This is a genomic window from Pseudomonas sp. FSL R10-0056 (genome assembly GCF_009600105.1).
Lineage (GTDB): Bacteria > Pseudomonadota > Gammaproteobacteria > Pseudomonadales > Pseudomonadaceae > Aquipseudomonas > Aquipseudomonas bubulae.
Genome location: NZ_WIWL01000100.1, coordinates 1 through 57671 on the forward strand (window position 1 = coordinate 1; position 57671 = coordinate 57671).

Below are 57671 nucleotides of genomic sequence, written 5' to 3' on the forward strand. Positions count from 1 at the left end.
CGGCATAGGCGAGGCCGGCGAAAAACAGCGTGCCACCGAGGCGGTCGCTGCGCTCGAGCAGGGTCACGCGATGGCCGCGTAACGCGGCGATGCGTGCGGCTTCCATCCCGGCAGGCCCGGCTCCCACCACCACCAGATGCTTGGGTGTGGCAGTGGGGCCGATGACGTATTCGAACTCATGGCCGGTCATGGGGTTGACCGCGCATTTGACCCGCTCGTTGATAAAAATCTGGCTCACGCACACGTAGCAGTAAATGCACGGGCGGATGCTCGCTTCCTGATCATTGAGCAATTTGTTGGGCAGGTCCGGGTCGGCGAGGAACTTGCGGGCCATGGCAATGAAGTCGCAGTCGCCGCGCTTGAGGGCGGCTTCACCGACCTCCGGCTCGATCCGCCCCACGGCAATCACCGGGACTTGCACGCTACGTTTGAGCGCAGCGGTCCATTCCAGATACCCCCCGGGCTTGTGCACCAGTGGTGCCTCGGTAAACACCACGCCGCTGGTGATGCGCGCAGTGGCCGATACGCTGACCGCATCTACACCTGCCGCCTCGGCCATGCGTGCCACGGCGATGGCATCCTCAAGATTGATGCCGCCGGGGGTGTGCAGTTCTTCGGCATCCAGGCGCAGCCATACGGCAAATTCATGGCCGACTTTGGCCCGTATTGCAGCGATGATTTGCAGCAGCAGCCGGGCACGGTTCTCCAGCGAACCGCCGTACTCGTCTTCACGCTGGTTGTAATAGCCGGAGAGGAAACCGGCGATGATGTAGCCGTGGGCCGCATGGATTTCCACACCGTCGAAACCCGCTCGCCTGGCGCGGTCGGCGGCACTGGCAAACCACTCGATCATCTGCGCGATATCGGCGCTGTCCATTACACGGATCGGTGAGCCTTCGGCGCGACGCTTCATGGAGCTGACAAAGTTGGCCAGTTCTTCGGGCGTCAGCGCGGCCATCATGTCGCTTTGCAGCACTGGCGGCACCGAGGGCACCCATAGTTGCCGGCCTTCGGCCATGTCGCGCACTGCCGTCTTGCCGGCGTGCTGCAACTGCATGGCAATTTTTGCGCCGTGCTGGTGGACGCGCTCGGCGAGTCGGCTCAAACCGGGGATAAAGTCATCGCTGGAAACGCCGACCTGGAATGGCTCGGCGGTCCCGGCCGGAAACGCCACCGAGCACACCCCCATGATCAATAGCCCGGCGCCGCCACGGGCGCGGGCTTCGTAATAGGCCTGAATGCGCTCGCCACACTGGCCATTGGCCTCGGCGAAGTTGGAGCCCATGGGCGCCATGATGATGCGGTTGCGCAGTTCAAGAGAACCTATGCGACCGGGTGCCAGTAACTGAGGGTATTTTGTCATTGTTATTTCAGCCCGAGCGGGTGTCTGGAAGGGCTACGGCCGCCCGCAGGCAGCCGCAGGTCATGCAGGTATACGGTTAGCCGCGCAGGAACTCCAGGCACGCCTTGTTGAACATGTCGCGGTGTTCGACCTGTACCCAGTGGCCGCACTGATTGAGCATGATAAAACGCGCATTGGGAGCGTGGGTCAGCACTTTAAGCGCGCCGGATGCGGGGTTGAAATTGTCGTCGGTGCCCCAGAACCCGAGGATCGGTGCCTGCAGCTCTTCAAGGCGCTCGGTCATGTTGGGCACCATCATGGTGCTGAACAGATTGCGCGGCTGATGCACGGCCACGGCCACGCGCTCGGCCAGCAGGTTGTCGTCCAGTAGCGCGGTGTCGAACAGTTGCAGGCTCATGATCCGGCGCATTTGCTCGATGCCCAGCGGGCCTGCGTTATACAGCTCGACCATGCGCTGGATGCCGATCATCTTGAAGTAGGTTTCGCGCTCTTCAACACCGCCTGGCGCCATGAGAATCAGTTTTTCGACGCGCTCCGGCTCAGCCAGCGCCAGGCCCAGGGCAATCGCACCGCCCAGGGAATTGCCGAGCAAGGTGGCGCGCTTGACCCCCACTGCCTTGAGAAAGCCCGACATGGCGTTGACGAAGAACGCCAGGTCGTAGTTCACATCTTCCGGCTTGTCGGAGCGGCCGAAGCCCGGCAAATCCACCACCAGATTGCGAAAGCCGTTAGCCACAAACTGCGGATAGTTGCCCTTGAAGTTGCTGTAGCCACTGGCGCCCGGGCCACTGCCGTGCAACCACAATACGACCGGGCCGCTGCCCTCGTCGAGAAAGTGCAGGCGCAGGCCGCTGTCCAGTGTCACAAAGTGGCCGATGGGCAGGGGAAGGTCTTGTTCGGTCATCACTCAATCTCCAGTTGTCAGGCAGTGGCCGCGTCAGCCAGCGGTGCTGGGGTCGGGGTCTTGTTCATCAGGTGGTTGCGGTAGCGCGGCAAGGCCATGGCCAGAAACACCGAGGCCAGAACCAGCAGCGAGATACAGGAAGCCAGGGCATAGCGCAGGCCTTCGTTGCCCAGGGTATGGGCAAAGCCGTCACTGAGCATGCCGATCAGCAGCGGCCCGACACCGACCCCGAGCAGGGTCATGGCCATTACAAAAATTGCAGTGGCCTGGGCCAGGCGGGTGGCTGGAAACAGATGGGAGATGGCGCCCAGGCAGGGCGTTGCCCACCAGGTGCCAAAAAAGCTGAATACGCAATAAAACAGAAACGCGGTCGGCATTGGTGTGCTGCCCATATAAAATGCAGTGCCCACTGGCCAGAGGAAATACGCCAGACCGAACGGGATGCTGATCAGCGTGCCCAGCAGCGGCACCCCGATTTGCCAGCCCTTGTCGCGACGCACCAGGCGATCACACAAAATACCGCAGGTCAGGGTGCCGATGGTTGCCCCGGCACCGCCTGCGACCCCGGCCAGCAGGCCCGCGTCCTGCAGGCTCAGGCCGTGGGAGCGGATCAGGAAGCTCGGGCTCCAGGTGCCGATGGCATAACCGGCAATGGCCGCCGAGCCGCCGGTGCACACCAGCCAGAGAAAGGACGGTGTCTGGAACAATTCGCGAACCGTGACCAGCCAGTGGTCTTGCGCGACCAGATTGGGGCTGACCAGCATCGCCGGCTTGGGTGCCCGCACGGTAAACAGCAGGATCAACCCGAGCAAAATCCCCGGTGCGCCGATCACCACAAAAGCGAAACGCCAGCCGTAATGCTGGGCAATCCAGCCGCCCAGACCGAGGCCGAAAATCGCCCCCAGGCTTGAGCCCAGCATCAATACCGACAGGGCGGTCGAGCGGCGGTCGGGCGGGTAGAGGTCCGAGACCATGGCCATTGACGGCGCGGTGCCCCCGGCTTCGCCGATAGCGACCCCGATCCGGGCGATCACCAGCATGGTAAAGCTGGCGGCAAAGCCGCAGAAAATGGTCATGACGCTCCAGGCAATACAGCTGAAGGCGATGACTTTTTTGCGCCCGATCCGATCGGACAGGCGCCCCAGCGGAAAGCCGAAAAGGGTGTAGAACACGGCAAAGGTCACACCTGAAAGCAGACCTATACCGGTATCGGAAATGCCGAACTCGGCCTTCACCGGTTCGATCAAAATGGCCATCAGCAGCCGGTCTATGTAGTTGAAGATATAGATGGCTGCCAAAACGCCCAGTGCGTAATGGGTTCGCCAGGTGGGGCGCAAGGGTATGGACACGACGGGTCTCCCGGTTTTTGTTCTAGTGAGTGAGTTATTCCACGAACCGGCTGGAGGAACATCGTCCATTTAGACCAGCCGGTCATGCACAGAATCTCTCTGGGGATGAAAGCTGTAGATACTCTGTTGCAGGTCAAGCCCTATTGTGGGAGCGAGCCTGCTCGCGAACGACCTTCGCGAGCAGGCTCGCTCCCACAGTTGCAGTGTTTCTGCAGCTGCCGTAGGAACTAGGCTGCTCGTCAGCTGCTACGGTCGTCATCCGCTCTTGAGCTGCTTAGTCCCATCGGACGATGTTCAGCTTTTAGCCGCAGTCAATGATTGCTCCCATACACCGTCCGGGCTTACCGGCGGGCCGACTTCGGGCAGGTGGGAGAACAGGATGAAATTGCTTAACAAAGTGGCGTTTGTAACCGGTGCAGGCCAGGGCATGGGACGAGCGATTGTTCGTCACTTTGCCGAGCAGGGGGCCAAGGTGGTCGCCGCCGACATCAACCTCGATGCCGCGCGTCAAAGCATTGAAGGGCTGGGCGAAAAGGCCCTGGCAGTGTCCTGCAACGTCGCTGACAGCGACTCGGTCGCCACCGCGATGGCTGCCGTGCATGCACATTTCGGCAGCCTCGATGTGCTGGTCAATAATGCCGGTATCGGCTCCATCGATGCCTTCGCACAAACCCCGGACGAACACTGGCAACGAGTGATCGGGGTCAACCTGACAGGGCCGTTTTTCTGCAGTCGTGAAGCGGTGAAACTGATGCTCGCCGCTGCCACGCCCGGCGTGATTATCAATATCTCCAGCACCGCCGCCCTGACCGGCGAAGGACCGAGCCATTACTGCGCAGCCAAGGCCGGGGTAATGGGCCTGACCCGCAGCATGGCGCGCGAACTGGCCGGCAATGGCATTCGCGTCAACACCATCGTTCCCGGCCCGACCAACACGCCGATGATGGCTGACATTCCGGACGACTGGATGCAAAGCATGCTCAAGGCCATCCCCCTGGGCCGCATGGGTGAAACCGATGAAATCGCTCGCGTCGCGGCCTTTCTGGCCAGCGATGACGCAGCGTTCATCACCGGCCAGAACCTCGCGGTCAACGGCGGCATGGCGTTTATCTGAGACCGCGTATAGCAATGGGAGAGCAGATCATGGGTACTCGTTTACAAGACAAAATTGCCATTATCAGCGGCGCCGGTTCAGGCATTGGCGCGGCCACGGCGTTGCGCTTTGCCGAAGAAGGCGCGTTGGTGGTGTTGTGCGGGCGACGCATCGAGCCGCTGCAAGCCGTCGCGGCACAGATCCGTGACAGCGGCGGCCGCGCCGAATGCGCGGTGGCCGATGTCAGCAATGAAGCCGCTTATGTCGGCGCCATCAGCGAAACGGCACAGCGCCACGGCCGTCTGGATATTCTGGTCAACAACGCCATGGCCTACAGCTGGGGCGCGATTGACAGCACCTCGACCGCTGACTGGCATTCGAACTTCGCCACCACGGTGGACGGCACCTTTTGGGGCACACGCACGGCCATGGGCCTGATGCGCGCCCAGGGCAGCGGTTCGATCATCAACCTGGCCTCGATCTGCGGGCAGTTCGGTACGCCGTGGATGGCCGGTTACTCGGCGGCCAAGGCCGCGGTGATCAACTTCAGCCGCGCTGCGGCCAGTGAAGGTGCCAGCCACAACATCCGTTGCAATGTGGTCAGCCCGGGTGTGGTCGAGACACCGGCCACGGCAGGCATGCTCACCGATGACAAGACGCGCACCAATACCGAAAAACTGATCCCGCTCAAGCGCGTCGGCCAGCCGGTGGAAGTGGCCAACGCCATTCTGTTCCTGGCCAGCGACGAAGCTTCATACATCACCGGTGCTTGCCTGCCGGTGGATGGCGGGCGCAGCAGCGAGCTGTACACGGTACTGGAATAAGGACCCTTTTATGGAACAGAGCGCTTTGTTAGCCCGTCTCGATCGGCTGGAATCGATTGATGAGATCCGCCAGCTGGCTGGTAAATATTCGTTGTCGCTGGACATGCGAGACCTCGATGCCCACGTCAATCTGTTTGCCGAAGACATTCGCGTAGGCCGCGAAAAAACCGGGCGTGCGCACCTCAAGGCCTGGGTCGACGACACGTTACGCGACCAGTTTCACGGCACTTCCCATCACCTGGGCCAGCACCTGATCGAGTTCACCGACCCGGACCATGCCGTGGGCGTGGTGTATTCCAAGAACGAGCACGAGACCGGCCCCGAGTGGGTGACCATGCAAATGCTCTATTGGGATGACTATGAGCGCATGCAGGGGCGCTGGTATTTCCGCCGTCGCCTGCCGTGCTACTGGTACGCCAGTGACCTCAACAAACCGCCGATCGGCACGCAAAAAATGCGCTGGCCGGGGCGCGAACCCTACGCCGGTACGTTCCACGATCTGTTCCCGTCGTGGACCGAGTTCTGGGCCAGCCGCCCGGACAAGGAGCAACTGCCGCAAGTGGCGACAGCGGCTCCGCTCGAGCACTTTCTTGCCACCCTGCGCCGTGGGGCCGGCGCACCGAAAATCCGCGTGCGCTGAGGAAATACCATGAGCATTCTGTTTGAACCCGTGCGCCTGGGTGAGCTTGAACTGGCCAACCGTATCGTCATGGCGCCCATGACCCGCAGCCGCGCCGATCAACACGGGGTGCCGACGGCCGAGATGGTCGAGTATTACCGTCAGCGCGCTTCTGCCGGATTGATTGTCGCCGAAGGCACGGCGCCCTCGGCCAGTGGCCTGGGCTACTGTCGCACCCCGGCGATTTACTCCCCGGCACAAATTGCCGCCTGGAAAGCCGTGACCGATGCAGTGCATGCCGAAGGTGGCCTGATTGTGCTACAACTGATGCATGTGGGCCGTGCAGCCAGCGCCCACAACAAGCCGGCAGGCGCCGCCACGGTAGCGCCGTCGGCCTTGCGCGCCCGCACCCAGCTGTTTACCGACACTGCCGGCATGGTCGATACCGACGAGCCGCAGGCCTTGTCACAGCACGACATCGAACAGGTCATCGAAGATTACCGTCAGGCCGCACTCAATGCACGCCAGGCCGGTTTTGATGGCGTCGAGCTGCACTGCACCAGCGGTTATCTGCCGATGCAATTCATGGCCTCGGGCAGCAACAGGCGTGAAGACCAGTACGGTGGCAGTGTCGAAAATCGCGTGCGTTTCCCGCAGCAGGTGCTGGCAGCGATGGCTTCGGCTATTGGCCCCGGGCGTGTCGCCTTGCGCCTGTGCCCGGGCAATCCGTTCAACGATATCGATGACGAAAACCCGCTGGCCACCGCAGTTGCCCTGTGCAAGGCCGCCGAGCCGATGGGCCTGGCTTATGTGCATATCATGCGCTCACCGCTGGCGGAACTGGATGCCTTTGCCCTGGCCCAGCGTCATTGCAGCAGCGGCCTGATCCTCAATGACGGTTTTGACGGCGAGTCGGCGCAAGTCGCGCTGCAGGCCGGGCAGGGCGATGCGGTGTCGTTTGCCCGGCACTTTATTGCCAACCCGGACCTGGTCGAGCGCTTGCGCAAGGGCTTGCCCCTTGCCCGCTTCGACCGCAAGACCCTGTACTCACCAGGCCCGGAAGGCTACAGCGATTACCCGCTGGCCGAGGCAGTGGCGCCATGAACGACATGTCCCGCATCAGCACCCTGACGACAGTCAGACAACAGCCCGTGCCCCGTGATCAGACCCAGGCACTGCTGGATTTGCGTTCTGCGGCCAGCGGCCAGATCAAACCGGCGGACCTGTATACCCTGGCCGACCGTCTTGAAGGGCAGGCCCGGGCATTCCCCGATCGGACTTTTTTGATCGACGGCGAGCAGCGTGTCACCTACGCCGCCGTGGAAGCCCAGGTCAATCGCATGGCCCATGTGTTTTACGCCAAGGGCCTGCGCCCCGGGGATGTTTGCGCGATTGCCATGGAGAACCGTCCGCAGTTCTTCTACAGCTGGTTCGGGCTGGTCAAGCTCGGTGTGGTGGTGGCGTTTATCAACACCCAGGTCAGTGGCAAGCCACTGGTGCATGCCTTGCAATCCACGGCGGCCAGGGCGGTGGTGGTGGGCGAAGAATGCCTGGCCAATCTGCTGGGCACTCAAGGTTTGCCCGATGTCCCGCTGTGGCTGGTCAACGATGCACTGAACCCCTTTGACGGCGAGCTGCCGGCCTTTGTCGATATTGACTTTGAACAGCACGTCGCTGCTGCCCCGGCCACGGTCTTCGCGCGTGACGTGCGTGCGGCGATTACGGCCGAAACCACCACGCTGCTGATATTTACCTCGGGCACCACCGGCTTGCCCAAGGCTGCACGCTATAGCCATATGCGCTGGTTGTCCTCGGGTGACGTGATGGAAGTCACCCTGGGGGCCACCTGTGAAGACGTATTTTACTGCTGCCTGCCGCTGTACCACGGCGCGGCGGCCACTTCGGTGACGTCCACGGCACTGTGCGCGGGCGCGAGCATTGTGCTGCGGCGCAAGTTCAGCGTGCGCGAGTTCTGGCCGGATGTGCGCCGCAACCGCATCACCGTGTTTCAGTACATTGGTGAAATCTGCCGCTACCTGCTCAACCAGCCAGTGGTGACCGGTGAGCGCGAGCACAGTTTGCGCCATATGCTCGGCGCCGGGCTCACGCCTGAATCCTGGCAGCGCTGGCTGGAGCGTTTTGGCCCGATCCAGGTGTTCGAGGGCTGGGGTGCCACCGAAGCCAACGCCAACCTGATCAATGTCGACAACTATGTGGGCTCCTGTGGTCGCGTGCCGGACTGGAGCCGCACCAATCTGCGCCTGGTGCGTTACGACGTGGAAAGCGACAGCCATCCGCGGGATGCAAACGGTTTTTACCAGTTGTGCCAACCGGGAGAAATCGGCGAGGCAATGGGCTTTATCGTTGATCACCCGCAGATAGGCGGTGGGCGTTTCGAGGGGTACACCAGTACTGCTGCCAGCGAGAGCAAGATCCGCCGCGATGTGTTTCAACGTGGTGATGCCTACTGGAGTTCGGGCGATCTGCTGCGTTATGACGACGACGGCTATTTCTATTTTGTCGACCGCATCGGCGACACCTTTCGCTGGAAAAGCGAGAACGTCTCGACCCTGGAAGTGGCCGACACCCTGAGTGATATGCCGGGGCTTGAACTGATCAACGTGTACGGTGTGCAGGTGCCTGAACACGAAGGCCGTGCGGGGATGGCGGCGATCTTGATGCAGCCCGGGCATAGCTTTGACCCGCAGGCTTTTTATGAGCTGACGCAAACCCGTTTGCCGCGTTATGCCGCGCCGGTGTTTGTACGGGTAACACTGGCGGCGGACCTGACCAGCACCTTCAAGCTGCGCAAGGTTGATTTGCAGCGCCAGGGTTACGCGCCGCAGTTGTTTGCCGATCCGCTATTTGTGCGCGATGAAAGTAGCCGCACCTATCAGCCGTACTCCCTGCAAGTGCTGGCCCGTAACGGTCTGCTGCCGTTTGCAGGTGCTGGCCATGAGTGAACTCGACGCTCAAGGCCATCAATGGCGTGACGGCCTGCGCTACCCCTGGCCACAGGCCCCGGCCAGCGGCCAGGTGCAGGAAGTGGCCGACGGCGTGCTCTGGCTGCGCATGCCGCTGCCGTTTGGCCTCGATCACATCAACCTGTATCTGCTGCGTCACGGTGACGGCTGGGTGGCGGTGGATACCGGGCTGAACAGCGATCAATGCCGCGCCGTGTGGGAGCAGGTGTTTGTCGAAGCCATGGCTGGCTTGCCCCTCAAAGCGGTCATTTGCACCCATTTTCACAGTGACCACACCGGTGTAGTGGGCTGGCTGGCCGAGCGATTTCGTTGCCCGGTGCTGATGACCCATGGCGAGTTCGAAGCGCTGCACCATGGCCCGCCGCGAGCGACGGCACCGGACTGGGCGTTTCTGGATTTTTATCAAAAGGCCGGCTTCAGCGCCGAGCGCGCGACGGCGTTGCTGCCGCTGATCCAGGGCGAGCACTTTCGCCCGCAACTGGTGGCGGGGTTTACCCGGTTGAACCAGGGCAGCCAGTTGACCATCGGCGGGCGGCGCTGGGAGGTGGTGATGGGGAACGGTCATTCACCGGAACACGCCTGTCTGTATGCGCCGGACGATGGTTTGCTGATCTCCGGCGACCAGGTGTTGCCGCGCATCACTTCCACCATTGCCGTGTATGTCAGCGAGCCTCAGGCCAACCCTTTGCGGGACTGGCTGGACTCGATCGAACGGTTGCGCACGATCCCCGACCACGTACTGGTGCTGCCGGCCCATGAACGGCCGTTTTACAACCTGCATCTGCGCCTGGACCAGTTGCGCGACCACCATCGCCAGCACTTGCAGCAGTTGCTGGCAGCGTGCGAACAACCGCGCACCGGGCTGGAAATGATGGCGGTGCTGTTCAAGAAACTGTCAGGCCGTTTCGACGAGCTGATGGCGCTAGGCGAGACGTTGGCGCATGCCAATTACCTTATGGCCGAGGGGGCGCTCGTTCGTGAGGAAGAAGGAGGGCTGCATCGTTATCGACAGGCCCCGACAGGAGTCGTGAAGTTCGACCCGCTTGAGTTGCTTTGAACACAACGCAATGACGCTTGAACCCATCGAAGCGGCCACCGAGTCGCTAATCAGGAGAGGCAGAGTGATCAATAAAAATAACAATAATTGTTCAGGGCAGCGCCCGCACAACTTCCAGGCCAGTGGCCTGGCCGTTGCCGTGGCGCTGGTCTGCAGCCCGCTGTGGGCAGGGGACACCATCGAGTTCGATGACGGCACCACGATTGATTGGTCGGTCACCACCAGCTATGGCATCGGTACGCGGCTGGGCAATCCCAGCGGCCGGTTGATGGGGGTCAACGTCGATGATCCGAACCGCAACTTTGATCAGCACAGCCTCACCACCAACCGGGTGGGCGCGTTGGGCGAAATGATCCTGCGCAAGGACAACTACGGTGCGGTGGTGCGCGCCAGTACCTTTTACGACGATGTGTATCACCGCAAGAATGACAACGATTCACCGGCCACCGTCAACAAATACGGCGACAACGACGAGTTCACCAGTGACACCCGCTACTACAGCGGGGGCCGCACGCGCCTGCTCGATGCTTACGTGTTTGGCGGCTGGCGCTTCGAAAACGACACCCTGCTCGATGTAAAAGCCGGCCGCCATATCGAGTCTTGGGGCGAGAGCCTTTACTACCCTGGCGTCAACGGCGTGCAGAACCCGTCCGATGCGGTCAAGGCCGCGCAGCCGGGGGTTGAGGTCAAAGAGGTGCTGCTGCCGGTGGGGCAGTTCTCGGCGTCTTACCGGATCAACCCGAAAATTACCCTGGGCGGTTATGTGCAGTACGAGTGGAAGGGCACCGAACTGCCGCCGGTGGGCAGCTTTTTGTCGACTTCCGACGTGATCGGCCCGGGCCGAGAATTTTTGTATATGGGCGCCAACAAGGTGCCTTACCTGGGCACCGACGAGCCGCGCGACAGCGGCCAGTGGGGTGCTCAGGTCCGCTACCGGCCGATTACCGACCTCGAAGTCTCGCTGTTCCATGTTGTGTACCACGACAAAAACCCGGCCACCGCGCTGGTGGGCTGGGACCCGATACCGGCAGGCCCCGGTGGCCTGGCTTACAAGGCCAACGGCTACCGGGTCAAATATTTTGAAGACATCAAACTCACCGGTATCAGTGCCACCACCAAGCTTGGCGAGTACCAGCTTGGTGCGGAGTGGTCTTATCGCGACGGTGCTCCGGTGATGGTCAATACCGGTCTGGGCCCGGTGCCGGCCAAGGGTAAGGGCCAACAGTTCCAGTTGTCGGCCATGCGCATCCTGGGGGACCGCCCCTGGGCCAGCCAGACCACCCTGACCGGTGAGTTTGTCACGGTGCGTGCCGACCACGCCGACGAAACCTCTGCCGCGCCGAACCTTGAAGGTGTGGGCCTGTTGCCGTCGCTGGTGCCGTCCGTGCAACCGTCCGATCAGTACACCTACAAAACGGCCACGGCCTGGCGTACCCGCTCTTCGAGCGCTTACACCGTGGGCGCCTCGTTCAGTTACCCGGGCGTATTCCAGGGCTGGGACCTTGAAGTGCCGTTCACCTTCTCCAACGTATTCAGCGGTGCGGCACCGATGTCGGGAACCATTGCCGGGGTGGCGGGGGACAGGCGCCTGAGTGCGGGTACCACCTTCAAATACCTGGGCAACCTGGAAGTATCGCTCAGGTATATCGGGTACCTGGGCTCCCCCGACCCGATCTACCGCCCGCTGGCAGACCGTGACTACGCCACGTTCTCGATGAAATACACGTTCTGACGACTTGCCTGCCCCTGTGTGGGAGCGGGCTTGCTCGCGATACAGGCACTGAGGTTTTGCAGCAGAACCGCGTCGGTGCCAGCGCGAGCAAGCCCGCTCCCACGGAACGGCCTGATTTGCACTTTTAAAGAGAGAAAACCATGGGTCTTAAAGGTCATGCCGCCATTGTTGGCAGCGCTCAGTACAAACCGGAGAAATACGCCACGGCCCCGCGCATGTTCCATCTGGAACAAGTGGCTGACCTGGCGGCCCGGGCGTTACAGGATGCCGGCTTGCAGGCATCGGATCTCGACGGGCTGGTGATCAATGGCCCGCATTTTCATGAAGCCTCAGTGTTCGTCCCGGCCATGGCCGCCGAGTACCTGGGCTTGCGCCTGAATTTTGCCGAAGTGGTCGACCTTGGCGGCTGTACCTCGGTGGGCATGGTCTGGCGCGCTGCCGCTGCGATTGAGCTGGGTTTGTGCCAGGCGGTGCTGTGTGTGCTGCCCGCGCGCATGGCGCCCATGGGCCCGGATGAAGACGCCAGCTGGATGGCCCGGGCCATGCGCTTTGGCGGCCACAGCACAGCGTTCGGTGCACCTGAAGCCGAGTTCGACTTGCCGTATGGGCATATGGGCCAGAACACCGGCTACGCGATGATCGCCCAGCGCTATGCCGCGCAATATGGTTATGACCCGCGGGTACTGGCAAAAATCGCGGTCGATCAGCGCACCAATGCGCAGTACAACCCAGAAGCGATGTTTTACGGCCAGCCGCTGACCATCGAGCAAGTGCTGGCCAGTAAAAAAGTTGCCGAACCGCTGCATGTACTGGAAATCGTCATGCCGGTGGCCGGTGGCGCCGCGATGATTATCGCTTCCAAAGAGGTGGCAGCACGGGCGCGCAAGCGGCCGTCGTGGATCACCGGCTTCGGCGAGCACCTGGCGTTCAAGTCGCCGTCCTATGCCCAGGACATGCTGCACACACCTATCGGGCCTGCCTCGCAGCGCGCATTCGCAATGGCCGGGCTCAAACCGGCCGATGTGGATGCGGCACAAATTTACGACTGCTACACCATCACCGCCTTGCTGACCCTGGAAGACGCCGGTTTTTGCGCCAAGGGCGAAGGCATGAACTTTGTCCGTGAACACGACCTGACCTGGCGCGGCGATTTTCCGATGAACACCCATGGCGGCCAGCTCAGCTTTGGCCAGGCCGGCGCGGCGGGGGGGATGAGCCAGGTGATCGAGGCGGTGACGCAAATTGCCGGAGAAGCGGGCGAGCGCCAGCTCAAACGCTGCGACACGGTATATGTCTCAGGCACCGGTGGGGTGATGAGTGAGCAGGGCGCATTGATACTTCAGGGAGCATAAATCCGATGTCGAACAACAAACCAATGCCGGTTCCGACCGAGATTTCTGCACCGTTCTGGGAAGGCCTGAAGGCCGAGCGCCTGCTGATTCAGCAATGTGAACGATGCAGCCACTGGGTGTTTTATCCGCGCAGGCACTGCCCGGCGTGCTTTACCCATGCCCTGACCTGGCGTGAAGTCAGTGGTGGCGCGACGCTGTACAGCTTTACCGTGACACGCATCGCGACCCTGCCGGACTTTGCCGATGAAATGCCGCAGATACTGGCGGTGGTCGAGCTGGATCAGGGTGTGCGCATCAATACCAATCTGGTCGGGCTGGACGAGTCTGAAGTGAAAGTGGGCATGCGCCTGCAACCGGTATTTGCCGAGGTCGATGCCAAGGGCCACCGGCTGCTGCGTTTTACCGGGCTGGACAAGGATGCCGAGGCGTTGAAGACGCTGCGTACGGTTGAGCAACCGGTGCCAGAAACCGCAGTGCCAGTGCGCCAGATTGCCCTGGATGACGAAGAGGGCCTGCAGGCGCTGGTCAGCGACGAGTTCAGCCCGTGGAGCAACCAGGTGGTGGTCGATCAGGGCCTGATTGACAGCTTTGCCCAGTTATCCGGGGATGATTACTGGATCCACACCGATCCGGAACGTGCGCGCAAGCAAAGCCCGTTTGGCGGGACCATCGCCCACGGTGCGCTGGTGCAGATCCTGCAGTCACGGATGAAACTCAACCTGGGTTATGAGATCACCGGGTTCACCAATATGGTCAACTATGGTTCGGATCGCCTGCGCTTCCCGGCACCGGTGCCGGCGGGCTCGACCATCCATGCGCGGGCCCGGGTCAAGCGGGTAGAGCGGGTCAGAAGCGGTACTCAGCTGACCCTGGAACTCAATACCCATGTGCTGGGCAGCGAGCGGCCGTCGGTGATCAATGAACTGGTGATTTTGTATATGTGATGCCCTGTGGGAGCGGGCGTGCCCGCGATGCTATCGACGCGGTTTTAATGACACACCGCGCCGCCTGCATCGCGGGCAAGCCCGCTCCCACCGGTTTAAGGCGCCCCACCCGAGCGCTTTAGTCTCAACGGACGATGAACCCCACCCCCATCCTTCCCATACTCCTCCAAGCCAATAAATACAGGCATTGAGGAGCAGGCACATGATCGACATTCGTGGTTTGAGCTACTTCGTTGCAGAGTCTGCAGATCCCGTTCAATGGCAGCGTTACGCCGAAGACGTGCTCGGGATGATGGTCAGCGAAGCACCCGCCGGCGGCTTGTACGTGAAGATGGATGAGCGTCCGTATCGCATGCTTATCGTGCCGGGCGGTGAGTCGCGGTATCTGGCTTCCGGTTGGGAGCTGGCCGGCGAAAAGGCTTTCAACGCCGCGATCGAAGTGCTGGATCAGGCCGACGTCAACTGGCGCCTGGGCAGCGCCGAACAGTGCGGTCAGCGCGGTGTGCAAGCACTGCTGCACGTCACCGACCCTTCAGGTAACCGCCATGAATTGAGCTGGGGCCATCGCTCCGATTGCCAGCCCTTTGTCTCGCCCCAGGGAGTGCCGGGTTTTGTCACCGGTGATATGGGCCTGGGCCACACCGTACTGCCCGCGCCAAATTTCGATGCCACCCTGGCGTTTGCCAAGGATGTGCTGGGCTTTGAACTGTCGGATATTTTCAACTTCCGTCCCGACCCTTCGGCACCACCGATCCGCATCCATTTTCTGCATTGCAAAAACAGCCGTCACCACAGCCTGGCCCTGGCCGAGTACCCGGTGCCGTCCGGCTGCGTGCATGTGATGGTCGAGGTCGAGTCGATGACTGAAGTGGGCCGCGCCCATGACCGGCGCATCGCGCATGACGTACAGCTATCGGCCACCCTCGGCCAGCATCTGAATGACCGCATGACCTCTTTCTATATGAAAACCCCTTCAGGTTTTGACCTGGAGTATGGCTATGGCGGCTTGCTGGTGGATTGGCAGGACCACAGCGCTTTTGAATTCACCCGGGTAAGCCTGTGGGGCCATGACTTCTCCGCAGGACAGTCGTAAGGAGCACTACATGAACAAGCAAATGACAGCGGCAGACGTGGTCGGCCAACTGCGCGACGGCATGACCATCGGCTTCGGCGGCTGGGGCCCGCGGCGCAAGCCCATGGCGATCGTGCGCGAGATCCTGCGTTCTGACGTCAAGGATCTCACCGTGGTCGCCTATGGCGGTCCCGAGGTCGGCATGCTCTGCGCTGCCGGCAAGGTCAAAAAACTGATTTTCGGCTTTGCCACCCTCGATGCCATCCCGCTCGAAGCCTACTTTCGCAAGGCCCGCGAGGCCGGAGAACTGGAGCTGATGGAACTGGACGAGGGCATGCTGCAATGGGGCCTGCGGGCCGCCGGCATGCGTCTGCCGTTCTTGCCGACCCGTTGTGGCCTGGCCACCGATGTCAGCCGCCTGAACCCCGGGATCAAGCAGGTGCAGTCGCCCTATGCGGATGGCGAGGTGTTGCTGGCCATGCCGGCGCTGAATCTGGATATCGCCTTTTTGCACGTCAACGTTGCCGACCGCCTGGGCAATACCCTGGTAACGGGCCCCGATCCTTATTTCGATCATTTGTATGCCCGTGCCGCCAAACAGTGCTTTGTCTCCTGTGAGCGGATCGAGGAGCGCTTGAACCTGGATGCTGCCCAGGCCCGCTTCAACACCTTCGAACGTTATCTGGTCAGCGGCGTGGTGCATGCACCCTTTGGTGCGCATCCGACAGCCTGCCCGTCCGATTACGGCTGGGACCTTAGCCACTTGAAACGCTACAGCGCCAGCGCTGCAGAAGAAGGTGGCTGGGAAGGTTATGTAGCCGAGTTTGTGACCCCGGGCGAAAGCGCCTACCAGGCCAGCAATGGCGGGGTCGATCGATTGAGCGCTTTGCCGCTGCCCGTGTTTTGAGGAGTGTGGACATGACTGCTACTAGCGAATTTACCCTGGCTGAACTGTTGATCGTGGCCGCCTGTGAAGCCTGGCGCGGTAACGGCGAAGTGATTGCTTCGGGCCTGGGGGTAATCCCGCGCCTGGGCGCGAGCCTGGCCAAACTGACCCATAGCCCGGAACTGTTGATGACCGACAGCGAGGCATTTCTGGTGGAAGAGCCTATCCCCCTGGGGCCGCGTGGAGATTTTGTACCGCGTTATTCGGGCTATCTGTCGTTCGAGCGGGTGTTCGAGTGCGTGTGGGGCGGGCGTCGCCACGCCATGATCGGTCCGACCCAGATCGACCGCTGGGGCCAGACCAACCTGTCGTGCATTGGCGACTACCAAAAGCCCAAGGTGGCAATGCTCGGGGTGCGCGGTTTGCCGGGCAACAGCATCAACCATATCAACTCGTTCTTCGTGCCGTCGCACAACACCCGGGCGTTTGTCGCCGGGGAAGTGGACATGGTCTCGGGTGTCGGCTTCAAGCCCGAGCGCTGGGAAGAGGGCATGCGCAGCGACCTGATGGACATCCGCCTGATCGTCACCGACCTGTGTGTGATGGACTTCGGCGGACCGGACCGGGCCGTGCAGGTGCGTTCCCTGCATCCGGGCGTGAGCTTTGAAGAGGTACAGGAGAAAACCGGTTTCCCGCTGCTCAAGGCCGCCGACCTCAAGCAGACCGTGGCGCCGACGCCGGAGCAACTGGCGCTGATCCGCCGCCTCGATCCCCATGACTATCGCGCCTCTGCGCTCAAGGGCAACCCGCCCGGCATTCGTCAGGCCTGATGGCCAGGAGTTCATATGAGCAGCGACAGCGAATTTGTGCAGCGGGCTGACACCGCTGTGTATGAAACCGAGGACCCGGTGCTTTATGGGGTGGCCGATGGTATCGCCACGCTGACCATGAACCGGCCGACCGTCAATAACGCGCAAAACTCACAGATGACCTACGCCCTGGACGACGCCTTGCGCCGTGCCGTCAATGACGATGCGGTGAAGGTCATTGTGCTGCGCGGCAATGGTAAGCATTTTTCCGCAGGGCACGATATCGGCACGCCGGGGCGCGATATCAACAAGGAATTTGAGCGCGCCAGCCTGTGGTGGGACCACACCAACAAGCCGGGCGGCGAGTACCTCTATGCCCGCGAGCAAGAGGTGTACCTGGGCATGTGCCGGCGCTGGCGCGAACTGCCCAAGCCGACCATTGCCATGGTGCAGGGGGCGTGCATTGCCGGCGGGCTGATGCTGGCCTGGGTCTGTGATTTGATCGTGGCCAGTGACGATGCTTTTTTTCAGGACCCGGTGGTACGCATGGGCATTCCGGGGGTTGAGTATTTTGCCCACCCCTATGAACTGAACCCGCGCATTGCCAAGGAGTTTCTGTTTACTGGCGATCGTATGAGCGCCGAACGCGCCTACCAGATGGGCATGGTCAATCGCCTGTTTACCCGCGAAGGGCTGGAGGCCGGTACCTATGCGCTGGCAGCGGCCATCGCCAAACAGCCGCGCATGGGCCTGGCCCTGACCAAGCAGGCGATCAATCACGTCGAGGACTTGCAGGGCAAGCGTACGGCGATGGACGCGGTGTTTGCCTGGCATCACTTCGCCCATAGCCATAACGAGCTGCTGTCCGGGGACAAGCTGGGCGGCTATGACGCCAAGGCCATGATTGAAGCGAACAAGAGTGCTGCGGGAGAGCGTGGATGAGTGACTATCTGCAAACGGCGTTGACCGATGCCCTGGGCTGCCGTTACCCCATTGTGCAAACCGCGATGGGCTGGGTAGCGGACGCCAATCTGGTGATCGCCAGTACCCGTGCGGGGGCCTTCGGTTTTCTGGCCGGAGCGACCATTGCGGCGGATCAGCTGGAGGGCCAAATCCTGCGGGTGATCGAGGCCACGGGGGGGAGTAATTTCGGCCTCAATTTCCATATGTTCCAGGAAAACGCCGCGCAGTGCGTGGACCTGGCCATCAAGTACCGCCTGCGAGCCGTCAGCTATGGCCGCGGCCCCGACCGCCAGACCATCGGGCGTTTCAAAAAGGCCGGGGTGTTGTGCATTCCCACCGTGGGTGCGCTTAAACACGCACTCAAGGCCGTGGAACTGGGCGCGGACATGGTCACCGTACAGGGCGGCGAGGGTGGCGGGCATACCGGGGGCGTGCCGAGCACCATTTTACTGCCGCAGGTGCTGGATGCGGTGCGGGTGCCGGTGATTGCCGCGGGGGGCTATTCCACTGGGCGCGGGCTGGCCGGAGCGCTGGCCACAGGTGCGGCCGGGGTGGCCATGGGCACGCGGTTCCTGATGACCCAGGAATCGCCCACCCCGATCGCGACGCTGGAGCGTTACGTGAAAGTGACCGACCCACAGCAGATTCGCGTGACGACGGCAGTGGATGGCATGCGCCACCGCATGATCGAAAACGCTTTTATCAATCGTCTGGAAAAAGCCGGTGCCTTTGGCCGCCTGCGCATTGCCCTGGGCAGCGCCTGGCACTGGAAGCAACACACCGGCATGAGCCTTGGGCATATGCTCGGTGTATTTGCCAAATCAATAAAAGAAGACCCTGCTGCGCTGTCGCAGACGGTGATGGCGGCCAATCAGCCGGTGCTGTTGCAGCGCTCGATGGTGGATGGCGTACCGGATGAGGGGATTTTGTCCAGCGGGCAGGTGGCCGCTGCCATTGGCGAACTGAAAAGTTGCCAGAGCCTGATCGACGAGATGGTGCAAGAGGCCGAGCGCTGCCTGATAGCGGTGAATGCACGTCATCAGGCAGCGCGCTGTAAGGCGGGGGAAGCGGCAGCCATCTGAAACGGCTGGCTCTGCTGTAATTTAACTTATCTGGATACAAAGCCTGTCCGCTCTGGCCCGTGGGGCAAGCATTCTGATCACTACACTTTTTAATTATTGTGCAGTTCAGGAAGCTGATTTATGCCCCAAGCCTTGCATCGCCATACTCCCTTGCTAACCGCTTATGACCCTCGCGGGCTGGCCATCTGCACGGTGGCCTGTCATCGGCGCACTGCGGCGCAGGAACCTGAAGCGCGGATCAGCCGCCAGGTGTTTGGCCCCAGCGGTTTTTTGACCGAACAGTGGGATCCGCGTCTGGTGGCATTGCGCCGTAAAGATCCGACTACGGTGCCCAATCAGCGCAATCGATCTTCGCTGTCGGGGCGCCTGCTGCGCAGCGACAGTGTTGACCGCGGCGTGCGTATCAGCCTGGCAGGGGCGGGCGGGCAACTGCGCTTTAGTTGGGATGCCCGGGGTACCCGCAGCATCTGGGAATACGATGAACTGCTGCGCCTGAACGCCGTATTCGAACAGGGCGCCGGAACTGAGGTTGCGCATTGTGTCGAGCGTCTGACCTATGCCGACAACAGCGCTGTGCATGCGCGCCAAAATGGCTGCGCCCGGCTGATCCGTCATGACGACCCTGCCGGCACGCTGTGGTTTGAGGGCTATGACCTGCTGGGGCAGGTGACGAGTCAGTCACGGCGATTCGTACGTGACGCATCCCAAGCGCCCAACTGGTCGCCGCAGGCCGGGTTGCGTGAGCAGCACCTTGAATCCCGAAGCTGGCGCACTCAATGGCGCCGTGATGCTGTGGGCCAGTTGGTTGAGCAAATCGATGCCCAGGGCAATCGGCAGCGTATGCGCCATGATGTGGACGGTCTGCTGGCTGCGGTGATGGTCAATCTCGGCAGCGGTCGCCAGCACAGTGTGGTGCAGCAAAGATCCTATAACGCGAGCGGCCAGATAGAAGTTGAACGGTCGGGCAACGGGGTAGTGCGTGCCCTGGCCTACAGCCCGTTGGATGACCGCCTGCAGCAACTGAAAACATGGCGCACCAGTAATCCGGGTGAAGCCTTGCAGGACTTGAACTATGTCTATGACCGGGTTGGCAATGTGCTGAATATCCGTGATGCAGCGCAACCTGTGCTGTGGTCTGATAATACCCGGCTGCAAGCATTGAGCACTTATACCTACGACTCGCTCTACCAGCTGATAGAAGCCACGGGCCGTGAAAACGCCAGCAATCTCAATGGCCCGCAGCTGCCCGTTGCTGCGGGCCTGGGTGCGGCCAACGGTCAGCGTATGCGTAACTACCGTCAGTCGTATACCTACGATGCAGGCGGCAATCTTGCCCTGCTGCAACACATGCCCAGCCACGGTTCTGGCTATACGCGACAGATGAACGTGGCTGACCACAGCAATCACGGCCTTGAACAAAAGTCGGGGCTGCCCGCCCGCCCCGGGCTGGCAAGCGGCTTTGACGCGAATGGCAACCAGCAGGTACTCGAACCGGGGCAGTGGCTGAGCTGGACCCTGCGCAATCAATTGCAGCGAGTTACCCGTGTCACACGCCAGGACGGTGCCAACGATGATGAGGCCTATGTCTACGACAGCAGCGGGGCAAGGGCGCTTAAAATCAGACAGTCCCATGGCCATCGTCAGACCCGTCGTGAAGAGGTGTATTATTTGCCCGGTCTCGAAGTCCGGCGCAACAGCGCCACGGGCGAATGGGTGAATGTGCTGATGGTGGTCGGTGATCTCAATAGCGCGAGCATATTGCAGTGGGAGAAGGGGCGCCCCGAAAGCATCGATAACGAACACATGCGTTTGAGCCTCTCGGACCATCTGGGCTGCAGCATGCTGGAGCTGGATGGCTCTGGGCGGTTACTCAGTCAGGAAAGCTACTACCCCTATGGAGCCACTGCCTGGTGGGCGACGAAAAATACCCTTGAAGCCCGTTATAAATTTATTCGCTATTCGGGCAAGGAGCGCGATGCCAGCGGGCTCTACTATTACGGCTTGCGGTATTACGCACCGTGGCTGGCGCGCTGGGTCAGCGCCGATCCGGGCGATGATATTGATGGCATGAACCTGTACGCGATGGCGCAGGGCAATCCCGTCGGCAGGGTCGACGAGCAGGGCCTGCTGAGTTCGGAGGCGGCTATTGGCCGGTTTGCCGGATTGCACTCGGCCATCTCCGGGCTGTCCAGGCAGATCAGGTCGCGGTGGCAGGCTTCGAGTGCCGCCGCGATTCGTGATGGGCTGGCAACCTGGATCAGTAATGTTGTCGGGGTGGGGGTCGACCTGGCCCTGTTTGAGGGTCGTCAACCGACTCACGGGCTCAATGTTGCCTTGCGAAGTACGGTAAATGCCATTGATGCACTGGCCGTCATGCACATGGGTACCGGGCTTTTTGCAAACTTGACTCACTGGAGCCCCTTTATCGGTTTTATTGCCGCAAACGTTACGCACAGGGGCTTTGAAATGCGAGGTGCCAGCGAGGGGGCGGGTTCTGATGAGGTTTGGGATCCCGTGGCTCGAGTGAGGCTGGCGGGGCATGTGCGCTCACTTACACGTGAAGTCCTGCAGCAGACCTTGAGAGGTTACGGTGACAGCGTGTCCTGGGGGCAGACCCCGGTACGTTCCAGAATCATGCGAACGATGATGAGTGCAGGTGCCTATGGCCTGGCTACTGTTCCCAACGCGGTCTATGGTCAGTTTGTGCCAGGGCCACTGCAGCCGAATATAGCGCCTGTGATCGAGGCTTATGACGGGGCGGCGGGGACGTACATTCGCGCGGGCCATCAATCTGCTCAGCTGGATCGTCACGTGAATACGCTGCAGATCCCGCCAGGGATGGCCACGTTTCATGGAGGCATGAGCAGGATGTTCAATCAGACGTGGGTTTACTGGGCCGGGGTCGGGATCGAGGCCATCGCCGCGTATGTCACAGGTTCGCCGATAGCGCAGCAAAGTTCACGGGCCAGGGCCTGGGTGGGGGCTGCCAAAGGGGCGGTATCGGCACTGACCGAGGTGCGTGGGCTTTTGCTGCAAACGGCCAGAAGTGGTTACAACAGCCTGTTCAAGCGTTGGAGACCGGTCAAGCACTGATGATGGATAACCTGCGGCGGCGGGCCTGTTCGCGATGATAGTGCTCCGGTTTGGTGTGATACGCCACGCTGCCTGCACCGCAGGCATTGTGCTGCTCACGCTGTCTGAGGCTTGCCAGATCATCGTGGCAGCGCTTGGCATCAGGACAGAAATCCGCCATCTACATTCAGCGAGATACCCGTGGTGTAGCTCGATGCATCGCTTGCCAGATACAGCACAGCCCCGGCCATCTCGCCGGGGGCGGCGACGCGTTTGAGCGGGATGTGTTGCAGGGCGGTCTTGAGAATGGCGTCGTTGCTGACCAGCGCCGAGGCAAACTTGGTGTCGGTCAGCCCCGGTAGTAACGCATTGCAACGAATGCCGAACCCTGCACATTCCTTGGCAAACACCTTGGTCATATTGATCACCGCTGCCTTGGTCATCGAATACACACCCTGGAACACTCCCGGTGATACGCCGTTGATCGAGGCTACGTTAATGATGCTGCCGCCGCCGTGCTCGCGCATCAGCTTCCCTGCCTCCACGGACATAAAGAAATAGCCGCGAATATTTACATCGACGGTTTTCTGGAAAGCGCCAAGGTCGGTGTCCAGTACGTTGCAGAACTGCGGATTGGTCGCGGCGTTGTTGACCAGAATATCGATGCGACCAAAGTCTGCGCGTATGCGCGCAAAGGTCTTAGTGATCTGTTCCATTTCGCCAATATGGCAGGCGATGGCAGTGGCCTTGCCGCCCTCGGCGATGATTGCATCGGCCACTGGCTGGCAGCCTTCGAGTTTGCGGCTGGAGACAATGACGTGGGCACCTTGTTGGGCCAGCAGCCTGGCAATGGCTTCACCGATGCCGCGGCTGGCACCGGAAACAAAAGCGATTTTGCCATCAAGGTCGAACAGTTGAGTCCTGGACATGTTGATTCCCTGTTATCTGGGGCTTAGAGGCTGGAGCGGCGAATGACGTTGAGGCTCATCTGCTCCAGCAGCGCGTTCATTTGTATGAACTGGGCAAAACGTTTGTCTGCGGTCTGGCCGTGGTAGTAGCGGTAGTAGATCTGTTGAACGATACCCGCCAGACGAAACAGGCCGTAGGTGTAGTAGAAATCGTAGTTGTCTATCTGAATCCCGGAACGCTCGGCGTAGTAATCCACAAATTCGCGGCGGGTCAACATACCCGGAGCGTTGCTCGGCTGGCGCCGCATCAGTTGCACCGGTGCTGGGTCATCCGCCTCGATCCAGTAGGCGAGGGTGTTGCCCAGGTCCATCAGCGGATCACCCAGCGTAGTCAGCTCCCAGTCCAGCACGCCGATGATCTGCATCGGGTTGGCGGGATCTAGGATCACATTATCAAAGCGGTAGTCGTTGTGAACGATAGCCGGGGTCGGGTAGTCGGCTGGCATTTTGGCGTGCAGCCAGTCTTTTACTGCGTGCCAATGGGGTGCATCCGGGGTCAGGGCCTTTTCGTAGCGCTCGCTCCAGCCGCTGATCTGGCGCTGCACGTAGCCTTGCGGCTTACCCAGATCGGCCAGGCCGCAGGCGTTGTAGTCAACGCGATGCAACTCGACCAGTTTGTCGATAAAGCTCTTGCACAGGGTTCTGCTGGCGTCGGCGCCCAATGCCAGTTCCTGCGGCAGATCCGAGCGCAGGATGATGCCCCTGACCCGTTCCATGACATAGAACCCGGAGCCGATCAGACTTTCGTCGGAGCAGTGGGCGTAGGCCCTGGGGCAGTAGGGGAAGGCGTCCTTGAGCTGATTGAGGATGCGAAACTCGCGGCCCATGTCGTGCGCCGATTTGGCCTTTTGGCCAAAGGGCGGGCGGCGCAGCACCAGCTCTCGACCCGGGTATTCAATCAGGTAAGTCAGGTTCGAGGCGCCGCCAGGGAACTGGCTGATCGCAGGTTCCCCCACAAGGCCAGGAATATTTGCCTTGAGGTAAGGGTCAATGCGGCTGGCGTCGAGTTCTTCGCCGGTGCGGATGCGGGTGGACGAGTCGGTAAGCGCCATGTTTATCTCTTCTGTTTATAGTTGAGGCCTGACAACATTCGCTAATCTAATGGGCGGCCCGGGTCTCGACAAGTCGGCTGCTGCCTTAATAGGCAGGGCTGTTAGCAGGGGATCAGCGTCTTTGATGGCCACTGCCTCAATAAACCGCAGGGCAAAAAAAACCGAAGCGCGTGGGCTTCGGTTTTCGGTGCTGCGTGTGGCTTAGGCCGGGAACAGTTCGCTCAGTTTCATGGCCAGCATCATGTCGCCTTCAGCGCGCAGTTTGCCGCCCATAAATGCCTGCATGCCATCGGTTTCGCCGCTAACGATGCCTTCCAGGGTCTCGCCGTCCATCACCAGGGTGACCTGGGCGTCAGGGTTTTCACCTTCTTTGAGTTCACAAGTGCTGTCTTTGACGATCAGCGAGAAGTGTTTATCTTCATCGATGCGGAAACCAAAAACCAGGTCCAGGCCTGCAGCAGCGGCTGGGTTGAATTTGGCTTTCATTGCTTGAACGGCATCAGCTACAGAAGTCATGGTTCGATCCTTATATAGGGTGGAGTACGGCGGCCCGAAGGCCACGGTTGCCGACGCTCAACGATAGGTGATGAGTGACGGCGTCTTCAACAGTTGCAAATGCACATGACTGTTGAAGGAAGCCAGGGTGACCTCGCGGCCATGGAACTTGAGCTGGCTGAGCGAGGTATTGACGATTTGCCAGCCGAGCTTGAAGGCATCGGTGGCCGGAATTCGGGTCAGTATGTGGACCAGGGCCGTAATGGTGCCTGCAGAAGTGAACACGACAATGTTCTGCTGGCCCTTGGCAAGGTCGAGCAGGCTGTTCAGTCCGCGCTGGACCCGTTCGACAAAGCCCAGCCAGGTTTCCAGTCCAGGGGTATCGTAAGTGCCACTGAGCCAGCGCTCGATGATCAGTTCGAAAATGCGCTGGAACTCGGCCGGATTGTGGGCGGCATTGTTCATCGCCGTCAGGGCCTCTGGCTCGTCCGGCAGCAAGCCGGGAAGCAGGGCATCAAGTATGGCGTAAGCATCGAATTCGTTGAAGGCAGCGTCTGTTTCCAGTGTAGGGGCGGGCAGCCCGGCGGCGTGCAGTTGTGCCAGGGCATGGCGTGCGGTGTCTTGCTGACGTGTCAGATCACCGGCCAGGCAACGGTCAAAGCGCAAATTCAGTTCGGCCAGATGCTGACCGGCAATTTGCGCCTGGTGCACGCCCAGTGGTGACAACTTGTCGTAGTCATCTGCACCAAAGGAGGCCTGGCCATGTCTGATCAAATAGATGCTGCCCACGTGCGCGTCATTCCTGAGCACTGAAAGTCAGGCGAGGTTAGGAGGATGGCAAGTGGCTGTCAATGAAAAAACATACGCTTGTTTGAATTGCTGCCAATGCCCCTGATCAAGGTGTTTCACGGCTGGCAGGCCCCGGTTGGCGTCGGTATGCTGGTTGTCATTGCGCGGCCCTGACCCTCGGGCTGCAATCGTTTTCAAGGAGAGGCTGTGGAATTTCTTGCCGAGTACGCCAGTTTTCTGGCTAAAACCGTGACTCTGGTGGTCGCCATTGTGGTGGTGCTGGTGACTGTTGCTGCATTGCGTGGCAAAGGGCGCCGTTCTACCGGGCAATTGCAGGTCACCAAGCTCAATGATTTCTACAAGGGCCTGCGTGAACGCCTGGAGCAATCGCTGCTGTCCAAAGACCAGTTCAAGGCACTGCGCAAGCAGACTGCCAAGGCCGACAAAAAACTGAAAAAACAGCCAGAAACCAAGGCTAATGTCTTCGTGCTGGATTTTCACGGTGATATCAAGGCCTCGGCGACAGAAAGCCTGCGCCATGAAATTACTGCCTTGCTGACCCTGGCCAGGCCGACTGACGAAGTGGTGCTGCGTCTGGAAAGTGGTGGTGGCATGGTGCACAGCTATGGCCTTGCGTCGTCGCAATTGGCACGTATCCGTCAGGCAGGCATTCCGTTGACGATCTGCATCGATAAAGTTGCTGCCAGCGGTGGCTACATGATGGCTTGTATCGGCCAGAAGATTATCAGTGCACCGTTTGCAATTCTGGGTTCCATCGGTGTGGTGGCGCAGTTGCCCAACGTCAATCGCCTGCTCAAAAAGCACGACATTGATTATGAAGTGCTGACGGCGGGCGAGTACAAGCGAACGCTTACGGTATTTGGCGAAAACACTGAAAAAGGTCGTGAAAAGTTTCAGCAGGACCTGGATATCACCCATCAGCTGTTCAAGAACTTCGTGTCCAAGTACCGCCCGCAGTTGGCGATTGATGAAGTGGCGACCGGCGAAGTGTGGCTGGGCGTTGCTGCGGTCGATAAACAGCTGGTCGACGAATTGAAAACCAGCGATGAGTATTTGTCCGAGCGGGCCGCGAATGCACAGCTGTATCACCTGCACTATGCCCAGCGCAAAAGTTTGCAGGAGCGTGTGGGTCTGGCTGCCAGCAGTTCGGCGGAACATGTTGTTGACTCATTGTGGAGTCGTTTGACCCAATCACGTTTCTGGTGATTAGTCAGGCGCTGTTGTAAGTGTTACAACAGCGCCTGCGTCTGTGCCTGGTGCGGTAGTTAATTATCGTTTAAAGCATGTTTTTTAATAAATAACCTGATTCTTTATCAAGTATTCAGCCGACTATTTTTTAGTGTTGTCTATAAGCTGAAGGCACGAATCCCTATCGAGCCTTTACCATGACCGATGCTATTAGTTATTCGTTATCAGAGTCTGAACGATCCGTTGTCGACTATGCCCGTCGATTGGCGAATGTGCCGGTTGAAAACCAGCATGAAACCTATATTGCGGGGTTGCTTGCACCCTGGTTTAAATATGCGTCGCCGACGTTGCGCGAAAGATTACTTAACAGTTTCAAATTAGGGCAAATGGCTCAGCGCGAGGTCGCGCGCGTGCTGGCCCAAATCAAGCCGATAGAGTCGTTCGCCGAGCCGTTGCTCAAGGAGGCGCTGAAGGCACGTGGCTGGACAGATGCTGACCCCAAGAGGTATGGCATAAAACAGGTTCGCTTGTTGAGTAATCTGTTGCTGTTTTTTGCTCGGCAACAATTCAGGCTAGTTGATTCTCTGATCCAGCTTGCCTTGCCCGAGAAGTTCACACCTGAGTCATTGGAGCTGAACCTGGTATCGAGCGTCAGTCATCACAGCCTGCTGCAGGCAGCGTTGCAGAACTATGAGGCTTTTGAGGCTGTTGAAGGCGGCTTCGACCAGGGGTCGTGCATTTATGCACTCAGAGGTACGCAGCAGATTGAACAGGCCGAATTAAAGCCCGAAGGTTTTGCGCAGATCTGCCGTGACCTGAACCTGGGTATGCAATATCAATGGCATTTGACGCGTGTGTTTGAACCGGCGGATGATAATTGGCCTGCCGACAATGCCAATTCAAAGGCGTATAAGTTGCAAGCTGTATTTGTTCAGAATCTGCGCCAGGAATTTGCCTGCGCCTTGCATGTGGCCTATATGAAGGCGGAGGTCACGACACAATCATATAACTATATATTGACTTTTTTGATTCCGCCGGGTGCTCTCTTTTCGTATATTCACTCAGGTCATAGCACGCTTCAAATCATGGGCTTTGAGGTTCCCGGAGTTATTGTTTTTTGGCCGCAGAGAAAACCGGCCGAAGAGGCGCAGCCCTGCATACTTTATTTGCCGAACAGTTCCGGCACGGCGTTTCACGAATTCGAGTCGTTTGATTTATTAAAGGCGACGCTGCGCGAGTGGTTAAAAAATAGCGTCTTTGCCACGTATTTCTTTCACTTGGTTCCCTTGCGTTACCGCGCCGAGTTTATGCGGCGCACGGACTTGAAAAATATAACCTGGGATTCGTTGTTGTTACGCCGCCCACCGATCATCAATGAACCTGCATTGATGTCCGAAACCCGGCATCTGCCCAAGTTTGACGATCCATTTTTGATTGCCTGGGGGCTGCAGCTGGCCAAGATTAAAGATGATGCCAGGTTGCTGATCGTCCCCACGGAAGATGAAGACTCTAAAAGTCGTTTGGCACGTCAGGCCTCTTTCTTGAATCTGGGGGTGAGCTTGTTGATGGTTGCGTTGGGTTTTGTCCCGGTTCTGGGTGAGATCTTGCTGGTAACCAGTGTCATGCAACTGGGGGTTGAGGTGTATGACGGTATCAAGGCGTGGCAGCGGGGAGACCGTGCCGCCGCGCTGGAGTACTTGTTCGATGTTGCCGAGAATTTTGCGCTGGCTGCCAGCAGCACTGCAGCGGCAAAAGCACTCAGGCCATCGCCGGTCGTGGATGCACTGGTTGCAGTCACGTCAGTTAAAGGTCAAAAACGATTGTGGCGGCCGGATCTCAGGCCCTACCAATACCCAAACCTTGCGCTGGGTGATGCCGAGCCCGATGCGCGAGGGCTCTATAGCATGGGTAACAAGCAGTTTATCAAGCTGGAAGACAAGGTGTATCAGGTCAAAATCGATGCTGCGACACAAAGGTGTCATATCCAGCACCCAACCGAGCCGTACACCTACACACCACGCGTCAGGCATAACGGCAGCGGTGCGTGGGCGCATGAACTCGATGATCCGATGCAAATGTCGCGCATGCAGTTGTTCCGTCGGTTGGGCCCTGCGGCCCAAGGGTTATCGGACGCTATGGTCGAGCGTGTGCTGGCTGCATCCAATACCAGTGATGATGCGTTGCGCAGGCTGCACATGGATAACCTGCCGCCACCTCCTGCGTTGGCAGACAGCATGAGGCGCGTGCAGTTGAGTCAAATGATCGAACGTTTCATCGTACAAATGCAGCAGGGGGGCAAAGTGTCTACCGATACTGCGCAATTGCAACTGGAGCTGTTGACTCGTCTTGATGGCTGGCCTGCGGACAGAGTTTTACGCGTGGTGAACATGCGCGGGTCCATGGTCATGGAGTACGGGCCTGAAGTGGAGTCTTCGCATCCCCGCCTGCAAGTTACCGAAGCCCAGATCAAGAACGCAGAATTGCTCAAGACCACGCTGGAGTCTTTCTCCTCGGCGCAAATCGAGGTTTTGTTGGGGCAATCTGTCGATGGCCTTGAGCAACAGGAACAGGCATTGGCGCGCCAGTTGGGTCGCTTTGCCCAAGCTACAAAGTCTGACCTGTTCTCGCATCTGTATAAACGGGGCGAGGTGGTGACAGCCCGGATGGAGCTGTTGCAAAAACAGTTTCCGAGTTTGCCGGCAAGTGTGATGGGCGAGTTGATGGATCAACTTGCCCCGGCCGAAATGGCAACAGTGCAGAGCACCGGGCGCCTGCCGCTGCATATTCTGGAAGAGGCGCGCAGCTACACGCAGGTATTGCGTTTGAACCGGGCACTGGAGGGACTCTATTTCGAGGCTCTAAGTAACGTTGATAGCAATACATTGGCATGGCAAACCCTTACCCACTTGCCTGACTGGCCACCCAGTCAGCGCTTGCTATTGCGCGACAGAGCCACAGGTCAAGTACTGAGCTCCGTAGGTAATCCGTTGTCCAGATACAGCCAGGAGATTTTTAAAAGCTCGGGCGAGTACCATTTTTTGGGCCTCGCCACAGATGATATATACAGCAGCCCCTATCTTTGCAGATGTGTGGCCAAAGCCTTGCCGTCTTCCGCGCGTATGTCGCTTGGGCTTCCCGACACTGACCCGGGGGTGTTTTTAAGCTGGAAAATTGCATCCCATGCGGCCGGTCATCGCGCGCAAAGTGCCAATGCGCTGGGGATGCAGCAAGTTAAACCCTGGTTCAAATCGCCCATGCGCCTGGCCGATGGGCGGGCAGGCTACAGGCTCAGCGGTCGCTCAGGCCATGCCGCGCAAGCGAGCAGGCCATTGGTGATAAAGGATCTTGTGATGGATCTTTTTCCGTTGATGAGTGAGGAAACGGTCAGCCAGTTTTTATACCATCTTGAACTTTCACCTGCGTTGACCACCCGGGTACTGGTCAGGCTAAAGGCCGAGCTTCAAACCTTGCGTAACGATCTTGAGCGCTGGGTGGAGTCGCCGGTCTGGAGTCAGCGGCGCAATGGCCCGCGGGTACTGGTGTCGACCCAGGACAAGCGTGCAATCAGCCAGGCTTTGCTCCACGTCTGGCGCCGACAGACCGCAACCGTGAGCGTGGGTGAGCACACCGGATATGTGCTGAACCTCAATAGTTGGCCAGTTGATTGCTTGCCTGAGATATCGGCAGATTTTTCCCATGTCAGTGCACTGCACTTGAGCAACTCACCCAATGGAAAGTTTCCCGGTTCATTTTTGGAAAAGTTTCCCAACTTACGCATCCTGTCCCTGAAAAGTAACCAGCTCAGTGAGTTGCCCGTGGAAATTGCCGGTATGTCCGAATTGGTCAACTTGAACTTGCAGGACAATCATATTGTATTGAGCGGGCGAACCGCTTCGGCTCTGGCGGGACTGACCCGGTTGAAATCTTTGAATTTAACGGGAAATCCCTTGGGCAGGCGTATTTCGGTGACTCGCATGGTTGACCTTGAGCGTTTGTATCTACGCTACAGTGGTCTGCTGACTTGGCCTGAAGGGGTTGAGTCGCTCAGCCACCTGCAGACCCTGGATATGCGTGACAACAATATTAGTCGCATTCCACTGGAGGTTTTGTCACCTGGCAGAACAGCGATCAATAGTGTTACTCACCTGCATGACAATCCTTTGAGTGCCGACTCGTTACGCCGCCTTGATAATTATCGGCGAGAGTACGGCATCAGTTTTGGTATTGCTCCGCGACGTCGGCATGTTGACCAGGTACGCGGCATCTTTCACTGGGCGTCCCGGCCAACGTTCTCAGAGACGCGTGTATGGAACAGCTTGAGGGATATCGCCGGGTCGAGTGATTTTTTTCGCGTGCTGGAAGACCTCAGTGCGTCCTCCCAGTATTTGCATGGACGTGAAAGTTTAAGCCAACGGGTCTGGCAAGTTCTCAATGCCATGCACGATTTCAGCGAATTACGTAACCAGCTGTTTGAGGTTTCAGCCAATCCCAATACCTGCGCCGATGGGATTCCGATGATTTTTTCGGATCTTGAACTTCGTTACCGGATCTTTATTGCGCAAAGCTCGGTCAATGCCGAAGCAGGGCTGCTGCAACTGGCACAAGGACTTCTGCGGATCGAACTGCTGGATAAACATGTACAGGGGGTTGTTGAGGCGCGAATTGCTGCAGTCCATGCCGAGCAATCAGAGTACGTGCGCCAATTGCAGGGCTTGATCGATGAGGTCAGCCCGGATTTTGCATCTGAGCCCTTGGCGAACATGACGGCGGAGGAACAACAGGGTGTGGCCTATCGTTTGGGTTCGGCACAAGCGCTGCGTCTGGCGCAGAGGCTCAGCCCGGCTGATTTGCAGGCGCGAATTGCAAAGGTTGATCCGCTGGAGATACAGATGTTTTATCAGGTCAAACTGGCTGCTGACCTTGGCTTGCCGGCGCGGCCCAAGAGCATGATTTTTGAAAGAGTCGCCAATGTCACGCTCGAGCAGCTTGAAGCCGCCAAGCTGTATGTTTTGACTGAGGATACAGCGCAAGCGAGGATTGCTTACATTGAAAAGCAGGGGTTCTGGGAGCGCTTTCTGGAGAAGAAATACCCCGAGCATTTTCAGTCGGTTGACTCACCGCTGCATGAACGCATGCAGGGGCTTTACCTGGCTAGGGAGAGGCTGTCCAGTCAGGAGTATGTGTCGAAAACCCAAGCTGTAGGGGAAAGTCGTTTGCTGGCCAGGCAAGAACTGATCAGCCAGTTGACCCGTGAAGAAGTTGAAAAACACCCTTTCGAGCAGGAGCAATCTTGACCCTGCGCAGGGTTATGCAGGCGCTGGCCCTGGGTAACCAGGGCCAGCCGCAGCATCAGCGACGACGGAACAGCGGCATCGGCTCGTCGGTTGAAGACTGGTAGGTCACCGAGAAGTCCTTGAGGCCTTCCAGCGCTTCGTAAGGGTCTTTATCGGCACGGATGGCGAATGCGTCAAAGCCACAGCGATGCAGATAGAACAACTGGTCGCGCAGAACATCGCCAATGGCGCGAAGTTCGCCTTTATAACCATAGCGGTCACGCAGCAAACGGGCGTTGGAATAACTGCGGCCATCAGTGAAAGCCGGGAAGTTCAGGGCAATAACCTGAAAGTTCGCCACGTCCTCGCCCAGCTCTTCAGCTTCTTCGTCGCTGTCCAGCCACACGCCCAGGCCGCCGTCGCGGGCCTTTAGTGCGTGGCCGTGTTCGCGCCACATTACCAACGGTACGATCAAGTCGTCGCAGTTGGAGATTTCGTCAAAGCTGGTTTCCTTGGGCAGCAAGTGCCAGGTTTCATCGATGACCTGGTTGTTCTTAATTATTCGCTGCATAGACGCGCTCCTTGAAAGGGTCAATGCCGATACGCTGGTAGGTATCGATAAAACGTTCGTCTTCGGTACGTTTTTCAACATAGACGTCGATCAGCTTTTCAATCACATCCGGCATGGCGTCCTGGGCAAAGGACGGGCCCAGAATCTTGCCGAGACTGGCATCACGGCTGGCACTGCCACCCAGGGATACCTGATAGAACTCGGCGCCTTTTTTATCTACGCCGAGAATACCGATATGCCCGACGTGGTGGTGACCACAGGCGTTCATGCAACCGGAAATGTTCAGATCCAGTTCGCCAATATCGAACAGGTAGTCCAGGTTTTCAAAGCGGCGCTGGATCGATTCGGCAATCGGGATCGACTTGGCGTTGGCCAGGGAGCAGAAGTCACCACCAGGGCAGCAGATCATGTCGGTCAGCAAACCGATGTTGGGCGTGGCGAACCCATTTTCGCGCAACTCGCCCCACATGGTGAACAGCTGGCTCTCTTCGACATCGGCCAGGATAATGTTCTGCTCGTGGGAAGTACGCAGTTGGCCAAAGCTGTAACGGTCGGCCATGTCGGCGATGGCATCCCACTGCTTGTCGGTCACATCGCCCGGGGCTACACCTGTAGGTTTGAGCGACAAAGTAACGGCGACATAGCCCGGTTTTTTGTGGGCCAACGTGTTGCGTACGCGCCAACGGGCAAAACCCGGGTGCTGCTTGTCGAGTTCGGCCAGTTCGGCGCCGAAGTCGGGCAGGGCTTTGTAGTCAGGATCGACGAAGTGCTTGGCGATACGCTGCACTTCGGCTTCGGTCAGGGTGTTCGAACCGCCGCGCAAGTGAACCATTTCGGCCTCAACACGCTCGGCGAACACTTCAGGCGTCAGCGCCTTGACCAGAATCTTGATCCGCGCCTTGTACTTGTTGTCACGACGGCCATAGCGGTTGTAGACACGCAGGATGGCCTCGAGGTAGCTCAACAGGTCTTGCCACGGCAAGAACTCATTGATGAAGGCACCGATTACCGGGGTACGGCCCAGGCCGCCACCTACCAGTACACGGAAGCCCACTTCGCCGGCGTCGTTGAGCACCGGCTCCAGGCCGATGTCATGCACTTCAATGGCTGCACGGTCAGATGTCGAACCGTTGATTGCAATTTTGAATTTGCGTGGCAGGTAGGCGAATTCCGGATGGAAAGTCGTCCACTGACGCACGATTTCGCACCAAGGGCGCGAATCGATCAGTTCATCCGCAGCAACACCGGCGAACTGGTCGGTGGTGACGTTGCGCAGGCAGTTGCCGCTGGTCTGAATGGCGTGCATCTGCACGGTGGCCAGTTCTTCCAGGATGTCCGGGATGTCTTCCAGCGCAGGCCAGTTGAATTGCACGTTCTGGCGGGTACTGATGTGGGCATAGCCCTTGTCATAGTCACGAGCGATTTTGGCCATCATTCGCGCCTGACGCGAAGTCAACTGGCCATAAGGCACAGCGACCCGCAGCATTGGGGCAAAGCGTTGAACATAAAGGCCATTTTGCAGGCGCAGGGGGCGGAACTCTTCTTCGCTCAGCTCACCTGCCAGATAGCGTCGGGTCTGATCCCGGAACTGCTTGACGCGGTCCTCGATGATCTGCTGATCGTACTCGTCATATACGTACATATAGGTCCTGTTCTCAGGCTGCTAACAGCTTATCTGCGCGCACGGCCGCGCACTCCCCAAGGAGCGGGGCACGATACCAGTTTGTAGTTATGCGCAAAAGTGATGTTTAAGCATATGCAAAGAACCAAAACGACTATAAGCGTTTGATTCTCAATCCCTTGCTTGTGGAAAGGGCATTGCTGGACTTAACTGTTTTAAGGACTTCAAGCAATCACCCATAAAACCGAAAAAAGGCGATGCGATGAGTACTCCAGTCAAAGCGCGTAAAAGCGACAGCAAGGTCGATGCATGGGCCATTTTCTTCCTGATCATTCTGGTGGTTTCTACTGCCGTGTACTGGGTCAGCCACCAGTAGCAAGCGTGCAAGGTCGAGGCTGATCAGGCGGATGTAGCCGCTAAAGAGCTTGTCGACATTACCTGGCGCCGCCCTCGCTGCCGTTGGCATGCTCAACAATGCCAACGTTGTGCATGGCCCCCAGGCCTTCGCGTGCCCGGCACTCAGGTACGCGCCGCCAATTTGCCTCCCTAAACCCCCGCCAGATGAACCACCAGCGTGACGATCCCGTACAGGGTCAAGGCAAACACCAAGGTAAATAGCAGCCCCATGATAAGGAAATGGGAGGCTTTTCCGTGGGAAAAATCCCGAGTCCTGTTTTTTCCGCTTTGCACGCCAAAGGCAGCGGCCATGACGCTGTGCAGCATTTGCCAGAAGCTCGGCGGCTTGTTGTCGGCAGGATCGTTCATAGATGCCTCGGCTGTCTGAGGTTGGAACGGCTACATCCCATAGCGTAGTCAACTTCAAGGCCCATTAACTATCTACCACCCATGCCCGGGCACTGTCGGTTGTACTGAGGCGCTCATTCACATGCGTTTCAGGAAGAAGCCGGTCATGGAAAGTTCGTACATTGTCTCGGGGCCGGGGCCCCACGCAGCCTTCATAAAATCCAGAATACCCGCCTGGGTCAAACACAGCGCTGTGGCAGATATCAAACGCCTCAAGCCGGGATTGTTTCCGGCGCATGCTTCAGAGGCTGGAGCAGCCGATGGGCTCGACCGCGCACCACGGTGGCTGCGTCAGGCCCTGCTCGACAGCCAGGCTCGCAGCCGGGCTGCCAATCAGGCCTTGGCCAGGGCACTGAAAGGCCTGCAGGGGATCACCCAGTTTGCCGAGCCCCGCTTGCAGGAGGCATTGCACAGTCACCTTGGCCAAGGCCGGGCAATGGACGTCAACACAGACCGGCTGTTTTATCTGCGCCGCAATCAGCCCGTGCGCCAACACAGCCTGTTACAGGCTGCCTTGCTCAACTTTGACGGCAGTGAAGATTTTTCCCAAAGGGTCGCAGGACAACTTAGCGCGTTGGCGCCGCAGGGCGCTTTGCCTGTCGAACGGTTCCAGCCAGACAAGGGCCCTGATCAACTGGCCATTGTGTCGGACACCCTGGTGCATGGTTCTGGGGTTGTGGCACACAGATTCCGACAGGAGTTGGAAAGTCTTCGGCCGGTTCCCGGTTTTGCTTACCGCGAAACATTACCCATGTCACCCGAAGTGTTCTCACAGCTGTGCAGATCCCTGGATTTGGGGCAGCAGTACCAGGCCCATCTGCAGGCGGTTTTTGCTCCACCAGCGGTGCGCGCTCTAATGATCCGGGCGCAAAAAGCACTGCTGGCCGTACGCTTGCATCGGGCACTGCTGCAACGGCATATCACTGACTCTGGTTTTGCCATGATCAGTACGTTGCTGGAGGAGCAACCGCGCGTGTCGTTATATGCAAAACCTGTAGTGTTCAGCCAGCTCCAGCTCTATGGCCAGGTCTTGGACGAGGTGTTGATTATCGGCCCGGATCGTTCCAGGTGGCCGGTTCTGGAATGGGAGCGCACCGGATTGAGCGGTGTGCCGCTGATGAAAAAACCTGAGGTTGAGCCCGTGGTGGTCTATATCCCGGGGGCACCGTTCTCGGCACTCAAAGAATACCCCTCGCTGGAAGCATTTCAGTATGAGCTGGGTCTGAATTTGCGTCTGCCCGCGTATCAGCAGCTGTTTGCCAGTCTGGTCCCCCAAGGGAACGGCGCACTTTTTTTGCAGCGATTGAATCATCAGTTGTACAAGACCACGCCTGATCCGAGAGGTATCGAGCCAGCAGATTATGTTGATGAGGTGGACCTGAAGCTGGAGCTGGTAAGCATCGAAACGTCATCAGCAGGGCTGTTCACGGCCCTCAATACCCTTCATCTGGACAGGCTCAAAGCCAATGCCCGGGCACTTGCAGTGCCCACAGCCGATGCCGACAGCAAGCGCTTGCAGCAGCGTCTTGATGACTACCTTGGCCTTGGTCTTGATGTGTTGAATGTGGCAGCGTTTTTAATCCCCGGTGCAGGGGAGGTCATGATGGCAGTGATGGCTCTACAGATGAGTATGGACATCTACCAGGGCATCGAGTCGTGGCAGGCAGGCGATGTCGAGGATGCCTGGTCGCATGTGGAGTCCGTTGCGCTGAATATCGTGCTGAGTGGTGCAACAGGGGTTGCAGGCCACTTAGCCAGTGGCAGGTTGGCGACTGAGTCCGCCGGGATCGACAGGTTCAGGCAAATCGTCTTGCCCAACGGTGAAACCCGTCTGTGGCGGCCCGAAATCGAGGCCTATCAATGCCAGTTGCCGCTCAATACCCGGCTTGAGCCCAATGCTCTGGGCCAGTATCGGGCAGACGGCAAAACCTGGGTCCAGGTGGGCCGACAGTTCTACGAGCAGGCCTTCGATCAGCAGCTTAATGCCTGGAGGATAAAGCATCCGAGCGACGAAAATGCTTATCAGCCAATCCTCATGCATAACCATGAAGGAGCCTGGCGTCTCGAGCATGAACAGCCCTTGCAATGGGAGCGCCCGACTTTGCTGCGTCGACTGGGGCACGTGACCCGCATGTTCGATGATGAAGAACTGGGGCAGATCGGCGACATCAGTGCTGTCAGTGACGAAACCTTGCGCAGGGTGCATGTGGACTGCCTGCCCGTGCCTGCTTTGTTGAGGGACACATTGCAACAATACCGGGTTGAGCGGGAGCTGGGCATGCTGGTCGATGGCACAAGAGCGGGCAAGCACGCACTGCTTGCCCGTCTGACCGGCACAGGCCGGACGGCTCTAGCCAATGTCGAATTAGTACGTCGACGATTTCCCATGCTGTCTGAGTTTGCGGCTCAGGAAGTGCTTGAGCTTGCCGGTGAGAATGATGTGGCACGCCTGCGCCGGACAGGTCGGGGGTCGAGGCGGCTGGACCGGCTGGCGCGTGAGTACGCGCAACAGGGCCGTTTGAACCGGGCGCTGGCCGGCCTGTATGTGCCGGGGCTGGCGAATGTCGACAGTGAGCGTCTGGCCATTGAGGCAATGTTGCACCTGAGCGCCAGTCAAAGCGTCGTCAGCCCGGCTGCAGTGGCTCGCTACGCCACTTCGCATCGCAGGGAAATGGCCCGCACGCTGAAATTGCATCCTGTGGCAGCAAGACCCGCCTTGCAGAGAATCAATGGTCGGATCGGCTATGCCTTGTCGGGCAAATGGGCAGCCTTTGACGTAAGTCCGTCGTTGATAAGCCGTGTGCGCGATATTTGCCCGCAGATCAGCGACGAACAGGCCGAGGCCTATGTGCGCAAGCGCATCGACGACGGAGAGTCTGCCCAGCATATATTCGATTTTCTAGCCAGTCGCCAACGTGAGCTGGACACATTGCGTACCACACTGGAGCAGTGGTCGAGCGCAGCCAACGGGCCCTTTAACCAACGGATGCGGCGCTTGACGGCTGACAGGCTGGTAGGTTGTTGGCGGGAGGGTGTACTGAGTCGTATTGAACCTTTTGCTTATCTGGATCTTGAATTTGACCTTAGCTGGGCGAGTGAATTTCCTGTACTGGACGCTGACTTTTCCCATGTGCGGACATTGCGGCTGAGCGCCGACCTGATGGTGAGCGAGCCCGATGCCGGATTTGTCAAGCGCTTCCCCAGCGTGGAGCGCCTGGAAATAAGCCTTCAGCGATCACAGATGATGCCCGTTGCCGATGCATTGGCGCAGTTGCCCACGGTCAGCGAGCTGTCACTGGAAGCCGACTGGCAGGGCTTGACCCGTGAGTTCATGGACCGGCTGACAACCCTTGGGCAGATCGAATGCCTGTCTGTGCAGGGGGCACTGGAAACGCTGGATGTCAGTGGCTGGCCGCGGCTGCGGCAATTGCAGGTCAAAGGACGACTTGTTCAGTGGCCAGCAGGCCTGTTGGATCTCACTGATCTTGAAACCCTGGACCTGTTTGGAACTTCGATAACAACGTTGCCCGATGAGCTGTTCACCGGACATCAGCAGTTATGGGCGGGCTTGCTTCTGGATTGGTCAGGCATTGAGCCGTCAACGGCCATAAGAGCCTACGAGCGCCTGCGTACCCATCCTGTGCGAACGGTGGATCTGGAGAAATGGACAATCGCTTACTGCACAGGTTGCCTGACCCGTTTCATGCCCCATGACCGACTGTTTGCCAGTACGGTAATTGCGCGGTGGATCCTTGGCGAACAAGCCGTGGCTGAGCTGATGCGGCGCGTTAACGGCTTGCATGAAGAGCACTACAGGTTTTCCGAGGCTCTGGAGGCCTGGGTATCTCAGGATCCTGAGACGACGCAAACGCTGTTGCGCAGGCAAGCGGCTGACAAGATTCAGCGCTGCTGGCGTGCTGGAATTTCACCCCGACTGGGGTTGGAGGATGCTGGCGCCGGGCCTTCCTGGCGGGTCAGTACTGTAAATCAGGAGCTGGATCTGGCAGACGAAATAATCAGTTCTCTGCCACCTGTGCCGGGGGGGCAGGCGTTTGCCCACGTCCATCGTCTTAACTTGAGCGAGCTGGAGGTGGCTGTCGAGGAAATGGATCGGTTTCTGCAGGCGTTCGGCCAGCTCCGGGAGTTGGACCTGAGCCGCAACGGCCTGGATTTGCTGCCAAATGCTCTGGGTGATTTGCGCCAGCTCACAGACCTCAACCTGGCGCACAACGAGTTGGTGATGAGCCCCTCGTTGCAGATGCACTTGAGTGGCCTGCGTGGGCTCGTGCGCTTGAATCTGCAGGGCAACCGGGTGACAGCGCTGGATATCGGGGCGCTGACCAAGCTGGAGTCGCTTGATCTCAGTCATACGGCCATTCGCAGCTGGCCAGCCGGGGTTTTTGATCTGCCCCGGTTGCGGTTTCTGGATATGAGCAACAGCGCAATCAGGACGGTCCCTGCGACGGCTCTCGTGGGTCATGAGGCACTGATGCAGGGGGTGAAGTTGAATGGTTGCCAGCTGGATGCGCAAAGCTGTGCCGATTTGCTGGCTTATGCCCAACGTTCGGGACGCGACACGGCAGGCAATATAGCGATCGGATTACTGGCAGCACGCAGGACCGGGGGAACGCCCGAGTTTTTCCCTGCCATTGTCGCTGACAGGCCTGACCTGTTGTTGGCGGCCGCTCCAGTATTGAAGACGGATGAAGTCTTGTTGAGCCCCGCACCGATATTTCAGCCCGGTGCCCCGGAATTGAACCGCACCACCCTGCTGCAAAGGATCCATCCCGATCTGAGCCTGCATGATGCAGTGCAATACCTTGAACAGATGCAGGCCCGTGGCATGGGTGTGCTGGAAATCGACGCCCGGCTTGCCGAGTGGAATCACCAATACGACGCTCTGGTCCAGCGCCTGAATGGCTGGATCAATATTCCGGGCCACAGGGAAAGCGGACGCTGGGTCAGTGCCGTCGATCGCAGGCGTGCGGCTGACAGGATCATGCAGGCCTGGCGCGATGGGCTGGAGACCGTCACAACGGCGCAGCCCGAGTCTGTGCATACCCTGGACTTCTCGGACCTGTGCCTGGGGGATATACCGCCGCTGAATGTGTTCCAGACGCATATCACCACACTGAACCTCAGCGGTGTACGCATTACTGCCGGGGGCTCGCAAGGGTTTATCCGCGAATTTCCCGGCTTGCGTACCTTGCACCTCAATAATAATGAGCTGACCCGTTTGCCGGAGGGAATCGGCTCGCTTGAAAACCTCACCCGGCTGGAGGCTGCCCACAACCGCTTGCAGGACGAGGAGGGCTTGAGTCGTCAGTTGCAATCACTGGCGCACCTGGAATGGCTGGATCTGAGCTACAACAGGCTCGACACATTTGACCTTACTGGCATGAGCGAATTGCAAACCCTGAACCTGAGGGGGAACAGGCTGATGCGCTGGCCGACCCGGGTACTCACAACCCCGACCCTCAGAACCCTCAACCTGAGCAACAACCAGATCGATACGATCCCTGTTGAGCTGTTTGAGGGCGATAACGACGCATTGATGGCTCATACTGATTTGTCCCATAACCTGCTCTCCACATCAGGCTATGCAACCTTAAGAGACTACAGGAGCTTTTCGGGCAATGACCTCGGATGCTCCCTTGAGGACATTGAAGACGGCCTGGCCTTCTCCGATAACGCTTCGCTCAGCAGTGATGAGCCTGAGTACGGGGCCGCTGGTGTCGACGAAAACCTCGATCATCTGGAGCACCTGACACCCGAGCAACTGGCCGAGCAAAAGGCCCGCTGGTGTGTGGGGGAGCCGCAAGGCTCGCCGAGGCCAGTGATCTGGGACGACCTGCTGGCGCAAAAGGAGAGCAGGGGGCTGTTCTATTTGCTGGATCAGCTGCAATTCACCCAGGACTATATCCAGGACAGACCGGGCCTGACCCGGCGGGTCTGGAATGTACTGCAGGCAGCTGCATCCGATAGCCAGTTACGCGACGAGCTATTTATCATCGGTCATTCCGATGTGACCTGTGGCGATGGTCGAATCCTGCTGTTCAGCGATCTGGAAGTGAAGGTGTTTGAGTTCAATGCCCTGCGCTCAGTGGTGGCTGGCCAGGAAGGGCCTGCGTTGCTCGAGCTGGGCCGGCGCCTGTTTCGCTTGGGGCAAGTGGAGGAGGTCGCGCAATTTGCCTATCAATCACGCCGTGGAGCGGACGCTGCGGAGGTTCGACTGGCCTATCGCATTAGCCTGAGCGAGCGCCTCGACCTGCCTGCGCAGCCCAGGGGCATGCAATACAGCCATGCGGCGAAAGTCACTGAGCAAGAGATTGAAAGTGCTTATTTGAAAATAAAGGCAGCCGAAAATTCTCCGGCCTTTATGGAGCAGTTGATCCTGCAGGGCTACTGGATCAATTACCTCAAGCGCCAGTATCCAGAGGAATTCCTGGCTCTGGAGGAACGTTTTGAAGTGGAGCATAAAGCGCTGGAAGACCGACATGCCGATCTCGGGGAGGTGTATCAACAGGAGCTTGGCGCTCTGGATGAGCGCAAGCGCAGCGAAGAGCAACTTTTGCGTGAACGTCTCTCGGGAGAGGTTCTCGCAACGCTGTCCACGCAGCCTGATTAACCCATAGTGACTGTCGTCGTTGCCGGACATTGCGATCGATTGGTCATCGATCGCATCCGGCAGCGACTGCAGGGTGTCGGAAGCGTTGCTACCTGTTAGTTATCATACCCCAGGTTTGGCGCCAGCCAGCGCTCGGTCACGCTCAAATCTTGCCCTTTGCGCGCCGTGTAGCTTTCGATCTGGTCCTTGTCGACCTTGCCCACCGCAAAGTACTGCGCTTGCGGATGTGCGAAGTACCAGCCGCTAACCGCTGCCGCCGGGAACATGGCGTAGTGCTCGGTCAGGAACACGCCGCTTTTGCCCGCACGCATCTCTTCGGCCTCCGGATCCAGCAGCTTGAACAGGGTGGCTTTCTCGGTGTGGTCCGGGCAAGCCGGGTAGCCGGGAGCAGGGCGGATACCGCTGTATTGCTCCTTGATCAGCTCTTCATTGGCCAACTGCTCATCCTTGGCGTAGCCCCAGTAGCGGGTCCGCACCTGCTGGTGCAGCCACTCTGCGCAGGCCTCGGCGAGACGATCGGCCAGGGCCTTGACCATGATCGAGTTGTAGTCGTCCCCCGCGTCCTGATACGCCTTGGCCACTTCTTCGGCACCGATGCCTGCGGTAGTGATAAAACCGCCCACGTAGTCGGTCACGCCGCTGTCCTTGGGTGCGACAAAGTCGGCCAGGGAGAAGTTCGGCTTGCCGTCGGTCTTGATGATCTGCTGGCGCAAGTGATGCAGTTTGGCCAATGGCTGGCCATCGTCACCGTACAGTTCCAAATCGTCATCGTTAACCTGATTGGCCGGCCAGAAACCGAACACTGCCCGGGCGCTGATCAGCTTCTCGTCGATCAGTTTTTTGAGCATTTCCTGGGCATCGGCATACAGCGCCGTGGCCGCTTCGCCGACGACTTCGTCGGTGAGGATGCGCGGGAATTTTCCAGCCAGGTCCCAGGAAATAAAGAACGGCGTCCAGTCGATGTACTCGGCCAGTACCTTGAGGTCGATATTGTCCAGTACCTTGGCACCGGTGAAGGTCGGTTTGACCGGCTGGTAGCCGGCCCAGTCGAACTGCGGTTTTTTGGCGATCGATGCCGGGTAGCTCAGGCGCTCGGTGCGGGCACTACGATTGGCGGTGCGTTCGCGGACCTCAACGTACTCTTCGCGGGTTTTCTGAACAAAGGCCGGTTTCAGTTCCTTGGACAGCAATTGCGTGGCCACGCCCACGGCGCGAGAAGCGTCGGTGACATAGATCACGGCATCGTTCTGATACTTGGGTTCGATCTTGACTGCGGTGTGCGCCTTGGATGTAGTCGCACCGCCGATCATCAGTGGCAAGTGGAAGTTCTGACGCTGCATCTCGCGGGCAACATGCACCATTTCATCCAGCGACGGCGTGATCAGGCCGGAAAGGCCGATAATGTCGCACTTCTGCTCTTTGGCTACCTGCAGGATTTTCTCTGCCGGCACCATCACGCCCAGGTCAACGATGTCGTAGCCGTTACAGCCAAGCACCACGCCGACAATATTCTTGCCGATGTCATGCACGTCGCCCTTGACCGTGGCCATCAGGATCTTGCCCTTGGCTTCCGGTTTGTCGCCTTTTTCCAGTTCGATAAACGGGATCAAGTGGGCCACGGCCTGTTTCATCACGCGGGCAGACTTGACCACCTGGGGCAGGAACATTTTGCCCGCACCGAACAGGTCGCCGACGATGTTCATGCCCGACATCAGCGGGCCTTCGATCACTTCGATCGGGCGCTTGAACGACAGGCGCGACTCTTCGGTGTCTTCAACGATATGGGTGGTAATGCCCTTGACCAGTGCATGCTCCAGACGCTTGTTGACGTCCCAGCTGCGCCACTCTTCGGTTTCGGCTTCCTTGACGCTGCCATCGCCCTTGTACTTGTCGGCAATCGCCAGCAGGTTGTCGGTGGCATCCGGGGTACGGTTGAGCACCACGTCTTCCACGGCATCGCGCAACTCGGCCGGGATCTGGTCATAGATTTCCAGCTGGCCGGCGTTGACGATACCCATGGTCAGGCCGTTGCGGATCGCATACAGCAGGAACACCGAGTGGATCGCCTCACGAACCGGGTTGTTGCCACGGAACGAGAACGATACGTTGGATACACCGCCCGAGGTCAGGGCATAGGGCAGTTCGTCGCGGATATAGGCACAGGCATTGATGAAGTCCACAGCGTAGTTGTTGTGTTCTTCAATGCCGGTGGCCACGGCAAAGATGTTCGGGTCGAAAATGATGTCTTCCGGCGGGAAGCCCACTTCGTTGACCAGAATGTCGTAGGAGCGTTTGCAGATTTCTTTTTTGCGCGCCTCGGTGTCGGCCTGGCCGGCTTCGTCGAAAGCCATCACCACCACGGCGGCACCATAGCGTTTGCACAGTTTGGCGTGATGAATGAACTGCTCGACGCCTTCTTTCATGCTGATCGAGTTGACGATGCCCTTGCCCTGGATGCACTTGAGGCCCGCTTCGATCACTTCCCACTTGGAGGAGTCGATCATGATCGGTACGCGGCTGATATCCGGCTCGCCGGCGATCAGGTTGAGGAAGGTCACCATGGCCTTCTTCGAGTCCAGCATGCCCTCGTCCATGTTGATGTCGATGATCTGCGCACCGGCTTCAACCTGTTGCAGGGCCACTTCCAGGGCTTCGGTGTAGTTGTCTTCGCGAATCAGCCGGGCGAAGCGGGCAGAACCGGTGATGTTGGTTCGCTCGCCGACGTTGACGAACAACGAGCTGCGATCGATGGTGAACGGTTCAAGCCCGGAGAGACGGCAGGCCTTTGGAATGTCCGGGATCGGGCGCGGAGCATAACCGGCTACGGCGTTGGCGATGGCCTGGATATGCCCCGGCGTGGTGCCGCAGCAACCGCCGACAATGTTGAGGAAACCGCTCTGGGCGAACTCTTCAATGACCTTGGCGGTTTCCGCCGGCAGTTCGTCGTACTCGCCGAATTCGTTGGGCAGGCCGGCGTTGGGGTGCGCCGAGACGTAGGTGCTGGCCTTGTTCGACAGCTCTTCGAGGTACGGACGCAGTTCGCTGGCACCCAGGGCGCAGTTCAAACCCACGGAAATCGGTTTGGCGTGGGCCACCGAGTTCCAGAACGCTTCGGTGGTCTGGCCCGACAGGGTACGCCCGGAGGCGTCGGTAATGGTGCCGGAAATCATGATCGGCAACTCGACACCCAGCTCTTCGAAAACGCCCTGTACGGCGAAAATCGCGGCCTTGGCATTGAGGGTGTCGAAGATGGTCTCGATCAGGATCAGGTCGGCGCCGCCTTCGATCAGGCCTTTGCTGGCTTCGGTGTAGTTCTCCACCAGCTCATCGAAAGTCACGTTGCGGTAGCCGGGGTTGTTTACGTCCGGGGACAGCGAGCAGGTGCGGCTGGTCGGGCCCAGTACACCGGCAACAAAGCGTGGTTTGTCCGGGGTTTCCAGCGTTTTGGCATCAGCCACCTTGCGCGCCAGGCGGGCGCCTTCTACGTTTAGCTCGTAGGCCAGTGCCTGCATGCCGTAGTCGGCCTGGGAAACCTGGGTAGCATTGAAGGTGTTGGTTTCGAGAATATCGGCACCGGCATCCAGATAGGCCTTTTCAATCGAGCCGATCACGTCGGGGCGGGTGAGCACCAGAAGGTCGTTGTTACCCTTGACGTCGCTCGGCCAGTCGGCGAAGCGTGTGCCACGATAGTCGTGTTCCTCTAGACGGTAGCTTTGGATCATAGTGCCCATGCCGCCATCGAGAATCAGAATGCGCTCTTTGAGGGCTTGCTGAAGTGCTTGGAGACGAGCGCTGCGGTCAGACATAGGACTACCTGTTAGAGCCATGCAAAAGATGCGAAATCATAACAAACCTGCGTGGGATTTGAGCGTCTGCTGTTTTACATGAATTTGATTCATGCTCCGACGTTTGTTCGACAGGTAGAATCGCGACATATTTTTGATATCAGGACAATGGCACATGTTTTTTCGCCTACTCACCAGCGCCGTGACGCTGGTGGTGTGCAGTACAGCGTTGGCACAGGCCCCGTTGGTCAGCCCGGCTATTTCCTATACGCGGGATATCCAGCCGATCCTCACCGAAAAATGCGTTGCCTGTCACGCCTGCAATGATGCGGCCTGCCAGCTCAACCTCGGCAGTGCAGAGGGCGCGACCCGCGGTGCCAGCAAGGTACCGGTCTACAAGGGCGACCGGGTGGATGCCGTGGCACCAACGCGGATTTTCTACGATGCCAGCGGCCCCAATGAATGGCGCAACAAGGGCTTTTACTCGGTACTCGACGCCCAGGGCGCTCAAGCAGCCCTGATGGCCCGCATGCTGGAGCTGGGGCATAGCACGCCGTTGACCCCGAATGCCAAATTGCCCGAAGACATCGTCCTGGGCCTGAACCGCGAAAACGTCTGCCCGGCGCCCGGTGAGTTCAATGCCTATGCCCAGAGCCATCCCAGGGAGGGTATGCCGCTGGCCGTTACCGGCCTGACCGACCAGCAATACAGCACCGTGCAGACCTGGCTGGCGCAGGGCGCTAAAGTTGATCAGCAGGCCATCAAGCCCACAGCGGTCGAGGCTGCGCAAATTGCCGAGTGGGAAGAGCTGTTCAACCGTCCGGGTTCCACCGAAGCACTGGTGGCGCGCTGGTTGTACGAGCATCTGTTTCTTGCCCATACCTATTTTGACAACGGTGTGCCGGGGCATTATTTCCAATGGGTGCGCTCGCGCACGCCCAGCGGGCAACCTGTCGACCTGATCGCCACCCGTCGCCCCAACGATGACCCGGGCACGGCGTTTTACTATCGCTTGCAGCCGGTGCAGGGCGTGATCGTGCACAAGACCCATATCACCTACCCGATGGGGGCGCATAAGCTGGCGCGGGTCAAGCAGCTGTTCTACAGCGGCGACTGGCATGCCACCAAACTGCCGGGTTACGGGCCACGCGGGCGTGCCAATCCGTTTGAAACCTTTGAGGCTATCCCGGCAGTCGCGCGCTATCAATTTATGCTCGATAACGCTGAATACTTTGTGCGCACCTTTATCCGCGGGCCGGTATGCCGTGGTCAAATTGCCACCGATGTAATCCGCGACAACTTCTGGACCGTGTTTCAGGAGCCTGCCCGCGACCGTTATGTCACCGACGCGGTGTATCGCGGCCTGGCAACGCCCTTGCTGGCAATGCCCGGGCAGATCGACGACGTTGGCAGCGTTATTTCGCTGTGGCACAACTACCGCGACAAGCGTAACGACTATGAAAAGCTGCGGCAAAAGGCCTATGCCGATATGCCGCCTCCAAGCTGGTCGACCCTGTGGGCGGGCAACGACAACGCCTTGCTCACGGTATTCCGCCACTTTGACAGCGCCAGTGTGAGCAAGGGCCTGATCGGCGAGATTCCGCAAACCATGTGGCTGTTCGACTACCCGTTGCTGGAGCGCACCTACTACCAGTTGGCAGTCAACTTCGACGTATTCGGCAATGTCTCGCACCAGGCTCAGACCCGTCTGTACTTTGACTTGATCCGCAACGGTGCCGAAGTCAACTTCCTGCGCCTGATGCCCGCCGATTCCAGAGCGTCGATCCTCAGCGATTGGTATCAGAACAGCGGCAAGCTGAAGATGTGGATGGACTACCAGAAAATTGACACAGACACTCCGACCGGCATGAAGCTCGACCCGGCCGACCCCAAGCGTGACTTCGCCCTCAAGCTGATTGAGCGCACCGGCACCCTGAATGCGCGTCCCGACCCGATCAACCGCTGCTCGGGTGCATACTGCTCACGGCCCAATATTGCGCAGGAATTCAAATACGCCGAGCAAGCGCTCAGCCGTTTGACCTCGCGGCCTGCTGCCGGGCTGGACGTGATCAATCAATTGCCTGAAGCCACCATGCTGCGTATCGAAGGTGCAGACGGCAAGCGCGAGATGTATAGCATGTTGCGCAACCGTGCTCACACCAACGTGGCCTTTATGCTGGGCGAGGAGTACCGCCTTGAGCCGGGGCTGGACACCTTGACCATCTACCCGGGAGTGCTGAGCAGCTACCCCAATTTCATGTTCAACATCCCTGCGGATCAGGTCGAAGCCTTTGTCGAGGCCATGGAGCAATGCAAGGATCAGGCAACGTTCGACACCATCGTCGAGCGTTGGGGCATCCGCCGCAGCCACCCGCAGTTTTGGCATTACTTTCATGATATAGGCCAGTACATCAATGAAACCGACCCGGTGGAAGCGGGCGTACTGGACATGAACCGTTACGAAAACCTGTAAAGGGACGGTTGAAATTGAACGAATGGGACGCAGCTTTCCTGACAAAAACACTAGGACTTTGTCAGGCGCGCCGATTGGCGTAAACTGCGTCCCATGTCTGCGAGGAGATTCCATGAGCGCCATAACGATTACCGACGCTGCCCACGATTACCTGGCTGATCTGCTGTCCAAGCAGAACACCCCGGGTATCGGTATCCGCGTTTTTATCACCCAACCCGGTACTCAGTACGCTGAAACCTGCATTGCCTACTGCAAGCCGGCTGAAGTCAAACCTGAAGACACCGCCATTGGCCTGAAAAGCTTCACGGCCTGGATCGATTCTTTCAGTGAACCGTTCCTGGACGATGCCGTGGTGGACTACGCAACGGACCGTATGGGTGGTCAGCTGACCATCAAGGCGCCAAACGCCAAAGTGCCGATGGTCAACGCCGACAGCCCGATCAACGAGCGCATCAACTACTACCTGCAAACCGAGATCAATCCCGGTTTGGCCAGCCACGGTGGTCAGGTCAGCCTGATCGAAGTGGTTGAAGATGGTATCGCGGTGCTCAAGTTCGGTGGCGGTTGCCAGGGCTGCGGCCAGGCGGACGTGACCTTGCGTGAAGGCATCGAGCGCACCTTGCTGGAGCGTGTGCCGGAGCTCAAAGGCGTACGTGACGTGACCGACCACTCGCAGAAAGAAAACGCCTACTACTAACAGGGCGTTCGCTGCGAAGCTGAAGAAAAAACGGTGCCCCGTGAGCACCGTTTTTTTATGGTTGTTTAAAAGCCCTCAGGCCGCACTCAAGGTCGATACAAGTGTGCATGCCCCGCCCGGTACAGCGACGACTCGGCGAAACTGTCATTGGCCAGCACCCGGCCCACCAGAATCAGCGCGGTACGCCGGAAGCCCTTGGCCTGAACCTTGGCCGCAATATCCGCCAGCGTACCTTGCACCCAGTCCTGATCTGGCCAACTGGCACGGTGAATCACGGCAATAGGGCAGTCGCTACCGTAGTGCGGGATCAGCTCGGCAACGATTTTGTCCAGATTCTTGACCCCCAGATGAATCGCCATGGTTGCCTTGTGCTGTGCCAGGCTGGCCAGTTCTTCGCCGGCGGGCATCACGGTTTTCTCCGCATAGCGGGTCAGGATCACGGTCTGGGAAATATCAGGCAGGGTCAGTTCCGCTCCCAAAATGGCTGCGCAGGCCGCCGTGGCCGTCACTCCCGGAATGATTTCAAAAGCGATGCCCAGCTCGCGCAGGCAGCGTATCTGTTCACCAATCGCGCCATACAGGCTCGGGTCGCCGGAGTGTACGCGGGCCACATCCTGGCCTTTGGCGTCGGCCACCTTGATCAGCTCGATGATCTGTTCAAGGTGCAGCTCGGCGCTATTGATCACTTGCTCGGCCTGGTGGCCTGTCAGGACCGCTTGCGGCACCAGTGAACCTGCATAAATGATCAGCGGGCAGCTGCGAATCAGGCGCTGGCCCTTGACAGTAATCAGCTCTGGATCGCCGGGCCCGGCGCCGATGAAATAAACGGTCATGGCAGTCTCTTGAAAAGGTCGAGATAGAGCTGTTCGTGAACAACGCTCATAGTGAGGAGGGGGATTATCGCGGGTTTTACCGGGCGCAGGCTAACGCAAAGGTCGCCATGGAGGTTTTTTTACGTGTGATCAACAAAGCCGCCGGTGCCCCGGCCAGCTGTGTGGCCAGGGCCAGGGCAGCACTTTCGGCAATGCCAAAGCAACCGGTTTGTGCGAACGCGGTAGCCGAGCGATGGCTGAGCCGGGGTGAAAACTCGGCCATTTGCGCGGCACTGAACAGTTCCAGCTCGAGGTTTAGCTCTGTTGCCAGTTGCAGCAGCCCGGGCTCGTGGCGCTTGAGGTCAATACTGGCCAGGGCACGGATCGCACTCAGTGCAATGCCGGCCTGGCTCAGGCTGTCTTCGATCAACGCCAATAGCGCTTGTGCGCTGCAACCCCGGCGACAACCCAGGCCAATCACCAGGCTTGGCGCTGCGCCGGTCGCTGTCATGCCGAGTACTGACCTGCAGGATTGCGCCGGAACAGCCAGGCGCTGATCACGCCCAGGGCCAGCCAGAAGGCCAGGTTGGTCAGTTGCGCGGCAATTTTGAACTGCGACTCCAGTGCCTCAGGTGCCAGGCTTGAATGCACCAGCGGCTGCGGCGCGCCAAAGAGATGCGGCACCAGCACAATCGCCACACCCAGCACTTTGAGTGCCCAATGCTTGCCAAATACCAGCAAGGCAATGGCCACGGCCGTCGAGGCTGCAGTGCTGACCCACCAGAGCTGGCGTTGCAACAGATCCGCCGCGGCAGTGCCCGGCAGTTCAGGCGGCAAGCCCATGGTCGGTGCCAGGCAGAACACGGCATAGCCGGCCAGGCCCCAGAGCAGGCCCTGGGATGTGCGGGCGGGTGCGCGCAGGGTGTACAGGCCCGCCAGCATCAGGGCAAAACCGACGGCGACCACGAGGTTGCCACCGGTTGTCGACAGTACACGTTGCCAGCCATCTTCCGGCTCCCAGGCCTCGGCGTCATGCTCATGTGCAGGCATGGCCATGTCGGCATGTTCGTGCACTTCGCTAGCTGCGGGCTTTTCGTAGGTTTCGGCCTGCAGAATCAGCGGGGCAACCCAAAAGCTTTGCAGCAGGGTCAGCAGCAGGGCGGAAAGCAGGCCGGTAAAGCCTGCCGTTCGAGCGATACGCGTGATCATGGCAGGCAGTCTCAATGGCACGGAAAGGCGGAGCTGTGACGGGTGTCATGAGCTGCGTTGTGCACGGCATCGATATGCGAAAAACCGGCGAAGTAAACGAGCAAAGCGCCCAGTACGGCAGCGCCGACAGCGGCCACGATACGTTGGCTTTGGGTGGTGCTACTCGCAGCGGAGTGGGTACGGCTGGTGCTGATGGACATGGCGCTTGCCTCGGGTCGGACGACGGGCAGCAAAGCGCAAGAAAACCCCGCGAACGAAGCTCGCAGGGTTTAACAGCGCCCGCCCACCGCGGGTTTGTTATTCGAAATAATCAGGCCGGTCTCCGGGCTTGCGAGGGGCTCATGGGCTGAACCTGCAAACATCTCCTTCCCATGCCAGTGGCACAGTGGACGTGATGTTTCTCTCGCTTACCGTTGCGGGGGCAGCGCCGGACTTGTCAGGGCAAAAGCCTGACGCACCGGTTTCCCGTTTCACCCTGTGAAGGGCACCTGATACAAGATGTGTAGGAAACCACAGCCCTGTTGGGCCGTCAATTGCAGAGGTATGCCTGGCTTTTGATTTTCATGTGTGTGGCTTGCCTGCGATGCGGGTAACGCGGTCTTTCAGGGGCACCGCAGTGACGCGATCGCGAGCAAGCCCGCTCCCACAGACTTCTCATGCATTGATCAGCATGCTTTTGACTTTTGCGCGCAGTTGGTCAATGGAGAAAGGCTTGCCGATCACCGCCATGCCTTCTGCAATCTCCAGGGTCTCGGCGTAGCCGCTGGCAAACAGCACTGGCAATGTCTGGCGCAGTTCGCGGGCCTTGGCAGCCAGTGTGCGGCCGTCCATTCCCGGCAGGCCAACGTCGGTCATCAGCAGGTCAATGTTGCGGGCTGTGTCCTCAAGCAGTTCCAGAGCGCGCTCGCTGCCATCGGCTTCAAGCACGCTGAACTCCAGTTCTTGCAGTACATCAACGATCAGCATGCGAACAATGGCGTCGTCTTCGACCACAAGGATGGTGGAGGGTGTTGCGGACATAATCATGATCTCGATAAAAATTTAAGCGCAGTTGCCACAGCGAGTAAGCATAGCCTTCACCTGCCTCCCTATGTGTGTAAAAACGTATTTAAAGGTAAGAAATTAGAACTATTGCTCGATAATCCGGCAAACTCCAGTTTTTTATGACTGTCACGGGCCTGAAAATGAACGCACCTGCATCAATCGACGAGCGAAGCTTTCGCAAGCTCCTGAGTCGCAACGTCGGTTTGCCTTTGGCCGTCGGTGTGCTCAGTGCTGCATTGTTTGTGGTTATGGTCAGCTATTTGCTGTCGGTGATCAGGTGGGTCGAGCACAGTGATCGGGTCATCAGCAATGCCAATGACGCGGTGCGCCTGACGGTCGACCTCGAAACCGGCATGCGCGGTTTTCTCATCACCGGTGATGAGCATTTCCTCGACCCCTATGCCGTCGCCAAGCCGCAAATCAATGTGCAATTAAAAGGTTTGCAGGAGCTGGTCAGCGATAACCCCCAGCAGATTGACCGCCTCAAGCGTCTTGAAGCGTTGCAGGATGAGTGGAATGTCTACGCACAGTCGATGGTCGACCTGCGCCGCCAGGACGGTGACTACCGTTCGGCAGTGCAGGCCGGACGCGGCAAGCGCCTGAGTGATGAAATCCGTAAGGAATATGACGATTTTATTCAAATGGAGCAGCAACTGCGCATGGCGCGCAGTGAAGACGTCAGCCGTACCACGATTATCTGTATCGCCCTGTACCTGTGTTTTGTACTGGGCTTGAGCGGCTTTCTGGCCTATGTAGGGCGTCGAGATTTAATAGAGCTTTCAAATAGTTACAACAATGTCTTCGAGTCGCAGATCAAGACTGCGCAGCGCCTGGAGCAGCAGGCGTGGTTACGCAACGGTCAGACTGAACTGGCCGAACAGGTGCTGGGGCGTCTGACCCTGAATATGCTGGGGCGCAATATCCTGCAATTCTGCGCCCAGTATCTGGGGTCGGTGGTGGCGGCGGTTTACGTGCGTGAAGATCATGGCGGCCTGAAGCGTGTGGCCAGCTACGGTTTTTCCCGTGAGCAAGAGGTACAGGACCAGCTGATTCACAACGACGAAGGCATCGTCGGGCAGGCCGCGCAGCAGGACAAGCTGATTCGTCTGGACAATGTGCCTGCCGACTACAGCCTCAAAGTAACCTCCGGGCTGGGCCAGGGCAGCCCGCACAGTGTGCTGGTGGTACCGACCAGTGATGATGACCGGGTCAACGGGGTGATTGAGCTGGGGTTTCTGCGCCCGCTGAGCGCGCGCGATATCGAGCTGTTCGAACTGATTGCCGACAATATCGGCACTTCGATCGAAGCTGCCCGCTATCGTCAGCGCCTGCAGGAAGTGCTGGCCGAAACCCAGCAGCTCAACGAGGAGCTGCAAGTCCAGCAGGAAGAATTGAAAACCGCCAACGAAGAACTCGAAGAGCAGTCGCGCATCCTCAAAGAGTCGCAAACCAGCCTCGAAACCCAGCAGGCCGAACTTGAGCAGACCAACGAAGAGCTGGCTGGCCAGCGTGACGCGATGGATCGCAAGAACACCGAGCTGAACCGGGTCCAGATCCAGCTTGAAGACCGCGCGGATGAGTTGCAGCGCTCCAGCAAGTACAAGTCGGAGTTCCTCGCCAACATGTCCCATGAGCTGCGCACGCCGTTGAACAGCTCGCTGATTCTGGCCAAGCTGCTGTCCGAGAACCCGCAGCAAAACCTTAGCGCAGAGCAGGTGAAGTTTGCCGAGTCGATTTACTCGGCGGGCAATGACCTGCTCAACCTGATCAACGACATTCTGGATATTTCCAAGGTCGAAGCCGGCAAGCTTGAAGTGCGCCCCGAGAACACCAGCGTCGGGCGTGTGGTTGAAGGCTTGCGCGGGATGTTTCAGCCGCTGGCAGGTGAAAAATTCCTGGGCTTTGACGTGCAAGTTCAACCCGGCACGCCGCCGATGATCTACACCGACAGTCAGCGTCTGGAGCAAATCCTGAAAAACCTGCTGTCCAATGCGGTCAAATTCACCGAGAAAGGCCAGGTCAGCCTGGTCGTGTCCCGTGAGCCGGGAGAAGGAGTGGCCTTTGCTGTGACCGATTCGGGCATAGGCATCGCCGCGGATCAGCAGGAAAGCATTTTCGAAGCCTTCCGCCAGGCTGATGGCACCAGCAACCGCCGCTACGGCGGAACTGGCCTGGGCCTGTCGATTTCCCGCGACCTGGCGACCTTGCTCGGTGGTTCGATCACGGTCAGCAGCGAGCCGGGGCAGGGCAGCACCTTTACCCTGGTGCTGCCGGAGCAATATGTGGAGTCGGCCGAGGAGTTGGCGCAACTGTCCGCCACTGCCGCGCCACGGCCAGCACCCGCGGCCCTCAGGTCTCAGCCGTTACCCGTCGTTGTGCCACCGGTAGAGATTGCGCGCTTTATGGATGATCGCGAGCAGGCGCCGTTTGCCACGCGTTGCATCCTGGTGATTGAAGATGAGCCCAACTTTGCGCATATCCTCTTCGATCTTGCACATGAACTTGGCTATCGTTGCCTGGTCGCCCACGGTGCCGACGAAGGTTTCAGCCTGGCCGCACAGTTTATTCCCGATGCCATCCTGCTGGACATGCGCCTGCCGGACCACTCGGGGCTCACCGTGTTGCAGCGCCTCAAGGCCCTTGCGCCGACCCGGCATATACCGGTGCATGTGATTTCCGTCGAGGATCGGGTCGAGGCCGCGATGCATATGGGCGCAGTGGGCTACGCGGTCAAGCCGACCACCCGTGAAGAGCTGAAAAACGTCTTCGCCCGCCTGGAAGCCAAGCTGACCCAGAAGGTCAAGCGCGTGCTGCTGGTAGAGGACGACGACCTGCAGCGTGACAGCATTGCCCGCCTGATCGGCGACGATGACATTGAAATCACCGCCGTAGGTTTTGCCCAGGAGGCACTGAACCTGCTGCGCGACACGATCTACGACTGCATGATCATCGACCTCAAACTGCCGGACATGCTCGGCAACGACTTGCTCAAGCGCATGTCCACCGAGGAAATCTGCTCGTTCCCGCCGGTTATTGTTTATACGGGGCGTAACCTGACCCGCGATGAAGAGGCTGAACTGCGCAAGTATTCGCGCTCGATCATCATCAAGGGCGCCCGCTCACCGGAGCGCTTGCTCGATGAAGTGACATTATTTCTGCACAAAGTTGAATCTCAGTTGTCCCATGAGCGGCAAACAATGCTCAAGACCGCCCGCAGCCGCGACAAGGTGTTCGAAGGGCGCAAGATTCTGTTGGTGGATGACGATGTCCGCAATATCTTTGCCCTGACCAGCGCACTGGAACAAAAAGGCGCCATTGTGGTGATCGGCCGTAATGGCCGCGAAGCCATCGAACGCCTGGATGAAGTTGAAGACATCGACCTGGTGTTGATGGACGTGATGATGCCGGAAATGGATGGCTACGAGGCCACCGTCGAAATTCGCAAGAACCCGCGCTGGCGCAAGCTGCCAATCATTGCGGTGACGGCCAAGGCGATGAAGGACGATCAGGAGCGTTGCCTGCAGGCAGGCGCCAATGATTACCTGGCCAAACCTATCGATCTGGATCGACTGTTTTCGTTGATCCGGGTCTGGCTACCGAAAATGGAACGACTCTAAGTGCAACGAAACACCGATATCGAGTTACGGTTGCTGATTGAAGCGATCTATCTCAAATACAGTTACGACTTTCGCGATTACTCCGGCGCTTCGATCAAGCGCCGGGTCAATCATGCATTGCGTCAGTTCGATTGCCAGACCATTTCGGCCTTGCAGGAGCGCATCCTGCATGACCCTACGGCCTTTATGCAGTTATTGCAGTTCCTGACCATTCCAGTGAGCGAGATGTTTCGCGATCCGGAACACTTCCTGGCCATTCGCCAGGAGGTGGTGCCCATCCTCAAGACCTACCCGTCGCTGAAAATCTGGATTGCGGGGTGCAGCACCGGTGAGGAGGTTTACTCCATGGCCATCCTGTTGCGCGAAGAAGGCTTGCTGGAGCGCACTATCATTTACGCCACTGATATCAACCCGCGGTCTCTGGAAAAAGCCAAGCAGGGGATTTTTTCCCTGGAGAATATTCGCGCCTATACCCACAACTACCAGAAGGCCGGTGGTCAGCGCTCGTTTGCCGATTACTACACCGCCGCCTACGACTACGCGATTTTTGACAAGACGCTGCGTGAGAACGTGACCTTTGCCGACCACAGTCTGGCAACGGACAGCGTGTTTTCAGAAACCAATTTAATTTCATGCCGTAACGTATTGATTTACTTCAATAAAGATTTACAAAACAGAGCCTTTGGCCTGTTTCATGAATCGCTCTGCCACCGTGGCTTTCTGATGCTGGGCAGCAAGGAAACCCTGGATTTTTCGAACTACAGCAAACAGTTCACCCCGGTGCTCAAGCAAGAACGGATCTACCGCAAGCTATGACAGCCCGGCACAGCCTGATGGCTGCACACAGACCAGTAGAAGCCGTGGTGATCGGTGCCTCGGCGGGCGGGGTCGAAGCCTTGCTGGCCCTGCTGGGCGATTTGCGACCTGGCTATTGTCTGCCGATCATCGTGGTGTTGCACTTGCCCGACGAGCGCCGCAGCCAGCTGGCAGAAGTGTTTGCCAAGCGCGTGGCCCTGCCGGTGCGGGAGGTTCAGGACAAGCAGCCGATCGAGCCGGGTACCTTGTATTTTGCCGCGCCCGGCTACCATGTCTCGGTGGAGCAGGATCAGAGTTTTTCCCTGAGCCAGGAGGAGAGGGTGCATTTTTCGCGACCTGCGATTGATTACCTTTTTGAGTCTGCGGCCGACGTGTATCAACAACGCCTGGCCGCGATATTGCTCACAGGTGCCAATCGCGATGGTGCGCTGGGGCTGAGCCAGATCAAGCAGGCGGGCGGCCTGACCATTATCCAGGACCCGGACGAAGCCCATGTATCGACCATGCCCCGCGCAGCCCTGGAGCTTTTTCAACCGGACTGCATCCTTCCCTTGCGCGGCATTGGCCGTCTGCTTGTCGAGCTGGAACATATCCAATGCTGCTAAATGATATTCAAGCCAAACTGCTGATCGTCGATGATCTGCCGGAAAACCTGCTGGCCCTTGAAGCGCTGATCAAGCGTGAGGATCGCCTCGTCTACAAGGCCCTGTCTGCCGACGAGGCGTTGTCGCTGCTGTTGCAGAACGAGTTCGCAATGGCCATTCTGGATGTGCAAATGCCCGGGATGAACGGTTTTGAACTGGCCGAGATGATGCGTGGTACGGCCAAGACCAAAAACATCCCCATCGTGTTTGTCAGTGCCGCCGGCCGTGAGATGAACTATGCCTTCAAGGGCTACGAAAGCGGTGCGGTGGACTTTTTGCACAAGCCGCTGGATATCCATGCGGTCAAAAGCAAGGTCAGCGTGTTCGTTGAGCTGTATCGTCAGAGCAAGGCCATGAAGCAGCAGGTCGAAGCACTGGAGCAGAGCCGCCGCGAGCAGGAGACCCTGCTGGCGCAGCTCCAGTTGACCCAGGTGGAGCTGGAGCATGCTGTGCGAATGCGTGATGACTTTATGTCGATCGTCTCCCATGAGGTGCGAACGCCGCTCAACGGGCTGATTCTCGAGACCCAGCTGCGCAAGATGCACCTGGCCCGCGACAACGCCGCGGCATTTACCCTGGACAAAATGCAGGCCATGGTCGAGCGTGACGAACGCCAGATCCAGAGCCTGATTCGCTTGATTGAAGACATGCTCGATGTGTCGCGTATTCGCACCGGCAAGCTGTCTATCCGCCCTGCGCCGGTTGATTTGGCCCAGGTCGTTGCACAGTTGCTGGAGAGCTTCTCCGCACAGATCAGCGCAGCGCAATCAAGTGTCAACTTCACGGCGGTGCAGCCGGTGGTGGGGCAGTGGGATGAGTTCCGGATCGAGCAGGTAATCAGCAACCTGCTGACTAATGCCCTACGTTATGGTGCGAAAAAGCCCATTGAGGTATCTGTTTACATTGACGACGATCAAGCCGTGGTCGATGTGCGCGATCAGGGCATCGGCATCAGCGAAGCAAACCAGCAGCGGGTTTTTCAGCAATTCGAACGGGTTTCAGCCAGCCATGTCACTGCAGGTCTAGGCCTGGGGCTGTTTATCTCGGAGCAGATTGTGG

40 protein-coding genes and 1 riboswitch (1 of these 41 running past the window's edge) are annotated in these 57671 nt (G+C 58.9%); of the genes, 24 read left to right on the plus strand and 16 right to left on the minus strand.

What is annotated here, in order from left to right:
- The 3 genes from GHO42_RS04715 to GHO42_RS04725 form a co-directional block, all read right to left on the minus strand.
- The coding region (locus tag GHO42_RS04715) for an FAD-dependent oxidoreductase (protein ID WP_153384129.1) at positions 1–1363 on the minus strand (1363 nt) is incomplete at its 3' end.
- Positions 1364–1439: 76 nt separating this feature from the next.
- Positions 1440–2267, minus strand: coding sequence for an alpha/beta fold hydrolase (locus GHO42_RS04720; RefSeq protein WP_095000427.1), 828 nt, complete (start codon positions 2265–2267; stop codon positions 1440–1442).
- Positions 2268–2284: 17 nt separating this feature from the next.
- Positions 2285–3616 (minus strand): MFS transporter, encoded by a 1332-nt coding sequence (locus GHO42_RS04725; protein ID WP_095020041.1) that lies wholly within the window; start codon positions 3614–3616, stop codon positions 2285–2287.
- 379 nt (positions 3617–3995) lie between these two features.
- On the opposite strand from GHO42_RS04725, the gene GHO42_RS04730 reads away from it, so the two are divergent.
- The 15 genes from GHO42_RS04730 (at position 3996) to GHO42_RS04800 (ending at position 22126) form a co-directional block, all read left to right on the plus strand.
- On the plus strand, positions 3996–4730 hold the full coding sequence (locus GHO42_RS04730; protein ID WP_095000425.1) for an SDR family NAD(P)-dependent oxidoreductase: 735 nt from the start codon (positions 3996–3998) through the stop codon (positions 4728–4730).
- Positions 4731–4759: 29 nt separating this feature from the next.
- Positions 4760–5533, plus strand: a complete 774-nt coding sequence (locus GHO42_RS04735; RefSeq protein ID WP_153326152.1) for an SDR family NAD(P)-dependent oxidoreductase — start codon at positions 4760–4762, stop codon at positions 5531–5533.
- 10 nt (positions 5534–5543) lie between these two features.
- Positions 5544–6173, plus strand: coding sequence for a nuclear transport factor 2 family protein (locus GHO42_RS04740; RefSeq protein ID WP_095000423.1), 630 nt, complete (start codon positions 5544–5546; stop codon positions 6171–6173).
- 9 nt (positions 6174–6182) lie between these two features.
- Complete coding sequence (locus GHO42_RS04745) at positions 6183–7256, plus strand: alkene reductase (protein WP_153326154.1); 1074 nt, start codon at positions 6183–6185, stop codon at positions 7254–7256.
- Positions 7253–9115, plus strand: coding sequence for a long-chain-acyl-CoA synthetase (locus tag GHO42_RS04750; RefSeq protein WP_153326156.1), 1863 nt, complete (start codon positions 7253–7255; stop codon positions 9113–9115). The genes GHO42_RS04745 and GHO42_RS04750 overlap by 4 nt, the downstream gene beginning before the upstream one ends.
- Positions 9108–10193 (plus strand): MBL fold metallo-hydrolase, encoded by a 1086-nt coding sequence (locus GHO42_RS04755; protein WP_095039086.1) that lies wholly within the window; start codon positions 9108–9110, stop codon positions 10191–10193. The genes GHO42_RS04750 and GHO42_RS04755 overlap by 8 nt, the downstream gene beginning before the upstream one ends.
- Positions 10194–10257: 64 nt before the next feature.
- Positions 10258–11925, plus strand: a complete 1668-nt coding sequence (locus GHO42_RS04760) for a DUF1302 family protein (RefSeq protein WP_178126931.1) — start codon at positions 10258–10260, stop codon at positions 11923–11925.
- Positions 11926–12065: 140 nt separating this feature from the next.
- Positions 12066–13277, plus strand: coding sequence for a thiolase family protein (locus GHO42_RS04765; protein ID WP_153326161.1), 1212 nt, complete (start codon positions 12066–12068; stop codon positions 13275–13277).
- Between the two features lie 5 nt (positions 13278–13282).
- A complete protein-coding gene (locus GHO42_RS04770; protein ID WP_095018039.1) occupies positions 13283–14221 on the plus strand; it encodes an OB-fold domain-containing protein in 939 nt (312 codons plus the stop codon).
- Positions 14222–14423: 202 nt separating this feature from the next.
- Positions 14424–15314 carry a VOC family protein gene (locus GHO42_RS04775; protein WP_095018038.1) on the plus strand — a complete coding sequence of 297 codons (891 nt, stop codon included), beginning with the start codon at positions 14424–14426 and terminating at the stop codon, positions 15312–15314.
- A 10-nt stretch (positions 15315–15324) separates the two neighbouring features.
- Positions 15325–16200 (plus strand): CoA transferase subunit A, encoded by an 876-nt coding sequence (locus GHO42_RS04780; protein ID WP_095000415.1) that lies wholly within the window; start codon positions 15325–15327, stop codon positions 16198–16200.
- An 11-nt stretch (positions 16201–16211) separates the two neighbouring features.
- A complete protein-coding gene (locus GHO42_RS04785) occupies positions 16212–17009 on the plus strand; it encodes a CoA-transferase subunit beta (RefSeq protein WP_095000414.1) in 798 nt (265 codons plus the stop codon).
- Between the two features lie 15 nt (positions 17010–17024).
- Positions 17025–17930 (plus strand): enoyl-CoA hydratase, encoded by a 906-nt coding sequence (locus GHO42_RS04790; RefSeq protein WP_095000413.1) that lies wholly within the window; start codon positions 17025–17027, stop codon positions 17928–17930.
- Positions 17927–19033 carry a nitronate monooxygenase family protein gene (locus tag GHO42_RS04795; protein WP_095000412.1) on the plus strand — a complete coding sequence of 369 codons (1107 nt, stop codon included), beginning with the start codon at positions 17927–17929 and terminating at the stop codon, positions 19031–19033. The genes GHO42_RS04790 and GHO42_RS04795 overlap by 4 nt, the downstream gene beginning before the upstream one ends.
- Before the next feature lie 120 nt (positions 19034–19153).
- A complete protein-coding gene (locus GHO42_RS04800; RefSeq protein WP_153326163.1) occupies positions 19154–22126 on the plus strand; it encodes an RHS repeat domain-containing protein in 2973 nt (990 codons plus the stop codon).
- Between the two features lie 140 nt (positions 22127–22266).
- Here the strand turns inward: GHO42_RS04800 and GHO42_RS04810 are convergent, their stop codons facing one another.
- The 4 genes from GHO42_RS04810 to GHO42_RS04825 all read right to left on the minus strand — a co-directional run bounded on the left by GHO42_RS04810 (position 22267) and on the right by GHO42_RS04825 (position 25409).
- Complete coding sequence (locus GHO42_RS04810) at positions 22267–23034, minus strand: SDR family oxidoreductase (protein WP_095000410.1); 768 nt, start codon at positions 23032–23034, stop codon at positions 22267–22269.
- Between the two features lie 23 nt (positions 23035–23057).
- Entirely contained in the window at positions 23058–24125 is a 1068-nt protein-coding gene (locus GHO42_RS04815) for a phosphotransferase family protein (protein WP_095023575.1), read from the minus strand.
- A 201-nt stretch (positions 24126–24326) separates the two neighbouring features.
- Entirely contained in the window at positions 24327–24641 is a 315-nt protein-coding gene (locus GHO42_RS04820; RefSeq protein ID WP_095000408.1) for an SCP2 sterol-binding domain-containing protein, read from the minus strand.
- Positions 24642–24698: 57 nt separating this feature from the next.
- Positions 24699–25409: a histidine phosphatase family protein gene (locus tag GHO42_RS04825; RefSeq protein WP_095018032.1), complete on the minus strand. Its 711-nt coding sequence runs from the start codon at positions 25407–25409 to the stop codon at positions 24699–24701.
- Positions 25410–25616: 207 nt separating this feature from the next.
- Here GHO42_RS04825 and sohB point away from each other — a divergent pair, with 207 nt between their 5' ends.
- On the plus strand, positions 25617–26636 hold the full coding sequence (sohB, locus tag GHO42_RS04830; RefSeq protein ID WP_095000406.1) for a protease SohB: 1020 nt from the start codon (positions 25617–25619) through the stop codon (positions 26634–26636).
- 179 nt (positions 26637–26815) lie between these two features.
- Positions 26816–31912 (plus strand): NEL-type E3 ubiquitin ligase domain-containing protein, encoded by a 5097-nt coding sequence (locus tag GHO42_RS04835; protein WP_153326167.1) that lies wholly within the window; start codon positions 26816–26818, stop codon positions 31910–31912.
- Positions 31913–31967: 55 nt separating this feature from the next.
- On the opposite strand, the gene GHO42_RS04840 is transcribed toward GHO42_RS04835, so the two are convergent.
- From GHO42_RS04840 to GHO42_RS04850, 3 genes are all read right to left on the minus strand, one after another.
- Complete coding sequence (locus GHO42_RS04840; protein ID WP_095000404.1) at positions 31968–32462, minus strand: DUF934 domain-containing protein; 495 nt, start codon at positions 32460–32462, stop codon at positions 31968–31970.
- On the minus strand, positions 32446–34104 hold the full coding sequence (locus GHO42_RS04845; RefSeq protein WP_016781107.1) for a nitrite/sulfite reductase: 1659 nt from the start codon (positions 34102–34104) through the stop codon (positions 32446–32448). Before GHO42_RS04845 ends, GHO42_RS04840 begins: the two co-directional genes overlap by 17 nt.
- Before the next feature lie 525 nt (positions 34105–34629).
- Entirely contained in the window at positions 34630–34848 is a 219-nt protein-coding gene (locus GHO42_RS04850) for a DUF2970 domain-containing protein (protein WP_095000403.1), read from the minus strand.
- 145 nt (positions 34849–34993) lie between these two features.
- Between GHO42_RS04850 and GHO42_RS04855 the strand changes: the two genes are divergently transcribed.
- Positions 34994–41515, plus strand: a complete 6522-nt coding sequence (locus GHO42_RS04855; protein ID WP_153326169.1) for an NEL-type E3 ubiquitin ligase domain-containing protein — start codon at positions 34994–34996, stop codon at positions 41513–41515.
- Between the two features lie 95 nt (positions 41516–41610).
- Here the strand turns inward: GHO42_RS04855 and metH are convergent, their stop codons facing one another.
- Positions 41611–45321: a methionine synthase gene (gene metH / locus GHO42_RS04860; protein ID WP_153326171.1), complete on the minus strand. Its 3711-nt coding sequence runs from the start codon at positions 45319–45321 to the stop codon at positions 41611–41613.
- A 154-nt stretch (positions 45322–45475) separates the two neighbouring features.
- Between metH and GHO42_RS04865 the strand changes: the two genes are divergently transcribed.
- Positions 45476–47773 (plus strand): fatty acid cis/trans isomerase, encoded by a 2298-nt coding sequence (locus GHO42_RS04865; RefSeq protein ID WP_153326173.1) that lies wholly within the window; start codon positions 45476–45478, stop codon positions 47771–47773.
- Positions 47774–47885: 112 nt separating this feature from the next.
- Positions 47886–48470 (plus strand): Fe-S biogenesis protein NfuA, encoded by a 585-nt coding sequence (gene nfuA, locus GHO42_RS04870; protein ID WP_016781101.1) that lies wholly within the window; start codon positions 47886–47888, stop codon positions 48468–48470.
- 86 nt (positions 48471–48556) lie between these two features.
- On the opposite strand, the gene cobM is transcribed toward nfuA, so the two are convergent.
- The 5 genes from cobM to GHO42_RS04895 all read right to left on the minus strand — a co-directional run bounded on the left by cobM (position 48557) and on the right by GHO42_RS04895 (position 51511).
- Positions 48557–49303, minus strand: coding sequence for a precorrin-4 C(11)-methyltransferase (gene cobM / locus GHO42_RS04875; protein WP_095000399.1), 747 nt, complete (start codon positions 49301–49303; stop codon positions 48557–48559).
- Positions 49304–49379: 76 nt separating this feature from the next.
- Complete coding sequence (locus tag GHO42_RS04880; protein WP_095039093.1) at positions 49380–49793, minus strand: cobalamin biosynthesis protein; 414 nt, start codon at positions 49791–49793, stop codon at positions 49380–49382.
- The gene (locus GHO42_RS04885) at positions 49790–50491 is read right to left on the minus strand and encodes a CbtA family protein (RefSeq protein WP_153326175.1); all 702 of its coding nucleotides are present in this window, start codon (positions 50489–50491) and stop codon (positions 49790–49792) included. Before GHO42_RS04885 ends, GHO42_RS04880 begins: the two co-directional genes overlap by 4 nt.
- An 11-nt stretch (positions 50492–50502) precedes the next feature.
- Positions 50503–50691 (minus strand): CbtB domain-containing protein, encoded by a 189-nt coding sequence (locus GHO42_RS04890; RefSeq protein ID WP_095023582.1) that lies wholly within the window; start codon positions 50689–50691, stop codon positions 50503–50505.
- A gap of 95 nt (positions 50692–50786) precedes the next feature.
- Positions 50787–50998, minus strand: a riboswitch (cobalamin riboswitch).
- A gap of 147 nt (positions 50999–51145) precedes the next feature.
- Positions 51146–51511 carry a response regulator gene (locus GHO42_RS04895; protein ID WP_095024740.1) on the minus strand — a complete coding sequence of 122 codons (366 nt, stop codon included), beginning with the start codon at positions 51509–51511 and terminating at the stop codon, positions 51146–51148.
- A gap of 164 nt (positions 51512–51675) precedes the next feature.
- Here GHO42_RS04895 and GHO42_RS04900 point away from each other — a divergent pair, with 164 nt between their 5' ends.
- The 4 genes in view from GHO42_RS04900 to GHO42_RS04915 are tightly spaced (at most 17 nt apart) and all read left to right on the plus strand, a layout consistent with a single transcriptional unit that may run on beyond the window.
- Positions 51676–55152, plus strand: coding sequence for a response regulator (locus tag GHO42_RS04900; protein WP_153326177.1), 3477 nt, complete (start codon positions 51676–51678; stop codon positions 55150–55152).
- The gene (locus GHO42_RS04905) at positions 55153–55968 is read left to right on the plus strand and encodes a protein-glutamate O-methyltransferase CheR (RefSeq protein WP_178102591.1); all 816 of its coding nucleotides are present in this window, start codon (positions 55153–55155) and stop codon (positions 55966–55968) included.
- Between the two features lie 17 nt (positions 55969–55985).
- A complete protein-coding gene (locus GHO42_RS04910) occupies positions 55986–56573 on the plus strand; it encodes a chemotaxis protein CheB (protein ID WP_153326179.1) in 588 nt (195 codons plus the stop codon).
- Positions 56567–57671 carry the 5' portion of a hybrid sensor histidine kinase/response regulator gene (locus tag GHO42_RS04915; RefSeq protein WP_153326256.1) on the plus strand. 89 nt of this gene lie beyond the right edge of the window, so the window shows 1105 of its 1194 coding nt (coding positions 1–1105); it begins with the start codon at positions 56567–56569; its stop codon lies beyond the right edge, outside the window. The genes GHO42_RS04910 and GHO42_RS04915 overlap by 7 nt, the downstream gene beginning before the upstream one ends.

Excerpts from the sequence above, each read along its gene's own strand:
- GHO42_RS04720 (WP_095000427.1), bottom strand. The coding sequence starts at position 2,267 with ATGACCGAACAAGACCTTCCCCTGCCCATCGGCCACTTTGTGACACTG.
- GHO42_RS04730 (WP_095000425.1), top strand. The coding sequence starts at position 3,996 with ATGAAATTGCTTAACAAAGTGGCGTTTGTAACCGGTGCAGGCCAGGGC.
- GHO42_RS04735 (WP_153326152.1), top strand. The coding sequence starts at position 4,760 with ATGGGTACTCGTTTACAAGACAAAATTGCCATTATCAGCGGCGCCGGT.
- GHO42_RS04740 (WP_095000423.1), top strand. The coding sequence starts at position 5,544 with ATGGAACAGAGCGCTTTGTTAGCCCGTCTCGATCGGCTGGAATCGATT.
- GHO42_RS04745 (WP_153326154.1), top strand. The coding sequence starts at position 6,183 with ATGAGCATTCTGTTTGAACCCGTGCGCCTGGGTGAGCTTGAACTGGCC.
- GHO42_RS04750 (WP_153326156.1), top strand. The coding sequence starts at position 7,253 with ATGAACGACATGTCCCGCATCAGCACCCTGACGACAGTCAGACAACAG.
- GHO42_RS04755 (WP_095039086.1), top strand. The coding sequence starts at position 9,108 with ATGAGTGAACTCGACGCTCAAGGCCATCAATGGCGTGACGGCCTGCGC.
- GHO42_RS04765 (WP_153326161.1), top strand. The coding sequence starts at position 12,066 with ATGGGTCTTAAAGGTCATGCCGCCATTGTTGGCAGCGCTCAGTACAAA.
- GHO42_RS04770 (WP_095018039.1), top strand. The coding sequence starts at position 13,283 with ATGTCGAACAACAAACCAATGCCGGTTCCGACCGAGATTTCTGCACCG.
- GHO42_RS04775 (WP_095018038.1), top strand. The coding sequence starts at position 14,424 with ATGATCGACATTCGTGGTTTGAGCTACTTCGTTGCAGAGTCTGCAGAT.
- GHO42_RS04780 (WP_095000415.1), top strand. The coding sequence starts at position 15,325 with ATGAACAAGCAAATGACAGCGGCAGACGTGGTCGGCCAACTGCGCGAC.
- GHO42_RS04785 (WP_095000414.1), top strand. The coding sequence starts at position 16,212 with ATGACTGCTACTAGCGAATTTACCCTGGCTGAACTGTTGATCGTGGCC.
- GHO42_RS04790 (WP_095000413.1), top strand. The coding sequence starts at position 17,025 with ATGAGCAGCGACAGCGAATTTGTGCAGCGGGCTGACACCGCTGTGTAT.
- GHO42_RS04795 (WP_095000412.1), top strand. The coding sequence starts at position 17,927 with ATGAGTGACTATCTGCAAACGGCGTTGACCGATGCCCTGGGCTGCCGT.
- GHO42_RS04800 (WP_153326163.1), top strand. The coding sequence starts at position 19,154 with ATGCCCCAAGCCTTGCATCGCCATACTCCCTTGCTAACCGCTTATGAC.
- GHO42_RS04810 (WP_095000410.1), bottom strand. The coding sequence starts at position 23,034 with ATGTCCAGGACTCAACTGTTCGACCTTGATGGCAAAATCGCTTTTGTT.
- GHO42_RS04815 (WP_095023575.1), bottom strand. The coding sequence starts at position 24,125 with ATGGCGCTTACCGACTCGTCCACCCGCATCCGCACCGGCGAAGAACTC.
- GHO42_RS04820 (WP_095000408.1), bottom strand. The coding sequence starts at position 24,641 with ATGACTTCTGTAGCTGATGCCGTTCAAGCAATGAAAGCCAAATTCAAC.
- GHO42_RS04835 (WP_153326167.1), top strand. The coding sequence starts at position 26,816 with ATGACCGATGCTATTAGTTATTCGTTATCAGAGTCTGAACGATCCGTT.
- GHO42_RS04840 (WP_095000404.1), bottom strand. The coding sequence starts at position 32,462 with ATGCAGCGAATAATTAAGAACAACCAGGTCATCGATGAAACCTGGCAC.
- GHO42_RS04845 (WP_016781107.1), bottom strand. The coding sequence starts at position 34,104 with ATGTACGTATATGACGAGTACGATCAGCAGATCATCGAGGACCGCGTC.
- GHO42_RS04850 (WP_095000403.1), bottom strand. The coding sequence starts at position 34,848 with ATGAACGATCCTGCCGACAACAAGCCGCCGAGCTTCTGGCAAATGCTG.
- GHO42_RS04855 (WP_153326169.1), top strand. The coding sequence starts at position 34,994 with ATGGAAAGTTCGTACATTGTCTCGGGGCCGGGGCCCCACGCAGCCTTC.
- metH (WP_153326171.1), bottom strand. The coding sequence starts at position 45,321 with ATGTCTGACCGCAGCGCTCGTCTCCAAGCACTTCAGCAAGCCCTCAAA.
- GHO42_RS04865 (WP_153326173.1), top strand. The coding sequence starts at position 45,476 with ATGTTTTTTCGCCTACTCACCAGCGCCGTGACGCTGGTGGTGTGCAGT.
- nfuA (WP_016781101.1), top strand. The coding sequence starts at position 47,886 with ATGAGCGCCATAACGATTACCGACGCTGCCCACGATTACCTGGCTGAT.
- cobM (WP_095000399.1), bottom strand. The coding sequence starts at position 49,303 with ATGACCGTTTATTTCATCGGCGCCGGGCCCGGCGATCCAGAGCTGATT.
- GHO42_RS04880 (WP_095039093.1), bottom strand. The coding sequence starts at position 49,793 with ATGACAGCGACCGGCGCAGCGCCAAGCCTGGTGATTGGCCTGGGTTGT.
- GHO42_RS04885 (WP_153326175.1), bottom strand. The coding sequence starts at position 50,491 with ATGATCACGCGTATCGCTCGAACGGCAGGCTTTACCGGCCTGCTTTCC.
- GHO42_RS04890 (WP_095023582.1), bottom strand. The coding sequence starts at position 50,691 with ATGTCCATCAGCACCAGCCGTACCCACTCCGCTGCGAGTAGCACCACC.
- GHO42_RS04895 (WP_095024740.1), bottom strand. The coding sequence starts at position 51,511 with ATGTCCGCAACACCCTCCACCATCCTTGTGGTCGAAGACGACGCCATT.
- GHO42_RS04900 (WP_153326177.1), top strand. The coding sequence starts at position 51,676 with ATGAACGCACCTGCATCAATCGACGAGCGAAGCTTTCGCAAGCTCCTG.
- GHO42_RS04910 (WP_153326179.1), top strand. The coding sequence starts at position 55,986 with ATGGCTGCACACAGACCAGTAGAAGCCGTGGTGATCGGTGCCTCGGCG.